Source organism: Streptomyces sp. NPDC037290, assembly GCF_055603245.1.
Genome location: NZ_JBVJVZ010000001.1, coordinates 1,018,563 through 1,074,273 on the forward strand (window position 1 = coordinate 1,018,563; position 55,711 = coordinate 1,074,273).

General features: G+C 72.1%; 52 protein-coding genes and 2 pseudogenes (1 of these 54 running past the window's edge). 33 read left to right on the top strand and 21 right to left on the bottom strand.

Translation table 11 applies throughout. From position 1 onward, the window contains the following. Nucleotides 1-292: 292 nt before the first annotated feature. Nucleotides 293-703, top strand: a complete 411-nt coding sequence (locus ACZ7HQ_RS04660) for a hypothetical protein (protein ID WP_470984592.1) — start codon at nt 293-295, stop codon at nt 701-703. Here ACZ7HQ_RS04660 and ACZ7HQ_RS04665 read toward each other — a convergent pair. After that, entirely contained in the window at nt 621-1,481 is an 861-nt protein-coding gene (locus tag ACZ7HQ_RS04665; RefSeq protein ID WP_470984595.1) for a DUF4184 family protein, read from the bottom strand. The genes ACZ7HQ_RS04660 and ACZ7HQ_RS04665 overlap by 83 nt on opposite strands. A 317-nt stretch (nt 1,482-1,798) precedes the next feature. On the opposite strand from ACZ7HQ_RS04665, the gene ACZ7HQ_RS04670 reads away from it, so the two are divergent. The 3 genes from ACZ7HQ_RS04670 to pgfA all read left to right on the top strand — a co-directional run bounded on the left by ACZ7HQ_RS04670 (nt 1,799) and on the right by pgfA (nt 4,881). Further along, nucleotides 1,799-3,565, top strand: coding sequence for a lytic transglycosylase domain-containing protein (locus ACZ7HQ_RS04670; RefSeq protein WP_470984598.1), 1,767 nt, complete (start codon nt 1,799-1,801; stop codon nt 3,563-3,565). 160 nt (nt 3,566-3,725) lie between these two features. Further along, nucleotides 3,726-3,860 carry an SPW_0924 family protein gene (locus ACZ7HQ_RS04675; RefSeq protein WP_470984601.1) on the top strand — a complete coding sequence of 45 codons (135 nt, stop codon included), beginning with the start codon at nt 3,726-3,728 and terminating at the stop codon, nt 3,858-3,860. Nucleotides 3,861-3,888: 28 nt separating this feature from the next. Next, nucleotides 3,889-4,881: a cell envelope lipid trafficking protein PgfA gene (gene pgfA / locus ACZ7HQ_RS04680; protein WP_470984604.1), complete on the top strand. Its 993-nt coding sequence runs from the start codon at nt 3,889-3,891 to the stop codon at nt 4,879-4,881. Here the strand turns inward: pgfA and hrpB are convergent. After that, nucleotides 4,871-7,396 (bottom strand): ATP-dependent helicase HrpB, encoded by a 2,526-nt coding sequence (hrpB, locus tag ACZ7HQ_RS04685; protein ID WP_470984607.1) that lies wholly within the window; start codon nt 7,394-7,396, stop codon nt 4,871-4,873. The two genes, pgfA and hrpB, sit on opposite strands and share 11 nt — an antisense overlap. A 76-nt stretch (nt 7,397-7,472) precedes the next feature. Continuing rightward, nucleotides 7,473-8,378 (bottom strand): class I SAM-dependent methyltransferase, encoded by a 906-nt coding sequence (locus ACZ7HQ_RS04690; protein ID WP_470984609.1) that lies wholly within the window; start codon nt 8,376-8,378, stop codon nt 7,473-7,475. A 303-nt stretch (nt 8,379-8,681) separates the two neighbouring features. On the opposite strand from ACZ7HQ_RS04690, the gene rpsA reads away from it, so the two are divergent. The 4 genes from rpsA to ACZ7HQ_RS04710 all read left to right on the top strand — a co-directional run bounded on the left by rpsA (nt 8,682) and on the right by ACZ7HQ_RS04710 (nt 12,537). Continuing rightward, nucleotides 8,682-10,172 (top strand): 30S ribosomal protein S1, encoded by a 1,491-nt coding sequence (rpsA, locus tag ACZ7HQ_RS04695; RefSeq protein WP_468388422.1) that lies wholly within the window; start codon nt 8,682-8,684, stop codon nt 10,170-10,172. A gap of 326 nt (nt 10,173-10,498) precedes the next feature. Further along, nucleotides 10,499-11,437, top strand: coding sequence for a PAC2 family protein (locus ACZ7HQ_RS04700; protein WP_470984612.1), 939 nt, complete (start codon nt 10,499-10,501; stop codon nt 11,435-11,437). Between the two features lie 45 nt (nt 11,438-11,482). Next, on the top strand, nt 11,483-12,106 hold the full coding sequence (gene coaE, locus ACZ7HQ_RS04705; RefSeq protein WP_470984614.1) for a dephospho-CoA kinase: 624 nt from the start codon (nt 11,483-11,485) through the stop codon (nt 12,104-12,106). Between the two features lie 50 nt (nt 12,107-12,156). Continuing rightward, nucleotides 12,157-12,537: a tetratricopeptide repeat protein gene (locus ACZ7HQ_RS04710; RefSeq protein WP_470984617.1), complete on the top strand. Its 381-nt coding sequence runs from the start codon at nt 12,157-12,159 to the stop codon at nt 12,535-12,537. A 20-nt stretch (nt 12,538-12,557) separates the two neighbouring features. Here the strand turns inward: ACZ7HQ_RS04710 and ACZ7HQ_RS04715 are convergent, their stop codons facing one another. Then, entirely contained in the window at nt 12,558-12,869 is a 312-nt protein-coding gene (locus ACZ7HQ_RS04715; protein WP_470984619.1) for a DUF6343 family protein, read from the bottom strand. Between the two features lie 180 nt (nt 12,870-13,049). Here ACZ7HQ_RS04715 and ACZ7HQ_RS04720 point away from each other — a divergent pair, with 180 nt between their 5' ends. After that, nucleotides 13,050-13,481 carry a DoxX family protein gene (locus ACZ7HQ_RS04720; RefSeq protein WP_470984621.1) on the top strand — a complete coding sequence of 144 codons (432 nt, stop codon included), beginning with the start codon at nt 13,050-13,052 and terminating at the stop codon, nt 13,479-13,481. Between the two features lie 422 nt (nt 13,482-13,903). On the opposite strand, the gene ACZ7HQ_RS04725 is transcribed toward ACZ7HQ_RS04720, so the two are convergent. After that, complete coding sequence (locus ACZ7HQ_RS04725; RefSeq protein WP_470984624.1) at nt 13,904-14,680, bottom strand: RNA-binding S4 domain-containing protein; 777 nt, start codon at nt 14,678-14,680, stop codon at nt 13,904-13,906. A 130-nt stretch (nt 14,681-14,810) separates the two neighbouring features. Here ACZ7HQ_RS04725 and ACZ7HQ_RS04730 point away from each other — a divergent pair, with 130 nt between their 5' ends. Next, entirely contained in the window at nt 14,811-15,506 is a 696-nt protein-coding gene (locus ACZ7HQ_RS04730) for a uracil-DNA glycosylase (protein WP_470984626.1), read from the top strand. A gap of 99 nt (nt 15,507-15,605) precedes the next feature. Here the strand turns inward: ACZ7HQ_RS04730 and ACZ7HQ_RS04735 are convergent, their stop codons facing one another. Beyond that, complete coding sequence (locus ACZ7HQ_RS04735; protein ID WP_470984629.1) at nt 15,606-16,268, bottom strand: GntR family transcriptional regulator; 663 nt, start codon at nt 16,266-16,268, stop codon at nt 15,606-15,608. 188 nt (nt 16,269-16,456) lie between these two features. On the opposite strand from ACZ7HQ_RS04735, the gene ACZ7HQ_RS04740 reads away from it, so the two are divergent. Together ACZ7HQ_RS04740 and ACZ7HQ_RS04745 are read left to right on the top strand one after the other, a co-directional pair. Beyond that, the gene (locus tag ACZ7HQ_RS04740) at nt 16,457-17,917 is read left to right on the top strand and encodes an NCS1 family nucleobase:cation symporter-1 (RefSeq protein WP_470984632.1); all 1,461 of its coding nucleotides are present in this window, start codon (nt 16,457-16,459) and stop codon (nt 17,915-17,917) included. A gap of 4 nt (nt 17,918-17,921) precedes the next feature. Then, nucleotides 17,922-18,638 carry an aspartate/glutamate racemase family protein gene (locus ACZ7HQ_RS04745; protein ID WP_470984635.1) on the top strand — a complete coding sequence of 239 codons (717 nt, stop codon included), beginning with the start codon at nt 17,922-17,924 and terminating at the stop codon, nt 18,636-18,638. Nucleotides 18,639-18,837: 199 nt separating this feature from the next. Here ACZ7HQ_RS04745 and ACZ7HQ_RS04750 read toward each other — a convergent pair whose 3' ends face one another. Then, complete coding sequence (locus ACZ7HQ_RS04750; protein ID WP_470984637.1) at nt 18,838-19,443, bottom strand: hypothetical protein; 606 nt, start codon at nt 19,441-19,443, stop codon at nt 18,838-18,840. Between the two features lie 38 nt (nt 19,444-19,481). Between ACZ7HQ_RS04750 and ACZ7HQ_RS04755 the strand changes: the two genes are divergently transcribed. The 8 genes and pseudogenes from ACZ7HQ_RS04755 to ACZ7HQ_RS04790 all read left to right on the top strand — a co-directional run bounded on the left by ACZ7HQ_RS04755 (nt 19,482) and on the right by ACZ7HQ_RS04790 (nt 28,375). Continuing rightward, on the top strand, nt 19,482-21,428 hold the full coding sequence (locus tag ACZ7HQ_RS04755) for a TIR domain-containing protein (RefSeq protein WP_470984639.1): 1,947 nt from the start codon (nt 19,482-19,484) through the stop codon (nt 21,426-21,428). A 4-nt stretch (nt 21,429-21,432) separates the two neighbouring features. Further along, nucleotides 21,433-22,197 (top strand): nucleotidyltransferase domain-containing protein, encoded by a 765-nt coding sequence (locus tag ACZ7HQ_RS04760; RefSeq protein ID WP_470984641.1) that lies wholly within the window; start codon nt 21,433-21,435, stop codon nt 22,195-22,197. 204 nt (nt 22,198-22,401) lie between these two features. Then, complete coding sequence (locus tag ACZ7HQ_RS04765; protein ID WP_470984644.1) at nt 22,402-24,306, top strand: FUSC family protein; 1,905 nt, start codon at nt 22,402-22,404, stop codon at nt 24,304-24,306. A gap of 157 nt (nt 24,307-24,463) precedes the next feature. Further along, nucleotides 24,464-25,447, top strand: a complete 984-nt coding sequence (locus tag ACZ7HQ_RS04770) for an NHL repeat-containing protein (protein WP_470984646.1) — start codon at nt 24,464-24,466, stop codon at nt 25,445-25,447. A gap of 241 nt (nt 25,448-25,688) precedes the next feature. Next, nucleotides 25,689-26,102: pseudogene (locus tag ACZ7HQ_RS04775) on the top strand (amidohydrolase); the annotation flags it as partial. Nucleotides 26,103-26,122: 20 nt separating this feature from the next. After that, a complete protein-coding gene (locus tag ACZ7HQ_RS04780) occupies nt 26,123-27,286 on the top strand; it encodes a cytochrome P450 family protein (RefSeq protein WP_470984649.1) in 1,164 nt (387 codons plus the stop codon). 113 nt (nt 27,287-27,399) lie between these two features. Further along, complete coding sequence (locus tag ACZ7HQ_RS04785; protein ID WP_470984651.1) at nt 27,400-28,044, top strand: DUF899 domain-containing protein; 645 nt, start codon at nt 27,400-27,402, stop codon at nt 28,042-28,044. A gap of 154 nt (nt 28,045-28,198) precedes the next feature. Beyond that, on the top strand, nt 28,199-28,375 hold the full coding sequence (locus ACZ7HQ_RS04790; protein ID WP_470984654.1) for a hypothetical protein: 177 nt from the start codon (nt 28,199-28,201) through the stop codon (nt 28,373-28,375). A gap of 93 nt (nt 28,376-28,468) precedes the next feature. On the opposite strand, the gene ACZ7HQ_RS04795 is transcribed toward ACZ7HQ_RS04790, so the two are convergent. Together ACZ7HQ_RS04795 and ACZ7HQ_RS04800 are read right to left on the bottom strand one after the other, a co-directional pair. Next, on the bottom strand, nt 28,469-28,843 hold the full coding sequence (locus ACZ7HQ_RS04795) for a hypothetical protein (RefSeq protein WP_470985207.1): 375 nt from the start codon (nt 28,841-28,843) through the stop codon (nt 28,469-28,471). Nucleotides 28,844-29,181: 338 nt separating this feature from the next. Next, nucleotides 29,182-29,784 (bottom strand): annotated as a pseudogene (locus tag ACZ7HQ_RS04800) (ATP-binding protein); the annotation flags it as partial. Nucleotides 29,785-30,023: 239 nt separating this feature from the next. Here ACZ7HQ_RS04800 and ACZ7HQ_RS04805 point away from each other — a divergent pair. Together ACZ7HQ_RS04805 and ACZ7HQ_RS04810 are read left to right on the top strand one after the other, a co-directional pair. After that, nucleotides 30,024-30,884 carry a helix-turn-helix domain-containing protein gene (locus ACZ7HQ_RS04805; RefSeq protein WP_470984656.1) on the top strand — a complete coding sequence of 287 codons (861 nt, stop codon included), beginning with the start codon at nt 30,024-30,026 and terminating at the stop codon, nt 30,882-30,884. Next, nucleotides 30,885-31,139 (top strand): DUF397 domain-containing protein, encoded by a 255-nt coding sequence (locus ACZ7HQ_RS04810; protein WP_470984659.1) that lies wholly within the window; start codon nt 30,885-30,887, stop codon nt 31,137-31,139. Between the two features lie 18 nt (nt 31,140-31,157). Here the strand turns inward: ACZ7HQ_RS04810 and pdxR are convergent, their stop codons facing one another. Continuing rightward, nucleotides 31,158-32,618, bottom strand: a complete 1,461-nt coding sequence (gene pdxR, locus ACZ7HQ_RS04815; RefSeq protein ID WP_470984662.1) for a MocR-like pyridoxine biosynthesis transcription factor PdxR — start codon at nt 32,616-32,618, stop codon at nt 31,158-31,160. Between the two features lie 46 nt (nt 32,619-32,664). Here pdxR and ACZ7HQ_RS04820 point away from each other — a divergent pair, with 46 nt between their 5' ends. Continuing rightward, nucleotides 32,665-33,183 (top strand): carboxymuconolactone decarboxylase family protein, encoded by a 519-nt coding sequence (locus ACZ7HQ_RS04820; RefSeq protein WP_470984663.1) that lies wholly within the window; start codon nt 32,665-32,667, stop codon nt 33,181-33,183. A 77-nt stretch (nt 33,184-33,260) separates the two neighbouring features. On the opposite strand, the gene ACZ7HQ_RS04825 is transcribed toward ACZ7HQ_RS04820, so the two are convergent. Both ACZ7HQ_RS04825 and ACZ7HQ_RS04830 read right to left on the bottom strand, forming a co-directional pair. Next, on the bottom strand, nt 33,261-34,748 hold the full coding sequence (locus ACZ7HQ_RS04825) for a glutamate synthase subunit beta (protein ID WP_470984666.1): 1,488 nt from the start codon (nt 34,746-34,748) through the stop codon (nt 33,261-33,263). A 222-nt stretch (nt 34,749-34,970) separates the two neighbouring features. After that, the gene (locus ACZ7HQ_RS04830) at nt 34,971-35,666 is read right to left on the bottom strand and encodes a DUF2293 domain-containing protein (RefSeq protein WP_470984668.1); all 696 of its coding nucleotides are present in this window, start codon (nt 35,664-35,666) and stop codon (nt 34,971-34,973) included. Nucleotides 35,667-36,429: 763 nt separating this feature from the next. Between ACZ7HQ_RS04830 and ACZ7HQ_RS04835 the strand changes: the two genes are divergently transcribed. Next, nucleotides 36,430-37,062, top strand: coding sequence for a nucleoside/nucleotide kinase family protein (locus tag ACZ7HQ_RS04835; RefSeq protein WP_470984671.1), 633 nt, complete (start codon nt 36,430-36,432; stop codon nt 37,060-37,062). Nucleotides 37,063-37,094: 32 nt separating this feature from the next. Here ACZ7HQ_RS04835 and corA read toward each other — a convergent pair whose 3' ends face one another. Then, nucleotides 37,095-38,222 carry a magnesium/cobalt transporter CorA gene (gene corA / locus ACZ7HQ_RS04840; protein WP_470984674.1) on the bottom strand — a complete coding sequence of 376 codons (1,128 nt, stop codon included), beginning with the start codon at nt 38,220-38,222 and terminating at the stop codon, nt 37,095-37,097. A 190-nt stretch (nt 38,223-38,412) separates the two neighbouring features. Here corA and ACZ7HQ_RS04845 point away from each other — a divergent pair, with 190 nt between their 5' ends. Next, entirely contained in the window at nt 38,413-39,207 is a 795-nt protein-coding gene (locus ACZ7HQ_RS04845; RefSeq protein ID WP_470984675.1) for a class I SAM-dependent methyltransferase, read from the top strand. 282 nt (nt 39,208-39,489) lie between these two features. On the opposite strand, the gene ACZ7HQ_RS04850 is transcribed toward ACZ7HQ_RS04845, so the two are convergent. Together ACZ7HQ_RS04850 and ACZ7HQ_RS04855 are read right to left on the bottom strand one after the other, a co-directional pair. Further along, complete coding sequence (locus tag ACZ7HQ_RS04850; RefSeq protein ID WP_470984678.1) at nt 39,490-40,407, bottom strand: carbohydrate kinase family protein; 918 nt, start codon at nt 40,405-40,407, stop codon at nt 39,490-39,492. Continuing rightward, complete coding sequence (locus ACZ7HQ_RS04855) at nt 40,404-41,312, bottom strand: pseudouridine-5'-phosphate glycosidase (RefSeq protein WP_470984681.1); 909 nt, start codon at nt 41,310-41,312, stop codon at nt 40,404-40,406. The genes ACZ7HQ_RS04850 and ACZ7HQ_RS04855 overlap by 4 nt, the downstream gene beginning before the upstream one ends. Before the next feature lie 100 nt (nt 41,313-41,412). Here ACZ7HQ_RS04855 and ACZ7HQ_RS04860 point away from each other — a divergent pair, with 100 nt between their 5' ends. Beyond that, nucleotides 41,413-41,844, top strand: a complete 432-nt coding sequence (locus tag ACZ7HQ_RS04860; RefSeq protein ID WP_470984683.1) for a VOC family protein — start codon at nt 41,413-41,415, stop codon at nt 41,842-41,844. Between the two features lie 11 nt (nt 41,845-41,855). On the opposite strand, the gene ACZ7HQ_RS04865 is transcribed toward ACZ7HQ_RS04860, so the two are convergent. Further along, the gene (locus tag ACZ7HQ_RS04865) at nt 41,856-42,410 is read right to left on the bottom strand and encodes a methylated-DNA--[protein]-cysteine S-methyltransferase (RefSeq protein ID WP_470984686.1); all 555 of its coding nucleotides are present in this window, start codon (nt 42,408-42,410) and stop codon (nt 41,856-41,858) included. Nucleotides 42,411-42,451: 41 nt separating this feature from the next. Further along, nucleotides 42,452-43,312 carry a glycerophosphodiester phosphodiesterase gene (locus tag ACZ7HQ_RS04870; protein WP_470984688.1) on the bottom strand — a complete coding sequence of 287 codons (861 nt, stop codon included), beginning with the start codon at nt 43,310-43,312 and terminating at the stop codon, nt 42,452-42,454. Nucleotides 43,313-43,590: 278 nt separating this feature from the next. Here ACZ7HQ_RS04870 and ACZ7HQ_RS04875 point away from each other — a divergent pair, with 278 nt between their 5' ends. The 6 genes from ACZ7HQ_RS04875 (at nt 43,591) to ACZ7HQ_RS04900 (ending at nt 51,879) form a co-directional block, all read left to right on the top strand. Then, nucleotides 43,591-44,457, top strand: a complete 867-nt coding sequence (locus tag ACZ7HQ_RS04875; protein ID WP_470984690.1) for an MHYT domain-containing protein — start codon at nt 43,591-43,593, stop codon at nt 44,455-44,457. A 40-nt stretch (nt 44,458-44,497) separates the two neighbouring features. Next, the gene (gene uvrB, locus ACZ7HQ_RS04880) at nt 44,498-46,645 is read left to right on the top strand and encodes an excinuclease ABC subunit UvrB (RefSeq protein ID WP_470984693.1); all 2,148 of its coding nucleotides are present in this window, start codon (nt 44,498-44,500) and stop codon (nt 46,643-46,645) included. A gap of 157 nt (nt 46,646-46,802) precedes the next feature. Beyond that, nucleotides 46,803-47,381 (top strand): TerD family protein, encoded by a 579-nt coding sequence (locus ACZ7HQ_RS04885; RefSeq protein WP_470984696.1) that lies wholly within the window; start codon nt 46,803-46,805, stop codon nt 47,379-47,381. 54 nt (nt 47,382-47,435) lie between these two features. Beyond that, nucleotides 47,436-49,490 (top strand): TerD family protein, encoded by a 2,055-nt coding sequence (locus ACZ7HQ_RS04890; RefSeq protein WP_470984698.1) that lies wholly within the window; start codon nt 47,436-47,438, stop codon nt 49,488-49,490. A gap of 223 nt (nt 49,491-49,713) precedes the next feature. Next, nucleotides 49,714-50,715, top strand: a complete 1,002-nt coding sequence (locus ACZ7HQ_RS04895) for a TerC/Alx family metal homeostasis membrane protein (RefSeq protein ID WP_470984700.1) — start codon at nt 49,714-49,716, stop codon at nt 50,713-50,715. Between the two features lie 66 nt (nt 50,716-50,781). Continuing rightward, nucleotides 50,782-51,879: a calcium:cation antiporter gene (locus ACZ7HQ_RS04900; RefSeq protein WP_470984703.1), complete on the top strand. Its 1,098-nt coding sequence runs from the start codon at nt 50,782-50,784 to the stop codon at nt 51,877-51,879. 97 nt (nt 51,880-51,976) lie between these two features. Here the strand turns inward: ACZ7HQ_RS04900 and ACZ7HQ_RS04905 are convergent, their stop codons facing one another. Next, nucleotides 51,977-53,248, bottom strand: coding sequence for an MFS transporter (locus ACZ7HQ_RS04905; protein ID WP_470984706.1), 1,272 nt, complete (start codon nt 53,246-53,248; stop codon nt 51,977-51,979). A 208-nt stretch (nt 53,249-53,456) separates the two neighbouring features. Between ACZ7HQ_RS04905 and aroQ the strand changes: the two genes are divergently transcribed. Then, nucleotides 53,457-53,930, top strand: a complete 474-nt coding sequence (gene aroQ, locus ACZ7HQ_RS04910; RefSeq protein WP_470985208.1) for a type II 3-dehydroquinate dehydratase — start codon at nt 53,457-53,459, stop codon at nt 53,928-53,930. A 10-nt stretch (nt 53,931-53,940) separates the two neighbouring features. Here aroQ and ACZ7HQ_RS04915 read toward each other — a convergent pair whose 3' ends face one another. The 3 genes in view from ACZ7HQ_RS04915 to ACZ7HQ_RS04925 are tightly spaced (each overlapping or abutting the next) and all read right to left on the bottom strand, a layout consistent with a single transcriptional unit that may run on beyond the window. Further along, nucleotides 53,941-54,699 carry an amino acid ABC transporter ATP-binding protein gene (locus tag ACZ7HQ_RS04915; RefSeq protein ID WP_470984708.1) on the bottom strand — a complete coding sequence of 253 codons (759 nt, stop codon included), beginning with the start codon at nt 54,697-54,699 and terminating at the stop codon, nt 53,941-53,943. Next, nucleotides 54,696-55,628 carry an amino acid ABC transporter permease gene (locus ACZ7HQ_RS04920; RefSeq protein WP_470984710.1) on the bottom strand — a complete coding sequence of 311 codons (933 nt, stop codon included), beginning with the start codon at nt 55,626-55,628 and terminating at the stop codon, nt 54,696-54,698. Before ACZ7HQ_RS04920 ends, ACZ7HQ_RS04915 begins: the two co-directional genes overlap by 4 nt. Beyond that, nucleotides 55,625-55,711, bottom strand: the 3' end of a protein-coding gene (locus ACZ7HQ_RS04925; RefSeq protein WP_470984713.1) for an ABC transporter substrate-binding protein. Its footprint extends 798 nt past the window's final position; the window shows 87 of its 885 coding nt (coding positions 799-885); the start codon falls outside the window, past its right edge; its stop codon occupies nt 55,625-55,627. The genes ACZ7HQ_RS04920 and ACZ7HQ_RS04925 overlap by 4 nt, the downstream gene beginning before the upstream one ends.

Here is a 55,711-nt window from a genome sequence, read left to right on the forward strand (position 1 = left end):
TTCGCATCCCGCCCTCGCCGTCGCCGCCGCAACAGACGCCGGCGAGACAAGCAAAAAAAACCCCGACCCCCCCCCCAACGCCGTCGGGTGGGGGCCCCCCCCCCCCCCCCCCCCCCCCCCCCCCCCCCCCCCCCCCCAGCACCGGCAGGGGCAGCAAGCACCGGCCGGGGCAGCAAGCGTCGGGCAGGGGCGGCGCCCGTACCAGCAAGTCGGCAGATCCCCCGGAGGGGCTGTCACTCACGTGGCCCCCGCCAAAACGCCCCGGACCCCCCACAGCCGCAAAACTGCGGGCATGGGTATACGCATGCTTCACCGCCGGACGCCCGAGGCAGACACCCGGGCCTGGGCGGACACCGCCACGGCGCAGGCCATGCCCGCCTCGCCGGTCCCGGCCCTCGCGGCCGACGCAAGCACCGCCCGCATCCCCGCCGACCTGGCCGCGAGGGTCCGCAGAGCGGCCGCGGGCCTGCGGCACAGACTCGCCGGCCTGACCGCCCACGCGGACCACGCCCCGGACTGGCGCCAGTGGGCGGACCTCGCCCGCGGCTACCTCGCCCTCGCGCTGACCGCGATCCCGAGATCGCGCCCCCGGCCCACCCTCACGGTCTTCGTCGCGTCCCTCACCGAGCGACCGGCCTCTTCCGGCCCGCACCGGCCACCTCACGGGGACCGTCCGCAACCCGGCCCGGACGCCACACCCTGACGCCGACGGCGTACAGCACGAGCCCCAGGACCAGCCCGGCGCCCACCCCGAAGCACAGGGTGGGCACCAGCTCCCACGGCCGCTCCGATGCGCCCATGGACGCCCACCGGCGCACCGCCCGCTGCACCGCCCCGCCCACCGCGCAACCGCCGAGCACCGCGCCGGCCCACCACCGGCCCCGCCCGGACGGCACGGGCACCCCCACCGGCTCTCCGGCCGGGGCCCGTCGCAGCGCACGCGCGGCGAACACGGCGATGACGATCGCGCCCACCACGGACGAGCCGTACTGCAACCACGAGAGCAGCGGCATGCCCGCCGGGCGGTCGCGCCCGATGGCCGGAATCAGCCGGGTCCCCCACCGGTCGTGATGCGTGAACGCGTCCCCCACCACATGGGTCAGCGCACCCAGCACGGCGGAGACGTACCACCGTCCCACCGAGACGGCGCGTACCCGTGCGCGGGGCACGCCGCAGCCCAGCAGCACCGCCGGCTTGCCCTGCCGGCTCCGCGGCAGGAGCGCGAGCAACGGTTCGCGGACGAGGAGCCACAGCCCCACCAGCGTCCAGGAGATGAGCACGCCGACCGTGCCGATCCCGGCGAACGCGTGCGTGACCGCGCCGAATTCCCTACCACCCGGCAAAACATTCGCCGCGTAGCAGGGCATGTCGGGCGCGAAGGAGCTCGCGACGAGCACCGCCGGTACCAGCCGGCCACGACACGTCCCGTCCCGGCGCACGGCCGGCAGGACAGCGGCCGCATGACTGAGCGTGAACGGCAACGGACCCCCCTGGAACGGTCGTCGGCCCTGGCGCCGAGCCGTTGATCAAGCCCGTCCGGTATCCGGGACCCCGCTCCGCGGCCCCGGATGGTAAGGAGAGTTGGCCAATCGGTGAAAACGGGCGCGAACGGGTCCCGGCACCAGGAATGTTGTCGTAGGGTCACCTGCGTCTCGCCGTGCCCCGCGTACGGTCGAACACACGTCACACGGACGGAAGGACGGCACAGGGGCAACCGGAGCACCACGTCAACCGTCACACCAGAGCAAGGCAGACAGACGGAGACGGACGCACGGCGTCCACGGGAGGGGTTCACTCGATGGCGGCGCATTTCGGAAGGCGGCTGCGCAAGGGGGCGGCGACCACCGCCGTGGCCGCGGCAGCGGTCGCGGCCCTGTCCGCGTCCCAGGCTCCGGGAGTGACCGGCGAGGACCACGGCAGACAGGCGACGGCCGGTGCCTCCACACCCGTACCCGACGCGACCTCCGACGACAACGCCACCGGCAACTCCCCCTATTACACCGACCTGCCGCCGCTCAACAGCCCCAACCCCAGTCCCTCGGCGACCGTCGGCACGCCCGTCGCGCAAGGCGACGCGGACGCCGGCATTCCGGCGACGGTCCTCGACGCCTACAAGAAGGCCGAGGCGGAACTGCGCTCCTCCAAGCCGGGCTGCAACCTGCCCTGGCAACTGCTCGCCGCCATCGGCAAGGTGGAGTCCGGGCAGGCCCGCGGCGGCCGGGTGGACGCGGACGGCACCACCCTGGGGCGGATCCTCGGCCCGGCCCTCGACGGCAACGGCTTCGCGCTCATCAAGGACACCGACCACGGCGCGTACGACGGCAACACCGAGTACGACCAGGCCGTCGGCCCCATGCAGTTCATCCCGTCGACCTGGGCCTGGGCCGGCCGAGACGGCAACGGCGACGGCAAGAAGGACCCCAACAACGTCTACGACGCCGCACTCGCCGCCGGTCACTACCTGTGCCGCAACGGCTGGGACCTGTCGGGCGAGGCCGGCCTGCACAGCGCGATCCTCAGCTACAACAACTCGCAGGACTATCTGAACCTGGTCCTCAACTGGCTGGAGTACTACCGCAAGGGCACCCATTCGGTGCCCGACGGCACCGGCACCGTGCCCAGCCACCGCAGCGACGACGGCACCCCGCGCGCCCGGTTCCCCAAGCACTCCGCCCCGCCGAGGACCAAGCCCACCCCGAAGCCCGGCAAGCCGGGCAAGCCCGATCAGCCGGGCAAGCCGGGCAAGCCCGATCAGCCGGGCAAGCCGGGTGGCGGGAGCGGGAGCCCCCGTCCGAAGCCGCCGAAGCCGCCCGTCCCGCCGGCGCCCCCGCAGACCCCCACCGACACGGTGGACCACCTGGAGGACGCGGGAACCGCCAAGCTCACCGCGATGGCCGGCCACGCCTTCACGGAGAAGATCGGCACCCGCGCCGAGACCAAGGCCGACAAGTCCGTCGCGAAGGTAAGGATCAGGTTCACGATCAGCGGCGACACCGACGCCACCTTCACCGGCGGCGAGACCGTGGCCACGGTCGCCACCGACGCCAAGGGTGTCGCACTCGCCCCGGCGCTCCAGGCGGGCGAGAAGACCGGCGACTTCAAGGTGACGGCGACCGTCGTGGGCCGCAAGGTCACGGGCGTCGACTACACGGCCACCGTCACCGAACGCGCCGCCGACACCCTGGCCCGCACCGACGACACCCCGCTGACCTGCACCCCGGGCGGCGAGTTCGCCGACCAGGTCCAGGTGAAGGCGACGTACAAGGGCGCCGTCGCGGACAAGGTCGCGACCACGGCCACCCTGGTCAAGTCCGACACGGACGCCACCGAGAACGACAAGGGCCCCTACTTCAAGGACGCCGACGGCAAGCCCGTGCGTACCCTGACCGGCCTCCAGACCGACGCCAAGGGCCTGCTGACCCTGCCGAAGCTGTACGCGGACGACACCACCGGCACCTTCCTGCTGCGCCTCACCACCGCCGGCGGCGCGACACTCACCGTCGAGCTGAAGGTCGCCGCCGCCGACGCCTCGCCGAGCCCGTCCTCGAGCCCGTCCGCCTCCTGACACCACGCGAACCGGCAGGGCGCCCTCTCCGCACCGGCGGGGAGGGCGCCCTCGTTCGTCCGTGCACCGCTGTTCTCATCTCGCCCGCCCGTTGCTACGGTGCCGGACCTGACGATCCATCAGGAACCGGTGAGGACACGACCGCCCGCGGGAGGCCCGTATGCGCGCCCTGATCGCCGCCGCGACCGGCCTCGCCCTCGCGCTCGCCCTGGTCCTGGCGATGACCGCCCTGGGTACGCCGTCGGGCCGGACGTCCCCCAAGCCGCTGCTGACGACGGTGCCCGCGCACCCGTAGCCGCACCCGTCCGGGAGGGAGGCCTTCAATGCGCCGCAAGGCAAGCCTGGTCCTGCTCGCCCTCGCCGTCTTCTGCGCGGCGCTGTCCCCGCTCATGCGCTGGTACGCCTTCCCGCGCCTCGCCAGGATCCCCGCGAACCAGTACCAGGACATGGTCCTGGAGGCGAAGGGCGCCACCCTCCTCGACTACGGCACGATGCGCGCGAAGAAGGTCTCCAAGGTCACCATCGTGCAGACCCTCAAGGGCGACGTGGAGGCCGCGAAGAGGATCGAGAGGACCGCGGGCCGGCCGGTCGTGGTCTGGGACAGCCTCTCCTACGTCCAGGGCCCCGACGGCAAGATGGTCTCCAAGGTCCCCGAGCGGTACATCTTCGACGCCCACAGCCAGGACCCCGTCCACGCCACCGGCGAGATGGTCGACGGCGACCCCGTCACACGCCAGGGCATCGAGTTCAAGTGGCCGTTCCTGACACAGAAACGCGACTACGAGTACTTCGACGCGCAGACCCGCACCACCAGCCCCATCCACTACCAGGGCACCAGGACGTTCCGCGGCCTGAAGGTCTACTACTTCGAACAGACCATCCCCTGGACCAGGGTCCCCATGCCGAAGACCATGCCCGTCCAGGGCATCACCCCGGAAACGGTCGCCAGGACCGGTACCACCCGCTGGTACAGCACGGTCCGCCGGTTCTGGGTCGAACCGGTCACCGGCGCACCCGTCTACGGCGAGGAACTGCACAAGGAGGAGCTGCGCGGCGGCACCCTGCTCGGCGGCCGCGACAGGGTCACCGCGTTCGCCGGCGACGTGAAGATGCGCGAGGACTACATCCAGCACACGGTCGCCCTGGTCGAGCACAACCGCACCCTGGTCCTGCTGCTCACCTCGTACGTCCCCTGGGGCTCCCTGATCACCGGCCTGCTGCTCCTCGCGCTCGCCCTCTGCCTGGAGGCCCGCGCCCGCCGCCCCGAGGACCCCGCGCCCGCCGGGACGCCGGAGCCCGAACCGGTCAGCGCCTGAGCCGCGCGTTGGTGTGCCGCGTGGGCTCGGCGGTCGCCGGGTCCTCGGGCCACGGATGCTTCGGATACCGGCCGCGCAGCTCCGCCCGTACGCCCCTGTAGCCGTCCTTCCAGAAGGAGGCGAGGTCGGCCGTGACGGCGGCGGGCCGTCCGGCGGGGGAGAGCAGGTGAACGAGCAGCGGCACGCCCGCGACGACCGGCGTCTCGCGCAGCCCGAACATCTCCTGGAGCTTCACCGCGAGCACCGGCCGCTCCGGATCCCGATAGTCGATCCGGATTCCGGACCCACTCGGCACGGTGATCCGCTCGGGCGCCAGCTCATCCAGGCGGCCGGCCTCCCCGCTCGCCCAGGGCAGCAGCCGCGCGAGCGCCTGGCCGGCGTCGATCCGGCCGAGATCGGCCCGCCGCCGCGCCCTGCTCAGCTCCGGCTCCAGCCAGTCGTCCACGCGCGCGTGCAGAGCGTCGTCGGCCACGTCCGGCCACGGCTCCCCGAGGTGCGCGTGCAGGAACGCCAGCCGCTGCCGCAGCACCTCCGCCTGCGGCGACCAGCGCAGCAGCCCGAGCCCCTCCTGCCGCAGCCCGTCGAGCAAGGCCGCGCGCACCAGGGCCGGACCGGCGTCCCGCAGTGGCCGCACGCCCACCTCGATGGCCCCCAGCCGCTCCACACGCCGCGCTACGACGTCTCCGTCGGCCCAGTGGACCTCTTCCCGCTCGGCGAGCAGCGCCCCGGCGGCGGCGAGCGCCACGTCCTCCGGGACGGCCGCCCCGAGCAGCACACGCGCGTGCCCCTTCCCGGCGGGCCGGTCGGCAACGGCGACGACGATCCAGGGCGCTCCCCGCAGAGCGGACCCCGCCACGAGCTCGGCCCGGGTCCCGGAGGCCATGAGATACGACCCCCCGTCGAGCCTGGCGACCCGCTCGGGGAAGGCGCGAGCGGCGACAGACCCGGCGAGCTTGTCGTCACCGCCGCCCGGTCCGACCCGGTCACCGCCTTCTGCCGGAAGGCCGTGGGCGGACGCGCGCGAAAACCCCGAAGAGACGGCCCGCAGCCGCCGCACCTCGGCGGTCCACCGCCCCGCGTAGGCGTCACCCCCACGGCGGGCGCGCCGCAACGCACCGGCAAGATCATCCCCGTAGTCCCGCGGCACCTCCTCGGAGAGCAGGGCGACCACCTCCGCACCCTCACCGGCGGTGTCCATCAGCGCCCGCCCCAGCCGGGGATGCACCCCCAGCCGGGCCAGGCGCACCCCGACCGGCATCACCCGGCCGGCGGAGTCCACCGCCCCCACCGCGGTCAGCGCGGAGCGCGCCGCCGCCATCGCCCCACCCGGCGGGGGATCGAGCAGCGCCAGCCCGCGGGCGTCCGGATCGCCCCAGCAAGCCGCCTGCAGGGCGAAGGCGGTCAGGTCGGCCACCTTGATCTCCGGCGCCGGAAACGCGGGCAGACGCCCGTCCTCGGCCTCCGGCCAGCACCGGTACACCGCCCCCGGCGCCTCGCGCCCGGCCCGCCCCGCCCGCTGCCGCCCGGCGGCCCGCGAGGCCCGTACCGTGGTCAGCCCGCTCAGCCCGCGCGCGTGGTCCACCCGCGGCTCCCGCGCGAGCCCGGAGTCCACCACCACCCGTACTCCGGGCACCGTCAGCGACGACTCCGCCACCGAGGTCGCCAGCACCACCCGGCGCCGCGTCCCCGGCGCCAGCACTGCGTCCTGTACGGCGGCCGGCGCCCGCCCGTGCACCTGGAGCACGTCCACCGCCCCGAGATCCCCGAGCTGCCCCGCCACGCGCGCGATCTCACCCACGCCGGGCAGGAAGCACAGCACGTCCCCGTCCCGCTCGGCCAGCGCCCGGCGCACCACCGACGCCACGTGCGCCAGCAGCGCCGGATCGACGCGCATCCCGTGCGGGGGCCGTACCGGGCGCGGGGGAGGCGCCCACACCACCTCCACCGGGTGCGCGGTCCCGTCCGCCTCGACCACGGGTGCCCCGCCCAGCAACCGGGCCCAGCCCTGCGCGTCCGTCGTCGCCGACGCGGCCACCAGCCGCAGCTCCGGCCGCAGCGTCTGCCGCACGTCCCACAGGAACGCCGCCACCGTGTCGGCGTCCAGATGCCGCTCATGGCACTCGTCGAGGACGACGACATCGACGCCCGGCAGCTCCTGGTCCCGTTGCAGCCGCTGCAGCAGCACCCCGGTCGTCACGACCTCCACGCGCGTGTGCCGTCCCACGGTCCGTTCGCCGCGCACCGTGAACCCCACGCTCTCACCGGGCTTCTCACCCAGCAGCCAGGCCATCCGCCGGGCCGCCGCCCGTGCCGCGATCCGGCGCGGTTCGGCCACCACCACGCGCCGTGCGGGCCCGCCGCCGACCAGCCCCGCCAGCACGAGCGGCACCAGCGTGGTCTTGCCGGTGCCGGGCGGGGCCACGAGCACGGCGGTGCCGGCCCCCTCCAGGGCCTCGGTCAGAGCGGGCAGGGCGGAGCGCACGGGCAGCGCGTCCAGGGCGTCGTAACGGATCACGCCCCCAGTGTCGTACGACGGCGCGGCTCGGCCCTCACGCGCGCGTGCGCGTAGACAAAGCGTCTGCGGACAGGCCCTAGTCCCGCTCACACACGAAGATCACCGTTCCCGGTATCAGGTTGCCCCGCAGCGGGGACCAGCCGCCCCACTCCGCGGTGTTCCAGGACGGCCACTCCGGCTCCACCAGGTCCACCAGCCGGAAACCGGACACCACGATGTCCCGGACGCGGTCCCCCAGCGTCCTGTGATGCTCGACGTAGACCGCGCGGCCCTCCTCGTCCTGCTCCACGTAGGGAGTGCGGTCGAAGTAGGACGCGGACACCGACAGGCCCTCGGGGCCCGGCTCGTCCGGGAAGGCCCAGCGGATCGGATGCGTCACCGAGAAGACGAACCGGCCGCCCGGCCGCAGCACCCGGCGCACCTCGCGCAGCACCAGCCGCGGGTCGGCGACGAAGGGCAGCGCCCCGTATGCCGAGCAGGCCAGGTCGAAGGAGCCGTCCGCGAACGGCAGCGCGCCGGCGTCCGCACAGATCAGGGGAAACGATCCACCGATCCGCAGGGCGTGCTGGAGCTGGCGGTGCGAGAGGTCCAGCGCCACCGGGCGGGCGCCCTGGGCCGCCAGCCAGCGCGCGCACTGCGCCGCGCCCGCGCCGATCTCCAGGACGTCCTTGCCCTTCAGCTCCTGCGGCGGGCCGAGCAGCTCGGCCTCGATCTCGTCCAGGCCCTCCGGACCCCACACGAAGCGGTCGTCGCCGAGGAACGTGCCGTGCTCGACCTGGTACTCGTCGGCGTTGCGGTCCCACCAGCCCCGGTTGGCCCGTGCGCTCTCCGCGACGCCGGCGTCACGGCGCGTGGCCTCCGGCTCGAAGCCCTCGGATTCCTGGGGCTCATACGCTTCCGGCTCTTGGATGATCGGCTCCCTCGTCGTACTCTTCCGTCCAACCCGGAAGGGGTCCGTGACGGAGGCGGTCCCGCAGGCCATGTGGCCTCAAAGGACGTTTCTTCTGCCGGTTGTGCGGCGTTCTGTCCCGGGTGTGCGCCTTCGCGCATTGACCCTGTCCGGCTGCCCCCGTATGCTACAAGTTGCGCTGCGGGCCTGCGCACCTCAGACGTAGCAGGCTGCGCTCGCATCTGTTGTATGTCCCCTCGGTTGTCGAGGCGCCACCGGGCACCCGGTGTCCATTTGGTGGCGCTTCCTTGGCTGTCCGGCTTCTGCAGAGCGAAACGGGCTCCCGGCGTAAGCAGTGCCTACGACTTCAATGTCCGTACCGGAGCCCTTTCCCACATGACGAGCAGCACCGAGACCACCGCCACCACCCCGCAGGTAGCGGTCAACGACATCGGTAACGAGGAAGCCTTCCTCGCCGCGATCGACGAGACGATCAAGTACTTCAACGACGGCGACATCGTCGACGGCGTCATCGTGAAGGTCGACCGGGACGAGGTCCTGCTCGACATCGGTTACAAGACCGAAGGTGTCATCCCGAGCCGAGAGCTCTCGATCAAGCACGACGTCGACCCGAACGAGGTCGTGGCCGTCGGCGACGAGATCGAGGCCCTGGTCCTCCAGAAGGAGGACAAGGAAGGCCGCCTGATCCTCTCGAAGAAGCGCGCCCAGTACGAGCGTGCCTGGGGCACCATCGAGAAGATCAAGGAAGAGGACGGCATCGTCACCGGTACCGTCATCGAGGTCGTCAAGGGTGGTCTCATCCTCGACATCGGCCTCCGTGGCTTCCTGCCGGCTTCCCTCGTCGAGATGCGCCGTGTCCGCGACCTCCAGCCCTACGTGGGCAAGGAGCTCGAGGCCAAGATCATCGAGCTGGACAAGAACCGCAACAACGTGGTCCTGTCCCGCCGCGCCTGGCTGGAGCAGACCCAGTCCGAGGTCCGCCAGACGTTCCTCACGACCCTGCAGAAGGGTCAGGTCCGCTCCGGCGTCGTCTCCTCGATCGTCAACTTCGGTGCCTTCGTGGACCTGGGTGGCGTCGACGGTCTGGTGCACGTCTCCGAGCTCTCCTGGAAGCACATCGACCACCCCTCCGAGGTCGTCGAGGTCGGCCAGGAGGTCACCGTCGAGGTCCTCGACGTCGACATGGACCGCGAGCGCGTCTCCCTGTCGCTGAAGGCGACCCAGGAAGACCCGTGGCAGCAGTTCGCCCGCACCCACCAGATCGGCCAGGTCGTGCCCGGTAAGGTCACGAAGCTGGTTCCGTTCGGTGCGTTCGTCCGCGTGGACGAGGGCATCGAGGGTCTGGTCCACATCTCCGAGCTGGCCGAGCGCCACGTGGAGATCCCGGAGCAGGTCGTCCAGGTCAACGACGAGATCTTCGTCAAGGTCATCGACATCGACCTCGAGCGCCGTCGCATCAGCCTCTCGCTGAAGCAGGCCAACGAGTCCTTCGGTGCCGACCCGGCCTCGGTCGAGTTCGACCCGACCCTGTACGGCATGGCCGCGTCCTACGACGACCAGGGCAACTACATCTACCCCGAGGGCTTCGACCCGGAGACCAACGACTGGCTGCCGGGCTACGAGAAGCAGCGCGAGGAGTGGGAGCGCCAGTACGCCGAGGCGCAGACCCGCTTCGAGCAGCACCAGCAGCAGGTCATCAAGTCCCGCGAGGCCGACGCCGCTGCTGCGGCCGAGGGTGGCGAGGCTGCGGCTCCGGCCGCGACCGGCGGTTCGTACTCCTCCGAGGGCGCGGACACCTCCGGTGCGCTGGCCTCGGACGAGGCGCTGGCCGCGCTGCGCGAGAAGCTGGCCGGCGGCCAGAGCTGATCTCCCCCAGCGGGGGGATCCCCAGCCGCTGAGGCTCAGCCGATAGCTGGTCCCGAGGGGCCGTACCTTTCGAGGTGCGGCCCCTCAGGGCGTCTTTCGAGGCTGCTCGCCGTCTGTCGAGGCTGCTCGTCGTCTCCGGGTGCGGGCCGTCTGTGGCTTGTCGCGCCCACGCGGCGGAGCCGCACATCGACACAGCCCGCGCCCGGGGAGTTGCTTGTGCCCCCTGTCCGTACCCGCGCCGTAAGATCCTGATCAGCGGCGTGTCGCGGGAATGCCCCCGCTCCAGGGCGTGTTGACGACGACGAACACGAGGAGGAGCGGTCACAGTGCTTGATCCGCAGGGTTTGTACGCATGGGAGCCGAAGGGCCTGGCCGTCGTCGACATGGCGCTCGCCCAGGAGTCGGCCGGCCTTGTCATGCTCTACCACTTCGACGGATACATCGACGCGGGCGAGACCGGGGACCAGATCGTCGACCGGCTGCTCGACTCACTGCCCCACCAGCTCGTCGCCCGTTTCGACCATGACCGGCTCGTGGACTACCGGGCGCGCCGGCCCCTGCTGACCTTCAAGCGGGACCGCTGGACCGACTACGAGGTCCCGGCCCTCGAGGTCCGCCTCGTCCAGGACACCACGGGCGCCCCCTTCCTGCTGCTGTCCGGGCCCGAGCCGGACGTGGAGTGGGAGCGGTTCGCGGCGGCCGTACGGCAGATCGTGGAGCGGCTCGGCGTCCGCCTGTCCGTGAACTTCCACGGCATCCCCATGGGCGTCCCGCACACCCGGCCGGTGGGCCTCACCCCGCACGGCAACCGCACCGAACTCGTCCCCGGCCACCGCAGTCCCTTCCAGGAGGCCCAGGTGCCCGGCAGCGCCGAGTCCCTGGTGGAGTACCGCCTGATGGAGGCCGGCCACGACGTCCTGGGCGTCGCCGCGCACGTCCCGCACTACATCGCCCGCTCCGCCTACCCGGACGCCGCCCTGACCGTCCTGGAGGCCATCACGGCCGCCACCGGGCTGGTCCTGCCCGGAGTCGCGCACTCACTGCGCACGGACGCGCACCGCACCCAGACCGAGATCGACCGGCAGATCCAGGAGGGCGACGAGGAACTCACCGCGCTCGTCCAGGGCCTGGAGCACCAGTACGACGCCGCCGCGGGCGCCGAGACCCGGGGCAACATGCTCGCCGAGCCCGTGGAGATCCCGTCGGCCGACGAGATCGGGCGCGAATTCGAGCGGTTCCTGGCGGAGCGGGAAGGCGACAACTGACCTCCGCCGGACCCGCTGTCAGTGGCAGGGCCTAAGCTGACGCTCATGCTGAAGGTGGGCCTGACCGGTGGGATCGGCGCCGGCAAGAGCGAGGTGTCACGGCTGCTCGTGCAGCACGGGGCCGTGCTGATCGACGCGGACCGTATCGCGCGCGAGGTCGTGGCGCCGGGCACCGCCGGCCTCGCCGCCGTGGTCGAGGCCTTCGGCGAGGACGTCCTCACCGCCGACGGCAGCCTGGACCGGCCCAAGCTCGGCTCGATCGTCTTCGCCGACCCCGGCAAGCTCGCCGTCCTGAACTCGATCGTGCACCCCCTGGTGGGCGCCCGCTCCCGGGAGCTGGAGGAGGCCGCGGCCCCCGGCGCCGTCGTGATCCACGACGTGCCCCTGCTCACGGAGAACGGTCTGGCCCCGCTGTACGACCTCGTGGTCGTCGTGGACGCGAGCCCCGAGACCCAGCTCGACCGCCTGGTCCGGCTGCGCGGGATGACGGAGGAGGACGCACGCGCGCGGATGGCCGCACAGGCGGCCCGTGAGCAGCGCCGGGAGATCGCGGACATCGTGATCGACAACGACGTCCCGCTGGACACGCTGCACAAGCGCGTCGCCGAGGTGTGGGAGGAGCTCGTACGGCGGGCGGGCGCGAGCTCCGGGGAACAGCGCTCGGAATAGCCGCCCCCTCCGCGGGCGTTGAACCGCGCGAGTGAGGGAAGGACTCTGCCGTGCCCGAGATGAGCGGTTCCACCGGACGTACTCCGGAAACGCATGTCATCGACTTCCGCGCAGCCGAGCATCTGCTCAACTCACGGGACCCGAGGGGCGCGGTGAAGCTGCTCGACGGCGTCATCGCCGCGCACCCGGAGAACACGGCGGCCCGTCTGCTCCGCGCGCGTGCGTTCTTCGCCGCGGCACAACTGCGACCCGCCGAACTGGAGTTCACGATCGTCCTGGAGCGCGAGCCGGACAACGCGTTCGCGCACTTCGCGCTGGCCCGCACCTATGAACGCCAGGGCCGCCCCGACCAGGCAAAACGTCATTTCCGCCTGGCGGCCGCGCTGGACCCGAACCCGCAGTACCTGAAAGCGGCGCGCTTCGACGACTGAGGGCGTGCTGCATCGGCCGATCACGGATGCCGGTGCCGCGGCGGCCCCGGGTAAGGCGGCCCCGGGTACGGCGGTCCGCTCTCCGGCGGCCGGTACGGCGGAACGTCACGGCCCGGCTGGTAGTGCGGGCCCTGCCGGATGTGCCTGAGGACCATGGCCATGTCCGCGGTGGCCACCAGCCACAGCACCCCGCAGGCCGCCGCCCACCCGGGCCGGCCGACGAGCGCGAACGCCGCCGTGCCGAAGACCGCCCAGACCACGCCCCACATGCTCAGCCAGAACCGCGCCCGCAGAGGACTGCGCGCGGTCACCGGTTCACTGCCCGTACGCATCCGGATCACCACTCCTCCCTGCAACGTACTCCTCGGTGACGACACCCATCAACGGCTCTCGTCCGTCGCTCGTCGGTCGGCATGCGATCGCATCGGGCGATCCGGAGAGCGATGAGTTTGCGGACCGTGCCGGGTCTGCCTCGGTGAAAGCAACCAACACCGCTTCCCCAGGAGACCCTCATGTCCGAGACCACCGCTCCCGTCACCCCCACCGCCTCCGTCAGTGGCGGGAGACGTGCGGCCCGGGTCGCCCTGCGTTCCGTGCAGGTGCTGCTGGCGCTGTTCTACGGCATCGCGAGCGCGCTGCCCAAGCTCATCGCGCACCCCTCGGCCGTCGAGTCCTTCGACAAGATCGGCTGGGGCAGCGGAGCCATGTACACCATCGGTGCGCTCGAACTCGCCGGAGCAGTGGCGTTGTTGGTCCCCGTGCTGCAGTCCGTGGCGGCGATTGCGCTCAGCGCGCTCATGGTCGGCGCGTTCATCGTCCAGCTCACGGTGTTCGACGGCCAGAACGCGGCGACCCCGCTGATCCTGCTGGTGCCGCTCACCCTGATCGCCTGGGCCCGACGCGAGCACAACGGGGAACTGCTGCGGTTGGCCCGGCGGCGGTGACACCACCCCGCGCCGCCGACACCGCCGACACCGCCGCCCGGGCACGGGGGACCGGGCGAGGGGCGCGGCCGAGGGAGCCGGCGGATGCCGTGCGGGCAATCGCCGGCGGCTCACCGCCCCGCGGCCGCCCACCGCTCCCACCGGCTCCGTGCCGGGTGCGCTCGCCGGTCCCACCGGCTCCGTATCCACTGCGCCTGCCGGTCCCACCGGCTCCGTAGGCACCGAGCCCGGCTGTTCCACCGTTCCCGCCGGATCGCGATCCACCGCACCGCACCCGTCTGCTGCGCGGACGGGGATCCATGGACGGGGATCCATGGACGGGGATCCATGGACGGGGATCCATCAGGCCCGCCGGGATCGCCGGGCCCGGATCCCTCGCGTCCGCTGCTCCCAGGGGGCTGGGATCCACTGAGCCCTGCGGTTCAGCCGGGTCTGGAGCCGCCGTGACCGCCTGGTTCGCCGAAGGGGGTTTCCTCACGCCCGCCGGGATCGCCGGCGCGGGATCCACCGCGCCTGGTCTTCCCGGCGGATCGGCCGTGCCCGCTGGAGCCGGATCCGGCCCGCCCGCCGGATCCACCCGGACTGCCAGGACCGGCGAAGCCGCTGGGGCCTGCGGCGTTGCCCGACGCGGCGAAGCCGCCCGGGGCACCTGGGCCCGCGAGGCCGCGGAGGCGTTCCATCTCGCGGCGATCGCGCTTGGTGGGGCGGCCGGTGCCCCGGTCGCGCAGGCCGGCGGGTGCGAAGGCCTCGCGGGGCGGGGGCGGAGGGGAGTTGTCGATGTAGCACTGTGCGGCCACGGGGGCGCCGACCCGCTTGCGGATCAGGCGCTTGACGATCACGATCCGTTCGCGGCCCTCCTGCCGCAGCCGCACCTCGTCGCCGACGCGCACGGAGTGGGCGGGCTTCACCCGCTCCCCGTTCACATGGACGTGGCCGCCCCGGCAGGCGGTGGCGCCCAGGGAACGCGTCTTGATCAGGCGCACGGCCCAGATCCAGCTGTCGATCCGGACCGTCTCGCCCTGGGCCGGGCCGGCGGCCCCGGCGGCGGCCACCGCGGCGGCGATCTTCGGATCGACGGGTTCGTCAGCGGAGGTACCGGCGCCGGTGTCCTGGGCGTCCTGGGCGGAGCCGGCCCCGACCTGCCCGACGGCGCTGCCGGTCCCACCGTTCACGTACTCGTCCGCATCCTCGGAAGCCATGCCCCGACCTTAGCTCCCCGGGTGGGGCGAGCCGGAGGCGATTTCCGGGGCGCGGGGTAGCAGGTGAGCGGAGAGCCGCGGTGACGTGGGCCGGAGAGGCGGTGGCCCGTCCCGGGCATACGGTGGCCGTATGGACGACAGCAGTGCCCTCGCCCGGCTCGACCGGCGTGTCGCGGGCTGCCGGGCCTGCCCTCGGCTGGTCGAGTGGCGCGAGGAGGTGGCCCGGACGAAACGGGCCGCGTTCGCCGAGTGGACGTACTGGGGGCGGCCGGTGCCCGGCTTCGGCCCCGCTGACGCCAGGCTGGCGATCATCGGGCTCGCCCCCGCCGCGCACGGCGGCAACCGCACCGGCCGGATGTTCACCGGCGACCGCTCCGGGGACGTGCTCTACCAGGCGCTGTACGATGTGGGGCTCGCCTCGCAGCCCACCTCCGTGAGCATCGACGACGGGCTGGAACTGTACGGCGTCCGCGTCACCGCGCCCGTGCACTGCGCCCCGCCCGCCAACAAGCCGACCCCCGGCGAGCGCGACACCTGCCGCCCCTGGTTGGTCCAGGAGCTGAAGCTGCTGCGCCCCACCCTCAAGGCCGTGGTCGTCCTCGGTGCCTTCGGCTGGCAGGCCGCGCTGCCCGCGTTCACCGAGGCGGGCTGGACCGTGCCCCGCCCCCGTCCGGCCTTCGCCCACGGCATCCGGGTCCCGCTCGACGGCCTGGACCTCTTCGGCTGCTTCCACGTCAGCCAGCGCAACACCTTCACCGGCCGGCTGACCCCAAAGATGCTGCGCGAAGTGCTGCGCACGGCGGCGGAGGCGGCCGGGTTGCCGTAACCGGCCCGCACCCGATACCGGTCATCCCCTCCCGGTGTCGGTCCCGACGGCCCACTCGGTGTCGGTCCCGCAGACCCAGTCGGTGTCGGTCCCGCAGGCTCAGTCGCCGTCCTCAGGATCCGTCCCGAAGAGGTGCCGTACCGTCGAGCGATAGTTGGAGCGGACGTGGCAGAGCGCGTGGGCCCGGGCGCGGTCGGGGTCGCCGGAGGCGATCGCCTCGTACAACTCGCGGTGCTCGGAGAGGAGTTGGGGCCACTCCTCGTTCCGCCGGGTGAGCCAGCGCAGGCGGCCGTCGACCGGCTCCATGACCGAGATCAGCAGGCTGTTGCCGGCCAGGGCGCGGATGCGGTCGTGAAAGCGCGTGTTGATGTCCGTGATCGCCTCGGCATCCCCCTCCTCCGTCGCCCGCGCCGCCTGGTCGAGCAGGTCCCGCAGCTCGGCCAGGGCCTCGGGGGTCACCCGGGACGCCGCCAGTCCCGCCGCGTACACCTCCAACGCCTCGCGCAGCTCGAAGAGTTCCCGGACGTCGGTCGGGGTCAGCCGGCGCACGACCGTGCGGCGCGCCGACTCGAAGAGGACGAAGCCCTCGGCAACCAGCGCCCGGATCGCCTCCCGCACCGGTACCCGCGAGACACCGAACCGCTCGGCCAGCTCCCGCTCGACGAGCCGGTCGCCGGGGGCCAGACGCCCGGCGATGATGTCCTCCCGCAGGCTCGCCAGGACCCGTTCGCGCACGGCGCCCAGGGGTTCGATCTTCGTCATGGGCCCATCTTCGCCGACGCGAGGCGGCTTTTACGGGGTCGTAACGGCAACGACATCGGTCCGAACGCTTGACGACGGCACCATGTCCGCAGTTTGGTATACCAAATGCGGCTCGCTCCGGGTGTTCCGGCCCGCAGCCCGTCCGAGTTCCTGCGGTACGGCCCCTTCGTCCCTGTCCTGGAGGCCCCGTGTCCCTCGCCGACCGCGCCGAAGCCACCGGCGCCCCCGCGTTCGTCCCCGACCCCCGTCTCGTCAACGAGGACCTCGCCCCCGCCGAGCAGCGGAACTGGAAGGTCTTCGATCTCTTCGCCCTGTGGATGTCCGACGTCCACAACCTCGGCAACTACACCTTCGCCGCCGGTCTTCTGGTGCTCGGCATGAACGTCTGGCAGGTCTTCACCGCCCTGCTCGTGGGCTTCGTGCTCATCTACGTCGGCATGAACCGGATGGGCAGGATCGGCCAGCGCCACGGCGTGCCCTTCCCGGTGGTCAGCCGTATCAGCTTCGGCGTCTGGGGCGCCAACATCCCCGCGCTGATCCGGGCCGTGATCGCCATCATGTGGTACGGCATCCAGACCTATCTGGCCTCCGTCGCCGTCAACGTGATGCTGCTGGCGGCCTGGCCGGGCCTCGCGTCCCTCACCCACCACTCCTTCCTCGGCCTGGACGCGCTCGGCTGGATCTCCTTCGTCTCGCTCTGGCTGCTCCAGTGGGTGATCATCAGCCAGGGGATGGAGGCCGTGCGGAAGTTCCAGGACATCTGCGGTCCGGCCATCTGGCTGGTGATGATCGCGCTCGCGGTCTGGGTCCTGGCCAAGGCCGGCTGGAGCATCTCCCTCACCTCCACCCCGCACCCGGTCTCGACGGGCGAGCAGTGGCGGCAGTGGTTCGGTGCGATCGGTCTGATCCTCGCCACCTACGGCACCCTGATGCTCAACTTCTGCGACTTCTCCCGCTTCGCACCCGACTACAAGACGGTCCGGCGAGGCAACTTCTGGGGCCTGCCCGTCAACTCCACCGCCTTCGTCGTCGTGTCGGTGATCGTCACGGCCGGCTCGCTCAAGGCGTTCGGACAGACCATCACCGACCCGGCGGAACTGGTCGCCAAGGTCGGCGACACCTGGGTACTGGTCATCGCCGCGTTCACCTTCGCGGTCGCCACCATGGGCGTCAACATCGTCGCCAACTTCGTCTCACCGGCGTACGACCTCGCCAACGTCTGGCCGCAGAAGATCAGTTTCAAGGTCGGCGGCATGATCAGCACGGTCGCCGCGCTGGTCGTCACCCCTTGGAACCTCTTCTCCAACCCGACCGTCGTCAACTACTTCCTCGGTGGCCTCGGCGCCTTCCTGGGCCCGCTGTTCGGCGTGATCATGGTCGACTACTACTGGGTCAGGCGCGGCAGGATCGACGTCGACGCGCTGTTCGACGCCCGGCCGGGCACTCCGTACCACTACCGCAAGGGCGTCAACCCGAGGGCGCTGCGTGCGTTCCTGCCCGCCGCCGCGGTCGCCGCGGTACTGGCGCTGGTGAGGAGCTTCAGCGATGTGGCGCCGTACTCCTGGTTCATCGGCACCGCACTCGCCGCCGCCCTGTACGCGGTGCCGGGCCGCCGGGAGCGCACGGCAACGACGGCGGTGGAGGCCTGACGGCGTGCGGATCATCGTCACCAACTGCAACACCACGCAGGAGATGACCGAGGAGATCGTCTGCGGCGCCCGGGCCGCCGCGGGGCCGGGCACCACCGTGACCGGGCTGACCCCCGCCTGGGGCCCGGCGTCCGCCGAAGGCTGGCTCGACAGCTATCTCTCCGCCGCCGCCGTCCTCGACACACTGCGGACGTACGACGGGCCGCCGTACGACGCCGTCGTCCTGGCCGGCTTCGGCGAGCACGGGCGCGAGGGCGTACGGGAGTTGGTGGACGCCCCGGTCGTGGACATCACCGAGGCCGCCGCCCACCTCGCGTGCCTCCTCGGCCGCCGCTACGGCGTCGTCACCACCCTCGACCGCTCGCGCGGCCAGATCGAGGACAGCCTGGAGAGCGCCGGTGTGGCCCGCAACTGTGCCGCCGTCGTGGGCACCGGCCTCGGCGTCCTCGGCCTGGCCGACGACCCCGGGCGCATGGAGTCCGCGTTCCTGGCGGCGGCCGAACGGGCCCGGGACGCCGGCGCCGAGGTCCTGGTCCTGGGCTGCGCGGGGATGACGGGGCTGCAGCGGGCCGTGGGGGACAAGCTCGGGCTGCCCGTGGTCGACGGCGTGGCGGCGGCGGTCAAACTCGCCGAGTCCCTCGTCACCCTGGGTCTGACCACCAGCCGAGCGGGCAGCTACGGCAGGCCGCTGCCGAAGGAGAGGAGGTGGGGGCGGCCATAGCGGAGACCGGCGATCGGAGACCGGCGACCCGGAACACGGGCGCTCACGGCCGCCGGCCGTACCGCACATCCGGACCCGGGGCCGCACCTGGAAGGTCCACCGGGCCGGCCCGCCCGGGCCGTGCTCCCTGGCCCGGCGCACGGTTCCAGCGGGCTTCAGGCCGCGAGCAGGAGCAGCGTGCGCTCGGCCGTGTCAGCCTTCACGACCCCTCTGACCTGCGGGGGGGGTGCCCCGTATCCGACCCGGGCGAGGGGGAGGCCGGGAGGTTGATGAGATCACTGACCCCGGCCACCTCCTGCAACGTCCCCGCCAGCGAGGTCAGGGACCCGCGCACCGCCGCGATCTGCGCGCGCAGCGCGTCCGCGTGTTCCCAGTCCCGCTCCCAGGCCACCGGATCGCTGCCCTCGGGCCGCCTCGACTCATGGGCGGTGAGCCGCGGATGCCAGGTGCCGAGCAGCGGACGCAGGACGCGGTTGAGAACGGTGACCGCGAGGACGCCGAAGCTCACATGGCCGGGGGACAGAGGCGGCGCGACCTCGGGTCCGTAGCGGCGGAGGATCTCGCGCGTGGTGGTGAAGAAGGTGTACAGCGACGACAGGGCCTCGCGCAACATCCCCTCATCGCGGCCCAGTTCCTCGACCGACACCCGGGTCACCAGCTCCAGGTAGAGCTCCCAGGCCGCGCCGCGCTCGGCGTCGGCGGGCTCCCAGGTGCCGGACAGCTCGCCGACGAACGGGATCGTGAGCTTGGCCGTGATCTGTGTGGGACCGCTGGGTCGCCGTCGCCTGCGCTGCCTGTGTGCCATGATCGCCCTCCCCGGTACCCACAGTAGGGTAAGTCGCCGTGTGGGACGTCTTCCTCAGCTACAGCCGCGGTGATGTGGAGCGGGTCCGTCCGCTCGTCCGTGCGCTGCGCGACGGCGGACTGACGGTGTTCACGGACGAGACCGGCGTCGTGTCCTTCGCCGGCATCAGCGACACCATCCGGCGTGAACTGGGCCGTTCCAAGGCGCTGCTGGCCTACTACTCCGCCGCCTACCCCGAGCGGGAGGCCTGCCAGTGGGAGCTGACGACCGCCTACCTCTCGGGACTCGAGGAGGGCGATCCGCGGCGCCGGGTCATGGTCGTCAACCCGGAGGCCTCCGCCGGGCACATCCATCCCGTCGAACTCCGCGATGCCCGGCACGCCTCCACCGACGACCTGGCCGTCCTCGTGGCCGACGTACGCAAGCACGTCGCCCGGCTGGACGGGCCCATGGCCGTCCGGGAACGGGTTCCCGGACGCAGCCGCCACCGGGCCCCGCGACCGCACCCGGAGTTCGTCGGCCGGCTCTCCGAGCTCTGGCGGGTGCACTCGGCCCTGCACGCCGATGCCGCGCCCCTCACCGTCGGCCGCTCGGCCGCCGTCCGTACGGTGCAGATCCGCGGCATGGCGGGCATCGGAAAGTCCCTGCTGGCCCAGGAGTACGCGGTGCGCTTCGAGGCGGCGTATCCGGGCGGCGTGTTCTGGCTCGACGCGGGCGCCTACGACGAGTCGGTGGACGCGCTCGGCCTGGGAGCCACCGAGACCCTCTTCGACCACTTCGGCGCCGTCGGCGAACCGTTCCTCTGGATCGTCGACGCCGTCGCCCGGGGCCCCGTGCCGCTGCGGACGATCGCCACGATGGCCGCACCCCACCCCCTCGGCTACACCGTGTTCACCCTGCGCAGCCGCGCCTACGACGCCCTCGGCACCCCCGTCGACCTGGGGCCGCTGGACGACGTCCACGCCCGTGACCTCGTCGCGGGCGACACGTCGCTGGCCCGGGCGGTCGGCGCCCATCCCCTCGCCCTCTCCCTGCTGGGCCGCGCACTCCAGGCCGGACACCGCGCCCCCGACCTGTACGACCGGTGGCACGCCCGGGGCGGATCACTCCTCGACACCCTCGCCGGCGACGAGGTCACGGCGGCCGTCGTGCACGACGTGGACACCCCGGACGCGGCGGACGTGCTGCGCTGTGCGGCGGTGCTGCACCCCCTGCCGGTGACCGCCGACGACGTGAGCCGGGTGCTGGCCGCCGCCGACCGGGTGCCGCAGATCGTGGCGGGCCGGCGCGCGGGCAACGGCATCGCCGAACTGCGCACGCGCAGCCTGCTGACGCCGGCCGCGGAAACGGGCCCCCTGGACGGCGACCGCTGGTCCCTCCACCCGGTCACCCTGCACGCCTGGCACCAGCACGACCCCGCGCCCGCCCGCACCGAAGCCCTGCGGCACGCGGCCCTGCGGACCCTGTGCGGGCACCGGGAGGCGGTTACGCTGGCCTTCCCCGGAAGCCGAAGGGAGGCCCCCGTGTCCACAGCACCGAGCGACTCGGAGCGGATGGCGGCCTTCGACCTCCAGGTCGAGCTGGTCACCCGGATCGGAGTGCAGGAACTGGCGCCCGGTACCGGAAGCCTGCGCGAGGCGCTCTCGTCGCTGAAGGCGCTCATCGACTTCACGCGCGCCACGCTGCACACCTACAGCATCAGCCTGGAACAGGCGGCGCCGGCCGGATCGCCCACCGTCCGCGGCCTCGCCTACGCCCTGATCAACGACACCCTCCGGCCCTTCACCACCACCTGGCACCCCCGGCTGGCGGCGTACGAGGCGCGGCGCCCAGCCGACGTTCCCGCCCTCGACCATGAGCTGGCCTGGTCGGAGGCGGGGGAGATGCGGCTGCACCTTGCCGTTCTGCGGGAGCCGTTGCTGCGCATCGCCGAAGGGCTCGCCGAAATCTCAGGAGCGGACTTCGGGGCGGCTGCGGCAGGCTGAGCACATGCCCCCGTCTCCGGACCCCGTGTTCCTCGACACCACCGCCGACCGCCTCGCCGCCCTTCCCACCGTCCAGGCCGTCACCCTCGGCGGCTCCCGGGCGCAGGGCACCCACCGCCCCGACAGCGACTGGGACATGGCGATCTACTACCGCGGCCCCTTCGACCCCGGCGACCTGCGGGCCGTCGGCTGGGAGGGTGAGGTCTGCGAGGTCGGGGGCTGGGGCGGCGGGGTGTTCAACGGCGGGGCCTGGCTGACGATCGACGGACGCCGGGTCGACGTGCACTACCGGGACCTGGACGTGGTCGAGCACGAGCTGGCGGAGGCGGAGGAGGGCCGCTTCCGGGTGGAGCCCCTGCTCTTCCACCTGGCCGGCATCCCCACCTACCTGGTCGTGGCCGAGCTGGCGGTCAACCAGGTGCTGCGCGGCCGGCCGCCCCGCCCGGCCGCCTACCCGGACAAGCTCCGCCGCACCGCCGCCGAGCGCTGGCACGGCACCGCCGGCGCGATCCTCGCCTACGCGAAGGCCAACCACGCCCCCCACGGCCGTCTCACGGAAACTGCCGGCTCCATCGCCACGGCCGCCGTGCACGCGGGACACGGGGTGCTGGCCGCACGCGGGGAGTGGGTGACGAACGAGAAGCGGCTGCTGGAGCGGGCCGGTCTGCGCGCGGTCGACGCGATCGTGGGCGCGCTGCGGGCCGAGCCCGACGTGCTGGTGCGGGCCGTGACCGAGGCCGAGGGGCTCTTCGGGGCATTGCGTCCCTAGAGAACCTGGGGCATGGCGTCTCCGGAGAACCCGGGGGCATGGCGTCCCTGGAGAACCCGAGGCATTGCGTTCATAAAGAATCCGCCCGCCCCGCCATCTTTCACCTGCCAGAAACGTGATCGTCCCGTTCGCACCGGGAACGCGACCTACCGTGGAGACACCGTCCACCGGCCACCGTCGTCCGAAGGCCCGTCCCGCCCTCGTATGAACAGGAGCCCCGTGTCCCGGCCCGCCGTACCCCCCTGGCTCGCCCATGCCCTCCGTGCCCAGCGCGGTCCCGTGCCCTGGAGTGCGGTGACCCGGGGTGCGCTCGCCGCCGGGCCGTTGCTGCTCGCCGGTGTGGCGGCCGGCCGGCTCTCGTCCGGCGTCCTCGCCGCCATCGCCGCGATGCTCGCCGGCATCAACGACCGTCCGGGCAGCCGGCGCGCCGCCGTCAAACGGCTCGGTGCACCCGCGCTGTCCGGGGCGCTCGGGCTGGCCATGGGGTCGTACGCCGGACAGCTGCTCGGGGCCGTGCCGCTCACCCTGGTGCTCACCGTGCTCGGGCTCGTCGCCGGAGCCGTCAGCGCCGTCGGGCCGGTCGCCTCCGCGGCCGGTACCCAGCTGCTCGTCACCGCCGCCATCGGCGCCGGGATGCCGGCGGCCGACAGCGGCTGGCAGCGAGCCCTCGCCTTCCTGGCCGGGGCCGGGTGGCTGCTGGTGCTGCGGCTCGCCCTGCCCACGCCCGGATCGCTCGCCGGGGACTTCCGGTTCGACGGGGAGCGGGCGGCGGTCGCCGAGGTGTACGACGCCGTCGCCGCGCTGCTCGACGCCGTCGGCGGTCCGCACGCCACCGCGCGGCGGGCCGCGCTCACCGCCGCCCTCGACCACGCCCAGGACGCCCTCGCCGGACCCCGGCTGCGCAGGTACGCGTCATCCACCGCCGAACGCCGGCTGCACGCCCAGTACCTGGCCGCGCTGCCCCTCGCCGAGGCCGCCACCGCCCTGTTCTGGACGGGGGAGCCCGTCTCGGCGCGGGACGCGGAAGGGCCCCGGCGGCTCGCCGCCGCCGTCCGCGGCAACACCTCCCCCGGCCCGCTGCCGGCCCCTCACCGCTCGGCACCCGCCCTGCGTGCCCTCGACGACGCCCTGCTGCGCGCCGCCGACGCCTTCGACCGGGCCGAGGGCACGCAGCGGCGGTTGCTCACCCGGCGCCGGGGCACGAAGGACGCCGTACGGGCCGCGTTCGGCGCCGGCGGACGCGAGTACGGGCTGCGCGTCGCGGTCTGCTTCGGGGCCGGCGCCGCCATCGCCCAGGCGCTGCACCACACCCGTTGGTACGGCCCGCACCAGCACTGGTACTGGCTGCCCGCCACCACCGTCTTCCTCGTCAAGCCCGACCTCGGACCGCTCGCCTCCCGGGTGCTGTGCCGGGCCGCCGGGACCGTGCTGGGCGCCCTGGTCTTCGCCGGGCTCGCCGCGCTGCTGCCGCGGCCGGCCGGACTGATCGCGCTGGTCGCCGTGTGCGGGGCGCTCGTCCCGGTCGCCACCCGGCACTTCGCCGCGCTTACCGCCGTCGTCACCGTCCTCGTCCTCGCCCTGGTCATGACGGGTGGCGAACCCCAGGCCTCGGTCAGCCGGATCGGCGAGACCCTGCTGGCCTGTGCGCTCGTGCTGGTCGTCGGGCATCTGCCGATGCCGGGGGAGCGCGGCGGCGGAGTGCGGGCGCGGCTCGCGGAGGCCGGCGGTGCCGCCCACGCCTATCTCGTGCACGTTCTCGGCGAGTCCGGCGTGCCCCGCGAGTCCCGCGAATCCGGTGTGTCCCGCCAGTCCGGCGACCGCGCCGAGCGGTGGGCGCTGCGCCGGGAGGCCTACCGCACCCTCGCCGAGGCCCGTACCGCCATCGCGCTCGCCGCCGCCGAACTGCCGGCCCTGGCCCGGCACACCGAGGGCACGGACACCGTCGCGGACGTCCTGGAACGGCTCGTGGACACGACCACCGCCTGCGCCGTCCATCTCGACGACTCCGGCCGGCTCGCGGCCCAGCACCTGGACCGGCTCGCCGATCTGCTGGCCGAGTGGGAGAAGGGCAGGGAGCGGACGGCGCTCCGGCTGCCCCTCGCCGGGTGAGCCCGCAGGGAGGCCGGACGGTGGCGTCGCGACCCCGCCGCAGGCCGTCCATCGCCTGACGCTCCGTCAACTACAGTCCCCCCAGCCCCAGTCAACCCACAACGGCACATCTGCGTCCAAGAGAAAGGTCCATGTTCCCTGTCCCAAGGAGAGGTTCGTGCCCCGACTCACACGTCTCAGACTCGCGACCGGTGTCGCCACGGCCGTCGTCGCCGCCGTCGTGCTCGCGGCGTCGCCCGCGGTCGCCGACGAACCGACCGTGTCCCAGCCGCACATCGTCGCCCACTTCGACCTCGCGGCTGGGCAGTCACCGGAGAACATCACGGTCGAGCCCGACGGCTCCGCCGACCTGACCTTCGCATCCGCCCGGCAGGTCGCCCACGTCACCCCGGACGGGCACACGACGATCCGCGCGACCCTGCCGGACGAGCCTGACGCCAACACTCCCAACCTGAAGGCCGCGACCGTCTTCGGCATCGCCCGCGCCCACGACGGCACGCTCTACGTCGACTACGCCACCGGCACCGACAAGACCGGCGTCTGGCGCATCGCCCCCGGCGGCGCCCCCCAGCAGATCGCCCAGCTGCCCGCGACCGCCCTGCCCAACGGCCTCGCACTCGACGAACGCCACGGAGTGCTCTACGCCGCCGACTCGGTGCAGGGGATCGTGTGGCGGGTTCCGCAGAACGGCGGCACGCCGACCGTGTGGGCCCGGGACACCGCCCTGACCCCGGTCCCCGTCACCGGCGCCGGCTTCGGTGCCAACGGCGTCAAGGTCCACGACGGTGCCGTCTGGGTGTCCAACAGCGACCGTGGGACGCTGCTGCGCATCCCGGTGCGGCCGAACGGCTCCGCGGGACCGGTCGAGACCCGGGCCACCGGGCTTGACCACATCGACGACTTCACCTTCGCCACACCGTACGGCGACACCGTCCTCGCCGCCCTGATCGGCGACAACGAGGTCGCCGAGGTGCACCCCGACGGCACCCACACCGCCGTCCTCACACAGGCGGACGGGCTGTCAAACCCGACCTCCCTGGCCGTACACGACGGGACGGTCTACGTCGACAGCGCCGCCTACTTCACCCAGCGCGACCCGAATCTGCTGCTGGCCCGCCTGAGCTGCGCCCCCGGGCACTGACAGACCGGGCGGCGGGGCGGCCCGGGGCTCATGTCCGGTCCCGCCCCGCCGCTCCCGCGGACACCGGTGATGGCGCGGCCAGGGGCCCGATCGCGGGCCCTCCCCGTGCCGGAGCGGTGAGCGGATGCGCGCGGTTCGGCGCACGCGAGAGGACGCCCGCGTCGTACGTCGGCGTGCCACGCCCCGTGACTCCGGCACGATCCGCCGGACAGGCCCCAGTCAGGGTCCCGAAGGGCGGGAGCGTTCGGCGCAGTTCGCCGCGCCCCATGGCCACCTCACGTTCGCCTGGCCGACCACCACCCCGGTACGGGCCCTGCGCGCGGCCGGTGTCCCCGTCGGCCTCGCCACCCAGCAACTCCCGCGACGTCTCGGAGTCGATGGCGCTGACCGCACTGATCCAGAAGTCGACCGAGGGCGACCCACGCCGGCTGACGTCCAGGCATGCCCTCCACCACGCCGCGACCTCGCCGCGACCCCCGCGCACAGCGCGCGCTCGACGGACGTCCCTGCGACCGTCGTCGACGGGCGGGTCCAGATGCGCGGCCGGGAACTCCCCACCGTCGATCTGCCCACCGTGACAGGCGAGTTGGTACACCGCCTGGCCGCGCTGACCGACCGGGGACACGGACGGCGCATCCAGGAGTACGGCATCTGACGCCGCGTAGGCTGCCCCTCATGGATCCCGCGGACGGTCTCATCGCCCACCCCTACGACGCGTACCGGCGCCTGCGCGACACCGCGCCCGTGCACCGCATCACCGGGCCGGACGGCACCGCCGCCTGGCTCGTCACCCGGTACGACGACGTCCGGGCCGCGCTCGCCGATCCCCGGCTCTCGCTGGACAAGCGCAGCGGCACGGCCGGCTACAAGGGCCTCTCACTGCCGCCCGCCCTCGACGCCAACCTCCTCAACATGGACCCGCCCGACCACACCCGCATCCGGCGCCTGGTCGGCCGCGCCTTCACCCCGCGGCGCGTCGAACAACTCCGCGAGCCGATCCGGCGCACCGCCGACCGGCTTCTCGACGCGCTCGGCCCGCACGGCAGCACCGACCTGGTCGCCTCCTACGCCGCCCCGCTGCCCATCACCGTCATCTGCGACCTGCTCGGCATCCCGGAGGGGGACCGGCTGGACTTCCGGCAGTGGACCGACAGCCTCATGGCCCCCGACCCGGCACGGCCCCACGCCACCAAGGAGGCGATGGCGGCCATGCTCGACTTCCTCAGCCGGCTCCTCCACGCCAAGCGCCGGGCACCCGCCGACGACCTCCTCTCCGACCTGATCGCCGTACGCGACGAGGGCGACCGGCTCGGTGAGGACGAGCTGATGTCCCTGGCCTTCCTCATCCTTTTCGCCGGGTACGAGAACACGGTCCAGCTCATCGGAAACGCCGTGCTCGCCCTCCTCCAGCACCCGGACCAGCTCGCCGCCCTGCGCAAGGACCCGGAACGGCTCCCCGCCGCCGTCGAGGAGCTCGCCCGCTACGAGGGGCCCATGCTGCTCGCGATGCGCCGGTTCCCGGTCGAGGACGTGACGATCGGCGGGGTGACCATCCCGGCGGGCGACACGGTCTGGGTGTCCCTGTCCGCCGCCGACCGTGACCCCGCCCGCTTCCCCGGACCCGACCGCCTCGACCTCTCCCGCGACGCCGCCGGGCATCTCGCCCTCGGTCACGGCATCCACTACTGCCTCGGTGCACCGCTGGCCCGTGCGGAGACGGAGATCGCCCTGGCGGCCCTGCTGGAACGCCTTCCCGGACTCGCCCTCGCAGAGGGGGAGCTGACGTGGCGGCGGTCGATGCGTGCCCGGGGGCTGCGGGCCCTCCCCGTGACGTACTGAACTCTCACGCTCAACTCTCGCACTCAGCTTTCGCGCTGAACTTTCGTGCCCGGCGATGAGTTTCGCTCCCCACGGCGGTCACCACCCCGAACCGACCGTCGACAGGAGAGCCCATGTCGTTTCCGGAGATCGTCTCGCGCGAGCAGTGGCGCGCGGCCCGCGAGGAGTTGCTGCGCAAGGAGGAGGCAGTCAGGCGGGCGCGCGAGGTGCTCGGCGCCGAGCGGCGGCGGCTGCCCGTGGTCGAGGTCGACACGGAGTACGTCTTCGAGGGCGGCGACGGCAAGGCCACCCTCCTGGACCTCTTCGAGGGCAGGGCCCAGCTCGTCGTCCACCACTTCAAGTTCGCGCCGGAGTGGGAGACCGGCTGCCCGTGCTGCTCGGCCTTCCTCGACCAGCTCGGCCACCTCGCCCACCTGCGCGCCCGCAACACCGCGTTCGCGGCCGTCTCCCGGGCGCCGTTCACCCGGATCCTGCCGTTCAAGGCGCGGATGGGCTGGGCGGTGCCCTGGTACTCCTCGTCCCACACCGACTTCAACCTCGACTTCGAGGCCACCGTGCCAACGGACCGGGGCCTGCTCGAGCGCCCGGGCGTCAGCTGCTTCCTGCGCGACCACGACCGTGTCTTCCACACCTACTCGGTGTACGACGACGGGCTGGACGGACTCGGCACCCCCGCCGGTCTCCTCGACCTCACCGCGCTCGGCCGCAGTCCCGCGGGCAGTGACCGGCTCCGCCTTCACGACGAGTACGACTACTGACACGGACGGTGCGATTTCCTGCCACAAAGTGAACGCTTCCTCACGGTCCGCGCCGAGCGGGTGTAGCTAATGTCTCAGTCCCATCACTGAGCGAGGCGTTTTCCGCCTCCAGGGCGTTAACTCCAACAAGCACGACGCTTACTGGAGGTGCGAGATGGTGAACGGGCGAACCGTGCTCGAACGCTTTCCCGCCGGTGGTCCGCGGGGATCCTGGCCCGCGGAGGAGTTCGCGCACGCGCGGCGTCTGGAAGGCCTGCCGGCGGAAGTCGTCATGGACCTCGCGACGGACACGTTCCTGGTGATCGTGCGGGCCGGTGACGCCACGGAGTGAAGCCGCTCGGCCCGGCGACAGGCGACCCGTAGCCGCCCGCACAACCGGAACCCGGCACTCCGCCAGGCGTCACGGCCGTATCAGGCGCAGCGGCTACGCCCGAGACCAGTCCGGCGCCGTCCCCGTCACCCGGCACAGGGCCAGGTACAGCGGGATCGGCGGGGTGTAGGGGACCGCTCCGTCCGGGCGGTGGATGAGCCGGGCGGTGCCGGTGACCAGGGCGCCGGGGGCGTAGTGGGCCGGGGACGGCCAGGGCAGGGCGTAGTCGGAGTCCGACGGAACGATCCACCACCAGCGGGCGCCGTCGGCGTACACACAGCCCAGCCGGGGCAGCCGGGGTACGACGAGCGGGCCGAGGCGATCGGGCACGGCCACGGCGTCGCAGCCGAGCGGCGCGGTCATGTCGTCCGGCACGGTCAGCCGACGCGGCCCCTGCGGCGTGGACCGGCGGCGCTGGAGCCGCACCAGGGTGTCGAGACCGAGACCGCCCGGGGTGGTGTGCCGGGTGAGATCGGCGGGGCCGTGCTGGGCCGGGCCGGCGGTGTGCCGGCGGTCGGCGCCGTGGCCGCCGGTCACGGGCGTTCCCCGGAACGGCGCTGCTCGGGGGCCCGGAGCGGAGAGTGGTGCGGGGGCCGGTCCAGGGGCCGGCGCCGGTGGTGTTCCGGGCTTCCATGGAGGTGCTGCTGCTCCCGGACCCCGTGATGCTGGTGTTCCGGGACCATGTGATGGGGCTGTTCGGGGACCCCGCGGTGGGATTGTTCCGGGGCCCCGTGGTGGTGCTGTTCCGGTGGCCGGTGCACCGGCTGTCCGGAAGTGTGGTCGCGGCCCTCCGGGGAGTCGTCCTCGTCGGAATCGTCGGGGCGGCCCGGCTTGGGGCGGGCGCCCCAGCCCAGGTCGTTGCGAGGAGCGGAAGTGCCGTCGTCCGCCTCGGCCCGGCGGGGCAGCTCGGCCCAGACCAGCAGTCCCGGACCGTGTTCCCGGGCGCCCCAGGCCCGGCACAGCGCCTCGACGAGAAGCAGTCCCCTCCCATGCTCCTCGTCGGGCCGCTGCGGGGACGGGTGGGGTTCGCCGGGGGCGCAGCCCTCGTCGCGCACGGCTATGCGCACGGTGTCGTCGTGGTCGTGCAGCTCGCACACGACGCGGCTGCTCGCGGTGTGCACGATCGCGTTCGTGACCAGCTCGGACATGACCAGGGCCGCGCTGTCGCAGGTGTCCGCGCAGACCTCCCAGCCGGTCAGCCGGGCATGCGCCAGACGCCTCGCCCGGGCGACGGAACCCGGATGTGCGGCCAGCTCGAAGCGGAACCGGCGCTCGGCCGCGCCCCCTTGAGGGCCTGCCGTTGCGGCACCGAGACCGGGGCGGTCTGCGGCATCTGTTCCTAAGGGCGCGGACGGAATCACGCTTGCCACTATCTCCCCGCCGTGAACACTTGGCAAGTGTCACTCTGAATGTTGCAGAGTGCTGTGTGACTCGGTCAGAGGCCGTGGCACACTGCTCGCAACAGCACGTCGAGCGGCGCCAATTGGGGGCATCGAAGACCCGACCCGGTCTTCGAATGCATCTTCGAATGGCGCCGCAGGGCTGTCGGGAAACATTTCGGTGGAGCTGTCGGCGGAGTGCCGGTGGGGCTTTCGATGGAGGTGGGAGCGTGAGCGAACCGCGGTCCGCGCCGACGGTCGGTCAGGTGGTCCTCGGTCGGCGCCTGCTGGACCTGCGGGAGCGCGCCGGGCTGAAGCGCGAGGACGCCGCCCGCGTCCTGCGCGTCGCGCCCGCCACCATCCGCCGCATGGAGATGGCCGAGGTCGCCCTCAAGATCCCGTATCTCCAGCTGCTGCTCAAGGCCTACGGCGTGCAGGACGAGGAGGCCGGACTTTTCGTCCGGCTGGCCGAGGAGGCCAACAGGCCCGGCTGGTGGCAGCGTTTCCACGACATCCTGCCCGGCTGGTTCTCGATGCACGTCAGCCTGGAGGGCGCGGCGAGCCTCATCCGCTCCTACGAGCCGCACTTCGTCCCCGGCCTGCTCCAGACCGAGGACTACGCGCGGGGTGTGCTCAAGTCCGGTGCCATCGGCCAGACGAGCCCGGACGACATCGAGCGGCACGTCGCCCTGCGCATGGAGCGCCAGCAGCTGCTCGCCCGTCCCGACGCCCCGCGTTTCTGGGCGGTGATGGACGAGACCGCCCTGCGCCGCCCGGTCGGCCCTCCGGAGGTGATGCGCGCGCAGATCGACAAGTTGCTCGAGGCCACGAAGCTGCCCCATGTGACGCTCCAGGTCGCCCCGTTCGTGAGCGGACCGCACCCGGGGACGTACGGGCCCTTCGTGCTGTTCCGCTTCGCCATGCCGGAACTGCCGGACATGGTCTACAGCGAGTACCTGACCGGCGCCGTCTATCTGGACTCGCGCACCGAGGTGGCGACCCATCTGGAGGTCATGGACCGCATGGCGGCGCAGGCCGCCACGGCGCAACGCACGAAGGAGATCCTCCGGGATCTCCGCAAGGAGCTGTGAATGGATCGCATCGAGCCGCGCGGGCACGTCTACAACGGCATGCCGGCGCGGGAGCTGGGCAGCGAGGGCTGGCACAAGCCCTGGAGCGGCGGCAACGGCGGGAACTGCCTGGAGGCGATGAAGCTGGCCGACGGCCGGATCGCCGTACGCCAGTCCACCGACCCGGACGGCCCGGCGCTGATCTACACCGCGGACGAGATGACCGCGTTCATCGAGGGGGCGAAGGCGGGGGTGGCCGACTTCCTGCTGTCCTGATCCGGTTCGCGTGTCGTCTCATGCCCCCCTTCCTTGAGGGGATCCTGGAGGCCCGGGATGCTCGGGAGGCAGCACCCCGCACAGTGCCTCCAGCGCCGCGCCGTAGGCGTGTTCGGCGGCGGCCGCATAGCCCACCACCAGCCCGTCACCCACGGTCGCCCCTGCCTCCGGATGCCGGAACGCGGCGAGTCCGTCCAGGGCGACGCCCTGCCACACGGCAGCCTTCACGGTGGACCGCTCGGTGCCCGGCGGCAGCCGCAGCACCACGTGGAGCCCGGCTGCGATGCCCGTCACCCCGACGTGCGGCGCGTGCGCGGCGAGCGCGGCCACGAGCCGGTCACGCCGGCGCCGGTAGTGCTGCCGCATGCGCCGCACATGACGGTCGTACGCCCCGGAGACGATGAACTCCGCCAGTGCCAGCTGGTCCAGGACGCTCGCCCAGCCCTCCCGCTCACCCTTGGCCGCGAGCACGGGCTCCACATACCGCTCGGGCAGGACCATCCAGCCCAGCCGCAGCGCCGGCGAGAGGCTCTTGCTGACCGACCCGATATGGATCACCCGTTCCGGATCGAGACCCTGCAGCGCGCCGACGGGCCTGCGGTCGTACCGGAACTCGCCGTCGTAGTCGTCCTCCAGGACGACCGCCCCACGCGCGCCTGCCCACTCGAGCACGCCCGCCCGGCGCTCCGGGTGCAGCGGGCCGCCGGTCGGGAACTGGTGCGCAGGAGTGAGCAGTACGGCCCGCTCCCGCTCCAGCAGGTCCACGCGTGCGCCGTCCTCGTCCAGCGGGAGCGGCACCGTCCGCACCCCGGCCGTGGCGAGCAGCCCCCGATGGAAGTCCAGCCCGTACGCTTCCACGCCCAGCGGACCGCGCAGCACCCCACCCCCTCCCTGGCCGAACAGCAACCGCAGCGCGTGCCCGAAGCCCGAGCAGATGACGATCCGGTCCGGCTCGGTCCGCACCCCACGCGCGCGTGCCAGATATTCGGTCAGTGCCTCCCGCAGCTCCCGGCGCCCGGCCGGGTCCCCCGGCCCGAACGCCTCGTTCGGTGCCGCCAGCAGCGCCCGCCGGTAGCAGGCCGCCCAGGCCGCCCGTGGGAACGCCGATGCGTCCGGCGTGCCCTGCCGCAGCTCGTGCCGCGGGCCACGCGGGCGTGGAGGTGCCTCCACGGGTGTCCGCGCGGCGGGTCGCAGCGGCTCAGCCCGGTCGGCCACCCGGGTGCCCGACCCCTGGCGGGCGGTCAGCCAGCCCTCCGCGACCAGTTCCGCGTAGGCGTCGGCCACCGTGCTGCGGGCCACGCCCAGATCGGCGGCGAGCGACCGGTACGGCGGCAGACGGGTGCCCGGCGTCAGCCGTCCGCTGCGCACGGCCTCCCGCAGCGCCTGGGTCAGCGCCGCTCGCCGCCCGCCCGGACCCGACAGTTCCAGATGCAGATCGGCGCCGATCCGCTCCGCGGAATTGACCCACGATTCTGTCATGGAAATGAACTCTACAACCGGTCTATCGGGCCCGTAGGTTGAAGCCATGACGACGAACACGGTCACCACCGCAGCTGACATCACCACCGCGGTCACCCAGGCCGGGACGGCCCGGACCCGACTGGACTTCGCGCGGTCAGCCCCGAAGGTCTTCCGCGCCCTCATCGGTTTCGACGCCGCCGCCCGCACCGGCCTCGACCCGACGCTGGTCGAGCTGGTCCAGATCCGCGCCTCGCACCTCAACCACTGCGCCTACTGCCTGCACATGCACACGAACGACGCCCGCAAGGCCGGTGAGAGCGACGACCGGCTGCACATGGTCGCGGTCTGGCGCGAGGCCCGGCACTTCTTCACCCCGAAGGAGCAGGCCGCCCTCGCCCTCACGGAGGCGCTGACCCTCGTCGCCGACGCGGGCGTCCCCGACACCGTCTACGCCGAGGCCGCCGCCCGGTTCGACGAGGAGGAACTGGCCCACGTCATCGCTCTCATCTGCACGATCAACACGTGGAACCGGGTGGCCCTGTCCACGGGGAAGGTGGCCGGGACGGACGAGCGGAAGCGCTGACCGGCACTCCGCGGCCCGGTGGCGCGCCGGCGCCGCGTCAGGTCGGCGAACGGCCACGGGAAACGTGCCGGCGACGGCTACACCCTCATCGGCCTGTCCCTCGGAGAGACCGGTGCCGGCAGGCGTGAACTCCCGGTCAGATAGTGGTCGACGGCCGCCGCCACCGCCCGCCCCTCGGCGATCGCCCACACGATGAGCGACTGGCCGCGCGCCGCGTCCCCGGCCGCGAAGACGCCCGGGACGTTGGTCGCGAAACCGTCGTCCCGCGCGATCGTGCCGCGCGGAAGCAGCTCCAGGCCCAACTGTCCGATCAGCCCGTCCCCCTGGTCGGGCCCGGAGAACCCGAGGGCGAGCAGCACGAGATCGGCGGGCAGCGTCCGCCCGGTGCCCTGCACGGGACGGCGAGACTCGTCGACCTCGACCAGATGCAGTGACCGGACCCGACCGCTGTCGTCCCCGGTGAAGCGGAGCGTGGACGCCGCGAACAGCCGCGCGTCCGCGTCCGCCGCCGGTGCCGTACGCAGGTCCCGCGCCTCTTCGTGCGCTGCGGACAGCCGGTAGATCTTCGGGTACGTCGGCCACGGCTCGGTGTCCTCGTCGCGCTCGGCGCCCGGCTGCCCGTAGATGTCCAGCTGGGTCACGGACGCTGCCCTTTCGCGCACCGCCGTCCCCAGGCAGTCCGCCCCGGTGTCGCCACCGCCCACGATCACCACGTGCTTGCCGGCCGCGGACAGCGGTGAAGCCTCCAGATCCCCCTCACACACTCGGTTGGCCAGCGGCAGATACTCCATCGCCTGGTGTATCCCGTTCAACTCCCGGCCCGGCACCGAAAGTTCCCGCCACGCGGTCGCGCCGGTGGCGATGACGACGGCGTCGTACCGTCCACGCAACTCCACCGCCCCCACGTCCCGCCCGACCGCCGTCGACGTACGGAACTTGGTCCCCTCGGCCCGCATCTGCTCGACACGCCGCTCCAGATGCCGCTTCTCCATCTTGAACTCGGGAATCCCGTACCGCATCAGCCCGCCGATCCGGTCGTCCTTCTCATACACGGCGACCGTGTGCCCGGCCCGGGTCAGCTGCTGTGCCGCGGCGAGTCCGGTGGGGCCGGAGCCGATGACGGCGACCGTCTTCCCGGTCAGCCGGTCCGGCGGCCGCGCCGGGATGAAACCTTCCTCCCAGGCCCGGTCGGCGATCGCGCACTCGACGTTCTTGATGGTGACGGCCGGCTGGTTGATCGCCAGCACGCACCCCGCCTCGCACGGCGCCGGACACAACCGCCCGGTGAACTCGGGGAAGTTGTTGGTGGCGTGCAGCCGGTCACTCGCCGCCCGCCAGTCCTCCCGCGAGACCAGGTCGTTCCACTCCGGGATCAGATTGCCCAGCGGACAGGCGTCGTGGCAGAAGGGGATCCCGCAGTCCATGCACCGGTCCGCCTGCTTGCTGATGATGGGCAGCAGTGCTCCCGGGACGTACACCTCGTCCCAGTCCCGCACCCGCTCCTCGACGGGCCGCCGCGGCCACTCCTGGCGCGGCGTGGTCATGAACCCCTTGGGATCGGCCATGGTCGTCTTCCTCGCGTACGGGTACCACGAGGGGTACCGGGTGTACGACGGGCCGTGCGCCGTCGGGCGGCCTCCTTCAGCACTCTCCTTCCGCCCTTGCGCACTCTTTCGGCCACGATACGTCCGCACCGACGACCGCGCAGAGTGGCGGACAGCGCTTTCTCGCGGCGCCCCCGGGCCGGTGCGTGACGCCGCCGGCACTCCCGGAGATCCCTCAGGCTCTCAGCCCACATCCGCCCCGGCGGCCTGCCAGGCCCGCAGCACGCCCTCCACGGCCGGGGCGATCCGGCGCCGTGCCTCATACCGTGACACCCCGCGCATCAGCAGCTGGTCGTACGGGGTGTCCACATGCCGTACGGCCGCCACGACCGCCGAGATCACCGCGCCCTCCGACAGTGCCCGCCCGGCTGCGCTGCGCCCGACCCGCCCGCTGCCCCGCGCGGACGCGTGCGCCGCGACCGCTCGCGCGCGGTCGGCCGGGCAGCCCGGAAACAACCGGAGGATCTCGGCCGCGAACGCCGCCGCGAACCGCTCGTCCTCCACCGCTCTGCGCCGAGCGTCCCGCGCCCGCCGCCGGCGCCGCGCCTCCGCGTCCGCCAGACAGCGGGCCTCGGCCCGGGCCAGCGCCCCCTCCTCGACGAGGACGCCCTGCCGTTCGTAACGGCTCTTGCGCCGGTTGAACCGCACCACCACGACCGACAGCCCGCTCTCCTCCCTGGACCTGCGCGTCAGCGCGGTGTCCCCGCGCGGCAGGAACACCAGGTGACCGAGATCCGCGCAGTTCAGGCAGCGCGGTGCCCCGTCCTCCAGCACGAGCAGGGACAGCGGCCCGCGCCGGCAAGCGGCGCACCGCTTGGGCTTCAGCGCCTGGATGACGACAAGCCGACCGGGGGAGTGGGGGGTTGAGGGAAGGGCCATACGCGGTACTTTCCCCGTCCCCGCCCGCCCCTCCCCTGCCCTCCCTGTTCCTTCTCCTTCCGTATGCCGCCCCCTCCTCGCTCCGGAAGTTGAACACCGGCACGCGCGTACGGTGCCGCAACGGAGCCTGGATCTCGTCCACCACCGCCACCGCGAGGTTCGCGTACGACGGCTACGGCTCACCACCGTGCTCGCCGCCCTCCCCACCCCGGACTCCGGGCAGTCGTTCGCCGCCGAGGCGATACCGCCCCGTACGCGGCCCGCCGTGCTCCAGCTGCCCGGCGGCTGTGAGCATCGGTCGACGGGCCCGTCCGCGTGTTCCCGCAACCGCTCCAGGCCCGCGGTGTGCGCCCGCGCGAAGGGGGGAATCCGGCGGGAACGCCACCGGGTCGTCCATCACCGGCCGCCCGCCCGGCCCGAACAGGTTCGCACCCGGTCCCACCGCGACGAGCCCGGCCCACCCCGGCGCCGGCGAGCCCGTCGAGCAGCGCATCGGCCGCCTTCATGAAGAACCCGGGATCGAGCGGCTTCCCCAGCGGGACGTCCCGGTCTTCAGCACACGTCCCGTCTACCGGCAGCCACCGTCCCCCACGCCTTCCCCGGCCCGTGCCTTCCCGGTCCCGGTGCGCCGCGCGCTCCTGGCAGCGACCGTCGCCTCAAGGGCTGCCGACCGGACTGCCCCCGTTCCGCCCACCGCCCCCTCGCCCGGCAGGCACCGTCACCTCCCCCTCAGCACCTCCCCACCACCCGGCATCATGGTCCCGTGCGACTCGAAGCGATCACCTGGGACCGTCTCGCCGAGCTGCTCGCCGACCGGCTGGCCGGTGTTCAGCCGGCCGATGGAAGCGCCTGGCCGCGTGTCGGCTTCGACGGGGCCCCGGCAGCCCGGCCCGGCGACCTCGCCGAGCGGGTCGCTGACGCGCTACGGGTGCGGGGCCGGCCCTCGCTCGTGGTCGGCGCCGAGGGCTTCCTGCGTCCCGCATCGCTCCGCCTGGAACACGGCCACCAGGACGCGGAGTCGTACTACGGCGGATGGTTCGACACCAGCGCCCTGTGGCGCGAGGTCTTCGGCCCGCTGGACCCCGGCGGCAGCGGGCGCGTCCTGCCCGACCTGTGGGATCCGGCCACCGACCGGGCCACCCGCAGCCCCTATGTCCAACTCCCGCCCGGCGGAATCCTGTTGCTCCACGGCCCCCTTCTGCTGCGCCACTGGTTCCCCTTCGACCTGAGCGTGCACCTCTTCCTCTCACCGGGTGCCCTACGCCGCCGCACCCCCGAGGCCGACCACTGGACGCTGCCCGCCTTCGAGCGCTACGAGTCCGAGACCGACCCCGCCGGCACGGCGGACGTCCTCGTACGCGCCGACGACCCCCGCCATCCGGCCTGGAGCGGCTGATCGGGAGCGGCCGGGCCGCGGGTCCCCGCGGCTCAGAGCCAGCCGTTGCGCCGGAAGCCCCGGTACAGCACCAGACACGCCCCCACCATGACCGCCATGACCAGTGGATAGCCGAACTGCCAGTGAAGCTCCGGCATGTGGTCGAAGTTCATGCCGTACACGCCGCACACCATCGTCGGCACGGCGATCACCGCGGCCCAGGCCGTGATCTTCCGCATGTCCTCGTTCTGCGCGACGGTCACCTGCGCGAGGTGGGCCTGCAGGATCGAGTTGAGCAGTTCGTCGAACGCGGCGATCTGTTCCTTGGCCCGTATCAGATGGTCGAGCACATCCCGGAAGTAGGCCTGTATCTCCGGGGCGACGACCCGTATGGGCCGAGTGGCCAGGTCCTCCACCGGACGGCCCAGTGGCACCACCGCCCGCTTCAGCTCCAGCAGTTCACGCTTCATCTGGTAGATGCGGCCGGGGTCGAGGCGAGCGCCGTTCTCCGAGAACACCTCCGTCTCGACCTGGTCGATGTCGGCCTGCACCGCGTCCGTGACGTGCAGGTAGTCGTCGACGACATGGTCGGCGATCGCGTGCAGCACCGCCGCGGGCCCCTTGGCCAGCTGAAGCGGATGCGCCTCCAGCTCCTCGCGCAGCGGCCCCAGCGAGCCGTGCCGGCCGTGCCGCACCGTGATGACGAAGTCCTCGCCGACGAACACCATGATCTCGCCGGTGTCGACCACCTCGCTGGTCGCCGTCAGCTGTTCGTGCTCCACGTAGCAGACCGTTTTGAACACCGCGAAGAGCGTGTCCCCGTAGTGCTCCAGCTTCGGGCGCTGGTGTGCCTCGACCGCGTCCTCCACCGCCAGCGGATGCAAGTCGAACAGCTCGGCGATGCCCGCGAACTCGCGGTCCGTCGGCTCGTGCAGCCCGAGCCAGACGAATCCCTCGCCGGTCTTGCGCACCATCCGCAGGGCGTCCACGAGGTCCGTGCACTGCGGCACGCGCACGCCGTCCTGGTACGTCACGCAGTTGACCACCGACGAGCCCAGCGGTGACCTGGCGGGATGGCTCAGGTCCACGCGTGGCCGCCGCCGGGCCAGCCGCGCCACCCTGCGCAGGCCGCCGACCCCGCTCAACCCCGTGACCTTCCGCAGATTCCCCGCCATGGACATCTGGATCTCCTCGCTTGGATCTCCTCGAGCAACGCCTCCGCGCCTTGTCCGGCAAGTCTGCCAGTCGAGGGCAAAGCGCGGGTAAGCCTGTGGGAAGGGAGTGTTCCGCTTGGTTCCCGCCTGTGGACGAAGCGCGCCACGGCTGCGCCGGCCCGGTCGGTCAAGCCCGGTGAACTGGAATCATCGTGGCATGACGCCATCCGACGGATACCTCCTGGACAACCGGCAGAACGAGGCGGCACGGCGCTTCGACGCCTTCGCCACCCTCTTCGACCCCACGACCTTCCGGCACATCGAGGCGTTCGGCATCAAACCCGGCTGGCGCTGCTGGGAGGTCGGGGCCGGCGGTACCTCCGTGGTGTCCTGGCTCGCCGAGAAGGTGGGCCCCACCGGCAGGGTCGTGGCGACCGACATCGACACGACACGGCTCGCCGCCGCTGCCCGCCCGCCGGTGGAGGTGCGCGTCCACGACGTCGGCGCGGAGGAACCGCCGGGCGAGGGCTTCGACCTGGTCCACGCCCGGCTCGTCCTCGTTCATGTCCCGGACCGGGAAAGGGCGTTGCGGTGCATGATCCAAGCGCTGCGGCCCGGCGGACTGCTGTTGGTCGAGGACGCCGACCCCGCCCTCCAGCCCTTGACCTGCCCTGATGAGTACGGCCCAGAGCAGCGGCTGGCGAACCGGCTGCGCCACGGCTTCCGCAGGCTGCTCGCCGAACGTGGCGCGGATCTGTCGTACGGCCGCAAACTCCCGCGCCTCCTGCGCGAAGCCGGACTGAGCGGCGTGGAAGCCGATGCGTTCTTCCCGGTGGCGTCGCCCGCCTGCACCGCCCTCGAGGCCGCGACGGTTCGTCAGATCCGCAACAGGCTCGTCACCGCGGGGCTGGCCACCGACGAGGAGATCGACCAGCACCTGGCCAACGTCGCGACCGGTGCCATGGACCTGGTCACCGCACCGATGATCTCGGCGTGGGGAAAGAAGGCGTAGTCGACTGGGCCGACGCGACGCGACGCGAGGTTCCGGCCGCCCTGCCCGCGCCTCGCGAGGCCGGACCCGTCGCGCCGCGGCTGCACCCGTCCCGCTGGCACCGATGGGCGGCCCGCCCTCGCCGCTGGGCGCGTCGGCCGCCTCTCACGCGCGGCGGTCTACCCCCAGGCGTGGCCTTCCGGGCGCTGCCCAGGCGCGGCGGTCTCCCCCAAGGCCGGCCGGACTGCCTTTGCCGCACGGCAGCGTCCACCCCTCTCCCCGTGGCCGGCCCCCCGCCCGTGGCTAGCCCTCGCCCCCCGCACGCGGCGGTCTGCCGCCCACCCGCTCCACCGCCTCCGCGCCCGCCCGGCAGCCCTGGACCGCCGCTTCCTCCGGGGTCGCGCCGCTGAGGAGGGCGGCGAGGAAGGCGCCGGTGAAGGCGTCGCCGGCGCCCGTCGTGTCACGAGCGACCGCGGGCGTCGCCGGGACCCTGGCCGGCACGCTGCCGGAGCGGGCCACCAGAGCACCGTCCGCGCCCGCCTTGGCCACCACCAGCGGAACGAGACGGCTCAGTTTGGCCGCCGCGTCCACCGGATCCGGCAGGCCCGTCAGCAGACACGCCTCGTCCCGGCTGGGCAGCAAGAGGTCCAGCCCCTCCGCGAACGCCAGGAAGCGGTCCACTCCCAGCCGCACCAGGAAGCCCGCCGAAGCCGGATCCAGGCTGACCGGCACGCTACGCGCGCGTGCTGCCGCGAGCGCGGTCCGCGCCAGTTCCCGGCTCGGCTCCGTGAACAGCAGATACCCCGACAAGTGCAGCCGGGCGACGCCGTCGAGCAACGCGTCCGACCAGTCGGCGGGTTCGAGCCGCAAAGACGCCCCGCTGTCGGTGAGGAACGTACGCTCCGCCGCCGCACCCGTGTCGACGAGACAGATCACCGTCCCGGTCGCCGCGGTCGGATCGACCACCAGCCGGGGCCGCACTCCGGCCGCGGCCAGCTCACGCTCGTGCCATGCGGCCGCGTCCGCGCCGACCCGCCCGAGCAGCCGTACGTCCGCACACCCCGTGTGCGCGGCCCAGCAGGCCACGTTCGCGCCCGCGCCGCCCGGCAGCGTCCGGATCGCGGCGGCCGTGTCGGTGCCGGCCGCGAGCGGCCCCCGGTGCCGGGCGACCACATCCGTGACCACGTCGCCGACGACCAGCAGGGCCCCGTTCGCAGTCATCCCCTCGTCCACGCCGTGGCGATCCGCGCCGCCAGCCGTACGTTGCCGCGCACGGCCGCCAGATTGGCGCTCAGGGAGGCGCCGTCGGTGTGCCGGACCAGGTAGTCCAGCAGGAACGGGGTGACTGCCTGCCCGGTGACGCCCTGCTCCGCGCAGGCGTGCAGCGCGTCGGCGAGGACGCGCGCGTGCAGTTCCGGATCGAGCTGTTCCGTCTCGGGGACCGGGTTGGCGACGATCAGCGCCGACTCCGGCGCGTCGAGCGCGTCCTGCGCCCGCATGACCCCCGCGACCTGCTCCGGGGTCTCCAGCGTCCAGTCGACCGGATGCCCCGAGTCCGCCAGGTAGAAGCCGGGGAACCGGCCCGTGCCGTAGCCGGCGACGGCCACGCCCAGCGTCTCCAGCCGTTGCAGGGTCGCCGGCACGTCCAGGATCGACTTCACGCCCGCGCAGACCACCGTGATGCGGGTGCGTGCCAGCAGGCCCAGGTCGGCCGACTCGTCCTGGGTCACCGTCCACTCCCGGTGCACACCCCCCAGCCCGCCGGTGGCGAACACCCGGATGCCCGCCAGCGCGGCCAGCTGCGCCGTCGCCGACACCGTGGTCGCCCCGCTCGCGGCCGCCGCAACGGCGAGCGGCAGATCGCGGTGTCCCAGTTTGCGGATGCCGTCCTCGTTCGCGACTCGCTCCAGCTGCTCCTTGTCCAGCCCCACACGCGGACGACCGTCGAGCACGGCGATGGTCGCCGGTACGGCGCCCTCCCGCCGTACCGCGTCCTCCAGCTCCAGCGCCACCTGCAGGTTCCGCGGGCGGGGCAGGCCGTGCGCGATGATCGTGGATTCCAGGGCCACCACCGGCCGCCCCGCCTCGACCGCTTCCCGGACCTCTTCCGACACCATCAGCACCACGTGCACCGCCTCCTGTCCGTCGGCCCTTCCTCATCTCTGGCGGGCGCCGCCGGCCGCTAAACGCTTGCGGCCTGTGGGCGATGCCACGAGCCTGGGGCGCATGAGGAAGAACAGCACGCGTCTCGACCACGTCGTCCTGTGGGTGGCCGATCCGGTCGCCGCGGCCGGCTTCTACCAGGAGGCCGTCGGCCTGGAACCCGTGAGGGTCGCCGAGTACGCGAACGGAAAGACGTCATTCCCCTCCGTACGCGTCAACGAGGAGACCATCCTGGACCTCGTTCCGTTCACCTCCGCCGCGCACATGGACATGCTGCCCGGCGCGGCCGACGCCGCCGGCCACCCGGTCAACCACATCTGCCTGGCCCTGCCGGCTGACGCCTTCGACGCCCTGCGTGCCCGGCTGGAGGAGCATGGCGTACCCATGAGCGACATCGGCCACGACTCGTTCGGCGCCCGTGGCAGGGCCCCGCGCACCTTCTACTTCCGGGACCCCGACGGCAACGTCTTCGAGGCCCGGCACTACGACGACTGACCGGACCCTGGTCAGAACAGCGGCTCGGGGAGCACACCCTCCAGGGCGAGCAGCTTGCGCTTGGTCTCCAGCCCACCCCCGAAACCGCCGATGCCGCCGTCGCTCTCCACCACCCGGTGACACGGCACGACCACCGGCAGCGGATTCGCCCCCATCGCGGCGCCGACCGCCTGAGCCCCGCCGGGCTGCCCTACCCGCCCGGCGAGATCGCCGTACCCCACCACCGCGCCGTAGGGCACGCCGGACGCCAGCTCGCGCAGGACCTGCCGGTTGAAGCCGGAGATCAGCGACCAGTCCAGTGGCAGGTCGAATTCCTGCCGCTCGCCCGCGAAGTACGCCCGCAGCTGGCGTATCGCCTCTGCCAGCAGCGGCGAGGCCGGATCCTCCACGGGAGTGCCGCCCAGCCTGGCCGCCAGCCGTTCCAGGGCGCGGTCGCGCACCGCGTCCGTGGCGTGGAAGACGACGTTGACCAGGCCGTCACGGGTCGCCGCCAGCATCAGCGGACCGATGTCCGTGCCCACCACGGCCCACACGACCCGCTGCTCATCCTGCCCATGGCTGTCCATGCGCCCACGGTACGACCCACCACTGACAACGCCCGCCCCGCTCAGTGGGCACCCAGCGCCGCGCGCACCACGTCGGGCTTGTTGGTGATGATCCCGTCGACGCCGTAGCCAGCGACCCGGCGTGCCGTGGCCGCGTCGTTCACCGTCCAGGCGAACACCCCGAGCGGCTTGTCGTGCGGTCCGCGGACGGCGTGGACGGCCGAGACGTACGCCTGGGTGAGCGACCCGTACGAGGGGTTGATCAGATCGGTGTAGCCCGCGTACCGGGGCAGTTCCGCAGCGGCCGGCGACCCCAGGTAGGCGGTGGTGACCGCGGGCCTCAGCTCGTGCACGGTGCGGATGCTGCCGGCGCTGAAGCTCTGCACGACCAGCCGTCCGAGATGCTTGTGGTCCAGCCAGCCCTCGTTGCCCAGAAGCTTCAGGGTCTGCTGCTCGATGCCCGGGTACAGCTCAGGATTCTTGATCTCCAGGAGGAGTTTTTCGTGGTTGTGCTCGATCCGGCACATGTACTCCTTGAGCGTCGGCACGCGCGTGCCCGCGTACGCGGGGGAGTACCAGCTGCCCGCGTCCAGCCGGGCGATCTCGGCGGCGGTGAAGTCCTTCACCTTCCACGGGGCCCGGCCGGGGAAGAGCTGCTCGACGTTCGTGGTGCGCTGCAGGCTGTCGTCGTGGATGACGACCAGCTCGCCGTCCTTGGTGCGCTGGACGTCGTTCTCGACCCAGGAGAAGCCCAGCTGCGCGGCCTTGTCGATCGAGGCCAGCGTGTTCTCGGGAGCGTAGGCGGAGGCTCCCCGGTGGGCGATCACCGCGGGCACGGCCATGCCGACGGCCGGGGCGTCGGAGGTGGCGCTCGGCAGGGCCGCCGCCCCAAGGACGGCGGCGGCAACTACGCACGCGTGCATGCAGACTCCTCGCGTCGAACGAATACCGACAGCACCAGACTGACAGCAGACCGTCAACAGCACTCGGCGCACGATGGACACACACTGCATGCAGATGTCCAGGTCCGCTCACCGGTACGGCACAACTGAGGCAAGGCCGTGTTTCTTTGCCGGAAAATCGTTCGACCATTCCGGTGGGGGTCATACTCTCTGCGACAACCCTGACCGTCGGCGCGGTCCTGGGCCGGGGGAACATATCGGGTATTCCGGGACGCAAAAGGGCGGAAGGGCAGCCGCGAATGCAAGGCACGGTCGACGGATTCAGCTACGGGGCCGTCACCCCGTTGGTGGCCTATCTGATGGCCTGCCTCGGCGGCGCCCTCGGGCTGCGCTGCACGACCCGGTCCCTGCTGGTCACGCACTCCTGGCGGCCCGCCTGGCTGGCCCTCGGCGCTGCCGCGATCGGCTCCGGCATCTGGACCATGCACTTCGTGGCCATGACGGGCTTCGCCATCAAGGAGACACCGATCCACTACGACAAAACGATCACCTATGCGAGCCTCGGCCTCGCCATCGTCATGGTCGGGGTCGGGATCTTCATCGTCGGTTACCGGGGGGCCACCGGTACCCCCCTGTTCACCGGCGGCACGATCACCGGTCTGGGTGTCGCCTCGATGCACTACCTCGGCATGGCGGGCGTGCGCTTCCACGGGCGCTTCACCTACAACACGCTCACCGTCGGCGCCTCCGTCGTCATAGCGGTCGTGGGCGCGACCGCCGCCCTGTGGGCCGCCGGACGCGTCCGGGGCTTCCTGTGGAGCGTGGGGGCCAGCCTCGTCATGGGGCTCGCCGTCACCGGCATGCACTACACGGGCATGGCCGCCCTCGGCGTCCATCTCGACGGCGCCCCCCACGCCGCCGGAGGCGTGCCGGAGCCGTCCGTGCTCGCCCCCATGCTGGTCGGCCCGCTCGCCTTCCTGCTCCTCGCTGGCGTCGTGGTGATCTTCGACCCGCTGATGGTGATGGGCCGGCCCGTCCCCAGGCCCATCGAGCACAAACCGGGTGTCCCGGCCACCGCCGCCGCTTCCTACCCGGAGCGCCGTGCGGCCCTCCACGAGGAGCGCCGCGCCGTGCACCAGGTCTCCCGGACCCCGCAGAATCGCTGATCCGGACCGGTTGTCAGTGCGGGGTCGTACGGTGGATGACATGCGGCCCGTTTCCCACATCGAACGCACGGTGGCGCCCTTCGAGGTCGTCAGCCCCTACCAGCCCAGCGGCGACCAGCCGACGGCCATCGCCGACCTGGCCAAGCGCATCGAGGCCGGTGAGAAGGACGTCGTCCTGCTGGGCGCGACCGGCACCGGCAAGTCCGCCACCACAGCGTGGATGATCGAGAAGCTCCAGCGCCCCACGCTCGTGATGGCGCCGAACAAGACGCTGGCCGCCCAGCTGGCCAACGAGTTCCGTGAGCTGTTGCCGAACAACGCGGTCGAGTACTTCGTCTCGTACTACGACTACTACCAGCCCGAGGCCTACGTCCCGCAGTCGGACACCTACATCGAGAAGGACTCCTCGATCAACGAGGAGGTCGAGCGCCTGCGCCACTCGGCGACGAACTCGCTGCTCACCCGGCGCGACGTCATCGTGGTCGCCTCGGTCTCCTGCATCTACGGCCTGGGTACGCCGCAGGAGTACGTGGACCGGATGGTCCCCCTCAGGATCGGCGACGAGATCGACCGGGACGAGCTGCTGCGCCGCTTCGTCGACATCCAGTACACGCGCAACGACCTGGCCTTCAGCCGCGGCACCTTCCGGGTCCGCGGCGACACCATCGAGATCTTCCCGGTCTACGAGGAACTGGCCGTCCGCATCGAGATGTTCGGCGACGAGATCGAGGCGCTGTCCACGCTGCACCCGCTCACCGGCGAGATCATCAGCGACGACCAGCAGCTGTACGTCTTCCCCGCCTCCCACTACGTCGCCGGCCCCGAGCGCATGGAGCGGGCCATCAACGACATCGAGAAGGAGCTCGGGGAGCGCCTGGCCGAGCTGGAGAAGCAGGGCAAGCTCCTGGAGGCCCAGCGCCTGCGGATGCGCACCACGTACGACATCGAGATGCTCCGCCAGATCGGCAGCTGCTCCGGCGTGGAGAACTACTCGATGCACTTCGACGGCCGCTTGCCCGGCTCCCCGCCCAACACCCTGCTGGACTACTTCCCGGACGACTTCCTGCTCGTCATCGACGAGTCGCACGTCACCGTCCCGCAGATCGGTGCCATGTACGAGGGCGACGCCTCCCGCAAGCGCACCCTCGTCGACCACGGCTTCCGGCTGCCCTCCGCGCTGGACAACCGCCCCCTGAAATGGGAGGAGTTCCAGGAGCGCATCGGCCAGACCGTCTATCTGTCGGCGACTCCGGGCCCCTATGAGCTGTCACGGTCCGACGGCTTCGTCGAGCAGATCATCCGCCCGACCGGTCTCGTCGACCCGGAGGTCGTGGTCAAGCCCACGGAGGGCCAGATCGACGACCTCGTGCACGAGATCCGCAAGCGCACCGAGAAGGACGAGCGCGTCCTCGTCACCACGCTCACCAAGAAGATGGCCGAGGACCTCACCGACTACTTCCTGGAGCTCGGCATCCAGGTGCGCTATCTGCACAGCGACGTCGACACGCTGCGCCGCGTCGAACTGCTGCGCGAACTGCGCGCCGGTGAGTACGACGTCCTGGTCGGCATCAACCTCCTCCGTGAGGGCCTCGACCTGCCCGAGGTGTCCCTGGTGGCGATCCTGGACGCCGACAAGGAGGGCTTCCTGCGCTCGGGCACCTCACTCATCCAGACCATCGGCCGCGCGGCGCGCAATGTCTCCGGCCAGGTCCATATGTACGCCGACAAGATCACCCCGGCGATGGAGAAGGCCATCGAGGAGACCAATCGCCGCCGGGAGAAGCAGATCGCCTACAACAAGGCCAACGGCATCGACCCGCAGCCCCTGCGCAAGAAGATCAACGACATCGTCGCGCAGATCGCCCGTGAAGAGGTCGACACCGAGCAGCTCCTCGGCTCCGGCTACCGCAAGTCCAAGGACGGCAAGGCCGCCAAGGCCCCCGTCCCGTCGCTGGGCGACAAGGCGGCCAAGGGCACGAGGGCAGGCAAGACTGCCAAGGGAAAGGCCGTGGCCACGGCGCCCACGGACCGCCCTGCGGCCGAACTCGCCGAGCAGATCGAGGAGATGACCGAGCGCATGCGCGCCGCCGCCGCGGAGCTGCAGTTCGAGATCGCGGCCCGGCTGCGCGACGAGGTCTCGGAGATGAAGAAGGAACTGCGCCAGATGCGGGAGGCGGGCCTCGCCTGATCCCGCGCCACCCCTCCGGACCTCGGCATACGCGCCAAGTGTTGCAACACCGACACAAAGCGCGGGCCGGGGTTCGGCACGGTCGGTGCCTCTGCGTAGGGTTCTGGACAACCGCGCACTGCGCGGCAACAGGGGACCTTCGAGAGGGGATTCAGCGGTGTCCGTCAACTTGAGCAAGGGTCAGGCCATCAGCCTGGAGAAGAAGGACGGGGCCACCCTGACCGCGGTCCGTATGGGGCTCGGCTGGCAGGCGGCGAAGCGGCGCGGTCTCTTCGGCTCCCGCACTCGCGAGATCGACCTGGACGCCTCCGCCGTGCTCTTCGCCGAGAAGCAGCCGGTCGACGTCGTCTTCTTCCGCCACCTGGTGAGCGACGACGGCTCCGTCCGCCACACCGGCGACAACCTCGTCGGCGGCGTGGGCCAAGGCGGTGACGACGAGGCGATCCTGGTGGATCTGCAGCGCGTCCCGGTCCACATCGACCAGATCGTCTTCACCGTGAACTCCTTCACCGGTCAGACCTTCCAGGAGGTGCAGAACGCGTTCTGCCGCCTGGTGGACGAGACCAACGGCCAGGAACTGGCCCGCTACACGCTGGACGGCGGCGGCGACTACACCGCCCAGATCATGGCGAAGGTGCACCGTGTGGGCTCGAGCTGGACGATGACTGCCCTGGGCAGCCCCGCCAACGGCCGAACCTTCCAGGACCTGATGCCGGCGATCCTGCCGCACCTGTAGGACCGCCGCTCGACCGGCGGGGCGCACGACACAACGACACAGGGGGCGACGGCGATGACGGCCGAACTGGTGCGGGGGCAGAACCACCCGCTGTCCCAGATCCGGCTGGTGATCCGGATCTCGGCCGGGACGCCGGTGCTGGCCGGGGCCACCCTCGGCGACGAGAACGGCAGGGTGCACGGCACCCAGTGGGTGGCCCACCCCGGCGCCCCCGCTCTACCCGGCGTCGAGGTGACCCGGCAGGCCGCCACCGAACACCGGCTGGCCGTCGACCTCGGCGCCCTGCCCGAAACCGTCCACCGGGTCGACGTCTTCCTTGCCCTGCCCCCAGGGTCCGGAACACCGCTGCGGTTCGGTGCCGTCGCCGCCCCGCATACCGCGGTCGAGGGCCCCGATGGCAGCGAAGTCGCCTGTTACACCCTCACCGGCCTGGACAGCGAGACGGCCGTGCTCGCCCTGGAGCTGTACCGCAGACAGGGCGCCTGGAAAGTGCGCGCGGTGGGCCAGGGCTACGAGGCCGGCCTGACGGCGCTCCTCGCCGATCAGGGGCTGCGCGACGTCACCGACCTCGCGGCCGCCATCCACGAGGCGGCGGCTCACGGGCCGTCCCGCGCGCTGCCGGTCCCGTCCGCAGTACCGACGCCGCCGGACACCGCGGCTCGCGCGCCCCGGGACGCCTCCACGACCGTCTCGCACGACGCCTCCACTGCCGCGGCCCGCGACACGCCGCCTTCCGCGCCGTACGACGCCCACGCCCCCGAGCCTGCGGACGCTCCCCCCTCCGCGACGGGGGGTCCGGCCCCCTCGTACGCCGCGCAGCGGCCCAGCGGGGAACCGTCCTACGACGTGCGGAACCCCTACGACGACCGGGCATCCGACGCCGGCCCAGGCAATCCCGGCGCCCGGGTCGACTACACGCACCCCGGCCGCCGCCCGCACGGCACACTGCCTGCGGCGCCCGTGCCCGCCGACGGCCCGCCCGCGCAGCCCGTCGCGGGTGACGCGGTGGGCTGGTCGATGGAGGAACGGCTGTACAACCAGGTCTGGGGCATGTTCGAGGACCTGGCCCGGACGACCGCCGCCTACCGCAGCGCCGTCGACTTCGCCGACTCCCGTCTGGAGAAGGAACTCGACCAGGCCCTCAGCGATCCCCACGGCCGGCTCGGCACCGCGGGGGACGCCGCGCGTCAGACGGCCCACGACCGCCGGACGCAGCTGGTGGACCAGGCACGCGCGGTCCTCGACCGTGATCTCGCCCAGCTCACCGCAGAATCCGAGGTGGTCGAGCCCGCGCTGCCGCCCGCCTACGCCCGCTGGGACAACCCCGTCTGGCACGGCTACCGGGTGCCCGCCGAAGAGCCGATGGCCCTGCGCCTCGGCGACCTCCATCTGCCCGAGAGCGGCCCGCTGCGCATCCCCATGCTGGTCAGGCTGCCGCTGGAGCGCGGCCTGTGGCTCGACAGCGGGTCCGCGGCCGCATCCGACGGCTTCCCGGACGCCGCCGAACTGCGGCACCGGGCCATGGAGGCGGCGGTCACGCTCGCGGTGCGGCTGCTCGCAGTGCATCCGGCGGGGGACTTCGCCGTGCAGGTCATCGACCCAGCGGGCGCCGGGACCGCGGCGCTCGGTCCGCTCATGCGCACCGGCGTGCTCACCGCGCGACCCGCGACCGGTGCGGCCGGGGTGACGGAGATGCTGGAGAGACTCACCCGGCGGGTCGATCTGGTGCAGATGGCGCTGCGCGGCGGCGCCCCCGAATCGCTGCCGGCCGTTGTCGACACCGCGCGCCAGCTGCTGATCGTCAACGACTTCCCGCACGGCTTCGACGACCGGGCCGTGACCCGCCTGCGCTATCTCGCCGACGAGGGACCCGACGTCGGTGTGCACCTCCTGCTGGTGGCCGACCGCGAGGACGCTGCGGCGTACGGCCCCCTGCTCGATCCGCTGTGGCGTTCACTGATGCGACTCACCCCCGTGCCCGACGACCACTTCGCCGACCCCTGGGTCGGGCATGCCTGGACCTATGAGCCCTCGCTGGTGCCGGCCGGCAGCCAGATCGTGCATCAGGTCCTCACGGAGGTGGCGAGGGCCCTGACCAAGCGAAGGTAAAGAGCCTTTGACCTGCATCTTTGGTCTTTATTTTACTTTTCTCTTTACCTTCCCTTGGTGGTTGGGGTACTGTTCTCCGTACGGAGGGGAGTACTCCCTGACTGCGACGCACCCGTCAGTACGGACCGGATCCGGTCCCGGGGCGTCGGCCCCGCGCGGGTGGAAGAGACCTCCGGCAGCGACGACGCTGACGTGTTTGCTGTGACGTAATGCCGGAGGTGCAGTGGAAGTCTCCGTGACCCTGTGGGTCCTGACCATCATGGGCCTGGCCGCCCTGATCGCGGTCGATTTCTTCATCGGACGCAAGCCGCATGAAGTGTCGGTCAAGGAAGCCGGTATCTGGACCGTCGTCTGGATCGCCCTGGCCGGACTCTTCGGCCTCGGTCTCCTCGTCTTCGGAGGCGGCCGGCCGGCCGGCGAGTTCTTCGCGGGATTCATCACCGAGAAGTCGCTGAGTGTCGACAACCTCTTCGTCTTCGTCCTGATCATGGCGAAGTTCGCGGTGCCAAGCCGGTACCAGCAGCGTGTCCTGCTCGTCGGCGTACTCATAGCCCTGGTCCTGCGAGCCGTCTTCATCGCTGCGGGAGCCGCGATCATCGCCAGCTTCTCCTGGGTGTTCTACCTGTTCGGCGCCTTCCTGATATGGACCGCCTGGAAGCTCATCCAGGAGGCCCGCGCGGACGAAGAGAACGAGGAGTACGAGGAGAACAAGCTGCTGAAGGCCGCCGAGCGCAAGTTCGGCGTGGCCGACCGGTACCACGGCACCAAGCTGTGGATCCAGCAGAACGGCAAGCGGGTCATGACCCCGATGCTGGTCGTGATGCTCGCCATCGGCACCACGGACGTCCTGTTCGCCCTGGACTCCATCCCCGCGATCTTCGGCCTGACCCAGGACCCTTACATCGTCTTCACCGCCAACGCCTTCGCCCTCATGGGTCTGCGGCAGCTGTACTTCCTCATCGGCGGCCTGCTGAAGAAGCTGGTCCACCTCTCGTACGGCCTGTCGATCATCCTCGGCTTCATCGGCGCCAAGCTGGTGCTGCACGCGCTGCACGAGTCCGGCGTCCACGTCCCCGAGATCAGCATCCCGGTCTCTTTGGGTGTGATCTGCGTGGTCCTGGTCGTCACGACCCTCACCAGCCTGATGGCCTCCAGGAAGCAGGCGGCTGTCGAGGCGGCGCACACCGACGGGGAAGGCGCCCCGAAGGGCAGCGTCGATGCCTGACCAAGGAGGAGAAGTATCCGAAAAGATCTGAATGCGAATCCTGTACGTCTCTGCGAACATCGCCGCATGATCACTCGGCTCCGGTCGCTCACCCCGCAATGGACGTTCCTCGTGCCCGTCCTCGCGGTCGTCCTCCTGGCCTTCACCTGGGGCCGTGATCTGCCCGGCGCGCTCGTCGCCCTGGTGACCGTGGTGCTCGCCGGCGCCGTCCTGGCCGCCGTACACCACGCCGAGGTCGTCGCTCACCGCGTCGGCGAGCCCTTCGGCTCGCTGGTGCTCGCCATCGCCGTCACGGTCATCGAAGTGGCCCTGATCGTCACCCTCATGGCCGACGGCGGCGACAAGAGTTCCACCCTGGCCAGGGACACCGTCTTCGCGGCCGTGATGATCACCTGCAACGGCATCGTCGGCCTCTGCCTGCTCGTCGCCTCCCTGCGGCACGGCACCGCGGTGTTCAACCCCGAGGGGACCGGCGCCGCCCTGGCAACCGTGGCGACGCTGGCCACGCTCAGCCTGGTGCTGCCGACCTTCACCACCAGCAAGCCCGGACCCGAGTTCTCCACGGTGCAGCTGACCTTCGCCGCACTGTCCTCACTGATCCTGTACGGCCTGTTCGTGGCCACCCAGACCGTGCGCCACCGCGATTACTTCCTGCCGATCACCCGGCAGGGCGAGGTCATCACCGCCGACCATGCCCGACCCCCGTCGGCTCGCACCGCCTGGATCAGCCTCGGGCTGCTCGGCCTGGCCCTGATCGGCGTGGTCGGCCTGGCCAAGGGTGTGTCGCCCACCATCGAGTCGGGCGTGCAGGCAGCCGGCCTGCACCAAGCCGTCGTCGGTGTGATCATCGCCCTGCTCGTCCTGTTGCCGGAGACGATCGCCGCGCTGCGCTCGGCCCGCCGCGACCGGGTGCAGACCAGCCTCAACCTCGCTCTCGGCTCGGCCATGGCCAGCATCGGCCTGACCATCCCGGCCGTCGCCCTCGCCTCGGTGTGGCTGTCCGGACCGCTCGTCCTCGGTCTGGGCCCGACGCACATGCTGCTGCTTGCGCTGACCGTGGTGGTCAGCTCCCTGACGGTGGTGCCGGGACGGGCCACCCCCCTGCAGGGCGGCGTTCACCTCGTGCTCTTCGCGGCGTACCTGGAGCTGGCGATCAACCCGTAGGCGTCTTCCTGTCCGTGGGCCCGTTCCACGCTCCTGAGCAGCCCCCTGCCGGCCTCCAGGTGCCTACGGCTGCTCCGGGCAGTGCGCGCATGGCCGGTCAGCCCGCCGCCGGCTCCACCGCCGGTACGGGGAACGGCCGTGTCTCCGGAAGCAGTGCGAAGCACACCAGACTCAGCAGCGCGACACCCGTCAGATACGCGCCCACGGCCCACGGCACACGCCCGCCCTGCTCCGCGAGCGCCGTGGCCACGATCGGGGTGAGCGCGCCGCCGACGACACCGCCGAGGTTGTAGCCCACCGCGGCGCCCGTGCAGCGCAACCGCGCCTCGTACAGTTCGGGCAGGTAGGCGGCGACGACCGCGAACATGGTGATGAAGGCGATCAGGGCGCCCAGAATGCCGAGGAACATCAGCAACGGCTCGCCGGTGGCCAGCAGCGCGACCATCGGGAGCATCCACAGGGCGCAGGCCGTGCACCCGGTCAGACACATCGGCCGGCGCCCGTAGCGGTCGCCGAGCAGCGCCATCACCGGCGTGAGGGCTCCCTTCACGACCACCGCGGCCATGACACAGGTCAGCATCACCGTACGGCTCACCCCGAGCCGCTCCGTCGCATACGCCAGCGACCAGGTCGTCACCGCATAGAAGACCGCGTACCCGACGGCCAGGGCGCCGGCTGTCAGCAGCACCAGCCGGCCGTGATGCCGTACGACGTCGATGAGAGGCACGCGCGCGTGGTCGTCGATCTCCAGGAACCGAGGGCTCTCGGCGAGTGACGAGCGCAGCCACAGCCCGGCCAGCGCCAGCACGCCGGCCGCCCAGAACGGCACCCGCCACCCCCACTGCGCGAACTCCTCGTCCGACAGCGCCGCCGACAGCGCGAGCATCATCCCGTTGGCGAGCACGAAGCCGAAAGCAGGCCCCACCTGAGGAAAGCTCGACCACAGTGCGCGGCGCCCGGCCGGCGCGTGCTCGGCGGTCAGCAGCACCGCGCCGCCCCACTCCCCGCCGAGCCCCAGTCCCTGCAGGAAGCGCAGCACGAGCAGCAGCACGGGCGCGGCGGCGCCGATCGTCCCGTACGACGGCACGCAGCCCACCGCGACCGTCGAGGCCCCCGTGAGCAGCAGCGAGAGGAAGAGCACCGGCCGCCGCCCGCGCCGGTCGCCGATGTGCCCGAACAGCACCGAGCCGAGCGGACGGGCCACGAAGCCCACCCCGAAGGTGCCGAACGCCGCCAGGGTCCCCGCGACCGGCGAGAACGTGGGGAAGAACAGGGGCCCCAGGACCAGCGCGGCCGCCGTCCCGTAGACGAAGAAGTCGTAGAACTCGATCGCCGTCCCCGCGAGGGACGCGGCGGCAAGTCTCGGCATCGAAGGGGCGCTTACGGCGCGTACAGGCTTCATGCCGCGTCAACTACCCGCTGTGATCAGCAGTTACGGGGCGCGCGGAGGCGATCGAGCGACCGCGGCGTGCGCCGAGGTCACCGGGGTGCACGGCCCACCACTCCTCCCGGTCACCGTGATAGACCGGGTGCGAGCAGCGGTCGTCGACGACCGCCCCGAACGGACCGGAGGAACCGTGCCCCGCACCCTGGCCAACGCCCCGATCATGATCCTCAACGGGCCCAACCTGAACCTGCTCGGCCAGCGCCAGCCCGAGATCTACGGCAGGGACACGCTGGCCGACGTCGAGGCACTCTGCGCCAAGGCGGCGGCCGCGCACGGCGGCACGGTGGACTTCCGGCAGTCCAACCACGAGGGCGAACTGGTCGACTGGATCCACGAGGCCCGACTGAACCACTGCGGGATCGTCATCAACCCCGGCGCCTACTCCCACACGTCGGTCGCGATCCTGGACGCGCTCAACACCTGTGACGGCATGCCCGTGCTGGAGGTGCACATCTCCAACATCCACCAGCGCGAATCGTTCCGGCACCACTCCTACGTCTCGCTGCGCGCCGACGGTGTGATCGCCGGGTGCGGAGTGCAGGGCTATGTGTTCGGTGTGGAGCGCGTGGCCGCCCTGGTCGGCGCGGCGTCGGCCGGCGCGTAGTCCCGGGCCGTCACAGCCGGCCCGCCTCCACGATCCGCCGCAGGAAGCGCCGCGTGCGCTCCTGCTGCGGGGCACCGAACACCTGCTCGGCGGTACCGCGCTCCAGGACGACTCCACCATCCAGAAAGCACACCTGGTCGGCGACGTCCCGGGCGAATCCCATCTCGTGCGTCGCGAGCATCATGGTCATGCCGTCGTCCTTCAGGCCCCGGACCACCTCCAGCACCTCACCCACGAGTTCGGGGTCGAGCGCCGCCGTGATCTCGTCCAGCAGCAACAGCCGGGGGCGCACGGCAAGCGCGCGGACGATCGCCACACGCTGCTGCTGGCCGCCGCTGAGCCGGTCGGGGTAGGCGTCGGACTTCGCGGCCAGTCCGAGGCGCTCCAGCAGCTCCCTGGCCCGTTCCTCGGCCTCGGCGCGGCCGACGCCGTGGACCCGGCGCGGGGCCAGCGTGATGTTGTCCAGCACGGTCATGTGCGGGAACAGGTTGTACGCCTGGAAGACCACACCGATGCGGCGCCGCACGGCGTCCTGGTCGACGCCGGGGGCGGTGATCTCCTCGCCGTCCAGCCAGATCCCGCCGTCGTCGATCTCCTCGAGGAGGTTGGCGCAGCGCAGCAGCGTGGACTTGCCGGAGCCGGACGCGCCGATCAGCGCGGTCACCGTGTGCGGCGCGACCTCCAGACCGACGTCCCGCAGGACGACGGAGCCGCCGAAGGTCTTGCGGACGGACTCCATGCGCAGGACGGGTGCGTCTGCGTCGCTCATAGCGCTCCTCCCTGGGCCCGCTGCCGGTCCATCCGGGCCGTCACCCAGTCCGTGAAGCGGGTCATCGGAATGGTCAGCGCCACGAACACCAGCCCCGCGACGATGTACGGCGTGTAGTTCAGACTGCGGCCCACGATGATGTCGGCCGCGCGTACGGCGTCCACCGCCCCGCCGATGGACACCAGACCGGTGTCCTTCTGCAGCGACACCAGGTCGTTGAGCAGCGGCGGTACCTGACGCCGTACCGCCTGGGGGAGGACGACGTAGCGCAGGGCCTGCCGGTTGGTGAGACCCAGTGACCGGGCCGCGGCGCGCTGCGAAGGGTGGATCGACTCGATGCCGGCCCGGAACACCTCGGCCACATACGCCGAGTACGTCAACGTCAGCGCCGTACCGCCCAGCAGCACCGGATCGACCGTCACGCCCTGCAGCCGCAGCGCCGGCACGCCCAGCACCACGATCATCAGGTTGATGATCAGCGGAAGGCCGCGGAAGAAATCCGTGTACGCCGCCGCCAGCAATCGCAGCGGGAAGAAGACCGGACCGCGCAGGGTGCGCGCGATAGCGATCAGCATGCCCAGGATCAGGACGGCGACGCCGCAGACGGCGAGCAGACGGACGTTCAGCCACAGCCCTTCGAGAACCTTCGGCAGCGCCTCGCGCGCGTAGTGCGCGTCGAAGAACGTCTCCTTGGTGCGCGGCCAGCCCGGCGCGTTGACCACGACCAGGTACAGCACGACGGCCGTGACGAGCGTCGAGACCGCCGCGACGGCCGCGGCGCGGCGGGCACGCGCGCGTGTGTGGCGTTCGCGCGCCAGCCGCCGTTCGGAGGGTACGTAGCCGTCGCCGGGGACGTCACCGGCGGCGCCGGTCATGTCGCCCTCGTCGTCGGCCCCCTCGCGGGCCGACTCGCCCTTGGTGACCGTCACTTGAGCACCGGGGCGTCGACGGCGTCGGAGAGCCACTGCTTCTCCAGCCTCGCCAGGGTGCCGTCCTTGCGCAGGGCGTCGAC

Excerpts from the sequence above, each read along its gene's own strand:
- coaE (WP_470984614.1), top strand. The coding sequence starts at position 11,483 with ATGCTGAAGGTGGGCCTGACCGGTGGGATCGGCGCCGGCAAGAGCGAG.
- ACZ7HQ_RS04830 (WP_470984668.1), bottom strand. The coding sequence starts at position 35,666 with ATGGCCCTTCCCTCAACCCCCCACTCCCCCGGTCGGCTTGTCGTCATC.
- ACZ7HQ_RS04660 (WP_470984592.1), top strand. The coding sequence starts at position 293 with ATGGGTATACGCATGCTTCACCGCCGGACGCCCGAGGCAGACACCCGG.
- ACZ7HQ_RS04790 (WP_470984654.1), top strand. The coding sequence starts at position 28,199 with ATGGTGAACGGGCGAACCGTGCTCGAACGCTTTCCCGCCGGTGGTCCG.
- ACZ7HQ_RS04820 (WP_470984663.1), top strand. The coding sequence starts at position 32,665 with ATGACGACGAACACGGTCACCACCGCAGCTGACATCACCACCGCGGTC.
- ACZ7HQ_RS04860 (WP_470984683.1), top strand. The coding sequence starts at position 41,413 with ATGAGGAAGAACAGCACGCGTCTCGACCACGTCGTCCTGTGGGTGGCC.
- ACZ7HQ_RS04780 (WP_470984649.1), top strand. The coding sequence starts at position 26,123 with ATGGATCCCGCGGACGGTCTCATCGCCCACCCCTACGACGCGTACCGG.
- pgfA (WP_470984604.1), top strand. The coding sequence starts at position 3,889 with ATGCGCCGCAAGGCAAGCCTGGTCCTGCTCGCCCTCGCCGTCTTCTGC.
- ACZ7HQ_RS04765 (WP_470984644.1), top strand. The coding sequence starts at position 22,402 with ATGAACAGGAGCCCCGTGTCCCGGCCCGCCGTACCCCCCTGGCTCGCC.
- ACZ7HQ_RS04720 (WP_470984621.1), top strand. The coding sequence starts at position 13,050 with ATGTCCGAGACCACCGCTCCCGTCACCCCCACCGCCTCCGTCAGTGGC.
- pdxR (WP_470984662.1), bottom strand. The coding sequence starts at position 32,618 with ATGACAGAATCGTGGGTCAATTCCGCGGAGCGGATCGGCGCCGATCTG.
- ACZ7HQ_RS04825 (WP_470984666.1), bottom strand. The coding sequence starts at position 34,748 with ATGGCCGATCCCAAGGGGTTCATGACCACGCCGCGCCAGGAGTGGCCG.
- ACZ7HQ_RS04905 (WP_470984706.1), bottom strand. The coding sequence starts at position 53,248 with ATGCCGAGACTTGCCGCCGCGTCCCTCGCGGGGACGGCGATCGAGTTC.
- ACZ7HQ_RS04875 (WP_470984690.1), top strand. The coding sequence starts at position 43,591 with ATGCAAGGCACGGTCGACGGATTCAGCTACGGGGCCGTCACCCCGTTG.
- corA (WP_470984674.1), bottom strand. The coding sequence starts at position 38,222 with ATGTCCATGGCGGGGAATCTGCGGAAGGTCACGGGGTTGAGCGGGGTC.
- ACZ7HQ_RS04675 (WP_470984601.1), top strand. The coding sequence starts at position 3,726 with ATGCGCGCCCTGATCGCCGCCGCGACCGGCCTCGCCCTCGCGCTCGCC.
- ACZ7HQ_RS04715 (WP_470984619.1), bottom strand. The coding sequence starts at position 12,869 with ATGCGTACGGGCAGTGAACCGGTGACCGCGCGCAGTCCTCTGCGGGCG.
- ACZ7HQ_RS04690 (WP_470984609.1), bottom strand. The coding sequence starts at position 8,378 with ATGGCCTGCGGGACCGCCTCCGTCACGGACCCCTTCCGGGTTGGACGG.
- ACZ7HQ_RS04900 (WP_470984703.1), top strand. The coding sequence starts at position 50,782 with ATGATCACTCGGCTCCGGTCGCTCACCCCGCAATGGACGTTCCTCGTG.
- ACZ7HQ_RS04670 (WP_470984598.1), top strand. The coding sequence starts at position 1,799 with ATGGCGGCGCATTTCGGAAGGCGGCTGCGCAAGGGGGCGGCGACCACC.
- ACZ7HQ_RS04785 (WP_470984651.1), top strand. The coding sequence starts at position 27,400 with ATGTCGTTTCCGGAGATCGTCTCGCGCGAGCAGTGGCGCGCGGCCCGC.
- ACZ7HQ_RS04865 (WP_470984686.1), bottom strand. The coding sequence starts at position 42,410 with ATGGACAGCCATGGGCAGGATGAGCAGCGGGTCGTGTGGGCCGTGGTG.
- rpsA (WP_468388422.1), top strand. The coding sequence starts at position 8,682 with ATGACGAGCAGCACCGAGACCACCGCCACCACCCCGCAGGTAGCGGTC.
- ACZ7HQ_RS04890 (WP_470984698.1), top strand. The coding sequence starts at position 47,436 with ATGACGGCCGAACTGGTGCGGGGGCAGAACCACCCGCTGTCCCAGATC.
- uvrB (WP_470984693.1), top strand. The coding sequence starts at position 44,498 with ATGCGGCCCGTTTCCCACATCGAACGCACGGTGGCGCCCTTCGAGGTC.
- ACZ7HQ_RS04735 (WP_470984629.1), bottom strand. The coding sequence starts at position 16,268 with ATGACGAAGATCGAACCCCTGGGCGCCGTGCGCGAACGGGTCCTGGCG.
- ACZ7HQ_RS04760 (WP_470984641.1), top strand. The coding sequence starts at position 21,433 with ATGCCCCCGTCTCCGGACCCCGTGTTCCTCGACACCACCGCCGACCGC.
- ACZ7HQ_RS04730 (WP_470984626.1), top strand. The coding sequence starts at position 14,811 with ATGGACGACAGCAGTGCCCTCGCCCGGCTCGACCGGCGTGTCGCGGGC.
- ACZ7HQ_RS04750 (WP_470984637.1), bottom strand. The coding sequence starts at position 19,443 with ATGGCACACAGGCAGCGCAGGCGACGGCGACCCAGCGGTCCCACACAG.
- ACZ7HQ_RS04870 (WP_470984688.1), bottom strand. The coding sequence starts at position 43,312 with ATGCACGCGTGCGTAGTTGCCGCCGCCGTCCTTGGGGCGGCGGCCCTG.
- ACZ7HQ_RS04725 (WP_470984624.1), bottom strand. The coding sequence starts at position 14,680 with ATGGCTTCCGAGGATGCGGACGAGTACGTGAACGGTGGGACCGGCAGC.
- ACZ7HQ_RS04850 (WP_470984678.1), bottom strand. The coding sequence starts at position 40,407 with ATGACTGCGAACGGGGCCCTGCTGGTCGTCGGCGACGTGGTCACGGAT.
- ACZ7HQ_RS04915 (WP_470984708.1), bottom strand. The coding sequence starts at position 54,699 with ATGAGCGACGCAGACGCACCCGTCCTGCGCATGGAGTCCGTCCGCAAG.
- ACZ7HQ_RS04845 (WP_470984675.1), top strand. The coding sequence starts at position 38,413 with ATGACGCCATCCGACGGATACCTCCTGGACAACCGGCAGAACGAGGCG.
- ACZ7HQ_RS04810 (WP_470984659.1), top strand. The coding sequence starts at position 30,885 with ATGGATCGCATCGAGCCGCGCGGGCACGTCTACAACGGCATGCCGGCG.